The 57671-nt window shown below is 67.6% G+C and carries 53 protein-coding genes and 1 tRNA gene (2 of these 54 running past the window's edge); 28 read left to right on the top strand and 26 right to left on the bottom strand.

Going from position 1 to position 57671, the window contains the following annotated elements; translation table 11 throughout:
• Positions 1-633 carry the 3' portion of a glucose-1-phosphate thymidylyltransferase RfbA gene (rfbA, locus tag ACLJRM_RS11160; RefSeq protein ID WP_101612110.1) on the top strand. The gene continues 249 nt to the left of window position 1, outside the view, so 633 of the gene's 882 nt are visible here — the last part of the coding sequence; its start codon lies off the left edge, out of view; its stop codon occupies positions 631-633.
• Here the strand turns inward: rfbA and ACLJRM_RS11155 are convergent.
• The 3 genes from ACLJRM_RS11155 to htpX form a co-directional block, all read right to left on the bottom strand.
• Positions 623-1939 carry an NtaA/DmoA family FMN-dependent monooxygenase gene (locus tag ACLJRM_RS11155; protein WP_101612109.1) on the bottom strand — a complete coding sequence of 439 codons (1317 nt, stop codon included), beginning with the start codon at positions 1937-1939 and terminating at the stop codon, positions 623-625. The genes rfbA and ACLJRM_RS11155 overlap by 11 nt on opposite strands.
• A 3-nt stretch (positions 1940-1942) precedes the next feature.
• Complete coding sequence (locus ACLJRM_RS11150; protein WP_410662970.1) at positions 1943-3016, bottom strand: LLM class flavin-dependent oxidoreductase; 1074 nt, start codon at positions 3014-3016, stop codon at positions 1943-1945.
• 79 nt (positions 3017-3095) lie between these two features.
• Positions 3096-3962, bottom strand: a complete 867-nt coding sequence (gene htpX, locus ACLJRM_RS11145; protein ID WP_101612107.1) for a zinc metalloprotease HtpX — start codon at positions 3960-3962, stop codon at positions 3096-3098.
• Positions 3963-4107: 145 nt separating this feature from the next.
• On the opposite strand from htpX, the gene ACLJRM_RS11140 reads away from it, so the two are divergent.
• The 16 genes from ACLJRM_RS11140 to ACLJRM_RS11065 all read left to right on the top strand — a co-directional run bounded on the left by ACLJRM_RS11140 (position 4108) and on the right by ACLJRM_RS11065 (position 22627).
• Positions 4108-5076, top strand: a complete 969-nt coding sequence (locus ACLJRM_RS11140; protein ID WP_410662969.1) for a YncE family protein — start codon at positions 4108-4110, stop codon at positions 5074-5076.
• A 95-nt stretch (positions 5077-5171) separates the two neighbouring features.
• Positions 5172-6359, top strand: a complete 1188-nt coding sequence (locus ACLJRM_RS11135; protein WP_410662968.1) for a BtrH N-terminal domain-containing protein — start codon at positions 5172-5174, stop codon at positions 6357-6359.
• Between the two features lie 64 nt (positions 6360-6423).
• Entirely contained in the window at positions 6424-6894 is a 471-nt protein-coding gene (locus tag ACLJRM_RS11130; RefSeq protein WP_233223084.1) for an acyl-CoA thioesterase, read from the top strand.
• Between the two features lie 152 nt (positions 6895-7046).
• Positions 7047-8972, top strand: a complete 1926-nt coding sequence (locus ACLJRM_RS11125; RefSeq protein WP_101612103.1) for a S8 family serine peptidase — start codon at positions 7047-7049, stop codon at positions 8970-8972.
• A gap of 394 nt (positions 8973-9366) precedes the next feature.
• Entirely contained in the window at positions 9367-10602 is a 1236-nt protein-coding gene (locus ACLJRM_RS11120; RefSeq protein ID WP_101612102.1) for a class I SAM-dependent methyltransferase, read from the top strand.
• Positions 10599-11396, top strand: coding sequence for a glucose-1-phosphate cytidylyltransferase (locus tag ACLJRM_RS11115; RefSeq protein ID WP_101612101.1), 798 nt, complete (start codon positions 10599-10601; stop codon positions 11394-11396). Before ACLJRM_RS11120 ends, ACLJRM_RS11115 begins: the two co-directional genes overlap by 4 nt.
• A complete protein-coding gene (locus ACLJRM_RS11110; protein ID WP_101612100.1) occupies positions 11393-12046 on the top strand; it encodes a PIG-L deacetylase family protein in 654 nt (217 codons plus the stop codon). The genes ACLJRM_RS11115 and ACLJRM_RS11110 overlap by 4 nt, the downstream gene beginning before the upstream one ends.
• Positions 12047-12051: 5 nt before the next feature.
• Entirely contained in the window at positions 12052-13074 is a 1023-nt protein-coding gene (locus tag ACLJRM_RS11105) for an NAD-dependent epimerase/dehydratase family protein (RefSeq protein WP_101612099.1), read from the top strand.
• Positions 13074-14348, top strand: a complete 1275-nt coding sequence (locus tag ACLJRM_RS11100; protein WP_101612098.1) for a DUF4910 domain-containing protein — start codon at positions 13074-13076, stop codon at positions 14346-14348. Before ACLJRM_RS11105 ends, ACLJRM_RS11100 begins: the two co-directional genes overlap by 1 nt.
• 6 nt (positions 14349-14354) lie before the next feature.
• A complete protein-coding gene (locus ACLJRM_RS11095) occupies positions 14355-15629 on the top strand; it encodes a hypothetical protein (RefSeq protein ID WP_101612097.1) in 1275 nt (424 codons plus the stop codon).
• A complete protein-coding gene (locus ACLJRM_RS11090; RefSeq protein WP_101612096.1) occupies positions 15626-16576 on the top strand; it encodes a glycosyltransferase family 2 protein in 951 nt (316 codons plus the stop codon). Before ACLJRM_RS11095 ends, ACLJRM_RS11090 begins: the two co-directional genes overlap by 4 nt.
• Positions 16573-17760, top strand: a complete 1188-nt coding sequence (locus ACLJRM_RS11085) for a polysaccharide pyruvyl transferase family protein (RefSeq protein ID WP_101612095.1) — start codon at positions 16573-16575, stop codon at positions 17758-17760. The genes ACLJRM_RS11090 and ACLJRM_RS11085 overlap by 4 nt, the downstream gene beginning before the upstream one ends.
• Positions 17757-18305 (top strand): dTDP-4-dehydrorhamnose 3,5-epimerase, encoded by a 549-nt coding sequence (gene rfbC, locus ACLJRM_RS11080; protein ID WP_410662967.1) that lies wholly within the window; start codon positions 17757-17759, stop codon positions 18303-18305. The genes ACLJRM_RS11085 and rfbC overlap by 4 nt, the downstream gene beginning before the upstream one ends.
• 7 nt (positions 18306-18312) lie before the next feature.
• Positions 18313-19629: a glutamate-1-semialdehyde 2,1-aminomutase gene (locus tag ACLJRM_RS11075; RefSeq protein ID WP_410662966.1), complete on the top strand. Its 1317-nt coding sequence runs from the start codon at positions 18313-18315 to the stop codon at positions 19627-19629.
• Positions 19630-19748: 119 nt separating this feature from the next.
• A complete protein-coding gene (locus ACLJRM_RS11070) occupies positions 19749-21125 on the top strand; it encodes a right-handed parallel beta-helix repeat-containing protein (protein ID WP_101612092.1) in 1377 nt (458 codons plus the stop codon).
• 56 nt (positions 21126-21181) lie between these two features.
• Positions 21182-22627: a right-handed parallel beta-helix repeat-containing protein gene (locus tag ACLJRM_RS11065; RefSeq protein WP_410662965.1), complete on the top strand. Its 1446-nt coding sequence runs from the start codon at positions 21182-21184 to the stop codon at positions 22625-22627.
• Positions 22628-22903: 276 nt separating this feature from the next.
• Here the strand turns inward: ACLJRM_RS11065 and ACLJRM_RS11060 are convergent, their stop codons facing one another.
• A complete protein-coding gene (locus tag ACLJRM_RS11060; RefSeq protein ID WP_255414877.1) occupies positions 22904-23026 on the bottom strand; it encodes a hypothetical protein in 123 nt (40 codons plus the stop codon).
• 207 nt (positions 23027-23233) lie between these two features.
• Between ACLJRM_RS11060 and ACLJRM_RS11055 the strand changes: the two genes are divergently transcribed.
• A complete protein-coding gene (locus ACLJRM_RS11055) occupies positions 23234-23710 on the top strand; it encodes a hypothetical protein (RefSeq protein WP_410662964.1) in 477 nt (158 codons plus the stop codon).
• Here the strand turns inward: ACLJRM_RS11055 and ACLJRM_RS11050 are convergent.
• The 12 genes from ACLJRM_RS11050 to ACLJRM_RS10995 form a co-directional block, all read right to left on the bottom strand.
• A complete protein-coding gene (locus ACLJRM_RS11050; RefSeq protein ID WP_101612089.1) occupies positions 23694-24329 on the bottom strand; it encodes a phosphatase PAP2 family protein in 636 nt (211 codons plus the stop codon). The genes ACLJRM_RS11055 and ACLJRM_RS11050 overlap by 17 nt on opposite strands.
• On the bottom strand, positions 24326-25507 hold the full coding sequence (locus ACLJRM_RS11045; RefSeq protein WP_410662963.1) for a glycosyltransferase family 4 protein: 1182 nt from the start codon (positions 25505-25507) through the stop codon (positions 24326-24328). Before ACLJRM_RS11045 ends, ACLJRM_RS11050 begins: the two co-directional genes overlap by 4 nt.
• The gene (locus ACLJRM_RS11040) at positions 25504-26724 is read right to left on the bottom strand and encodes a hypothetical protein (RefSeq protein ID WP_101612087.1); all 1221 of its coding nucleotides are present in this window, start codon (positions 26722-26724) and stop codon (positions 25504-25506) included. The genes ACLJRM_RS11045 and ACLJRM_RS11040 overlap by 4 nt, the downstream gene beginning before the upstream one ends.
• A gap of 2 nt (positions 26725-26726) precedes the next feature.
• Complete coding sequence (locus ACLJRM_RS11035) at positions 26727-28256, bottom strand: right-handed parallel beta-helix repeat-containing protein (protein ID WP_101612086.1); 1530 nt, start codon at positions 28254-28256, stop codon at positions 26727-26729.
• Positions 28253-30199 carry an alginate lyase family protein gene (locus ACLJRM_RS11030; protein WP_410662962.1) on the bottom strand — a complete coding sequence of 649 codons (1947 nt, stop codon included), beginning with the start codon at positions 30197-30199 and terminating at the stop codon, positions 28253-28255. Before ACLJRM_RS11030 ends, ACLJRM_RS11035 begins: the two co-directional genes overlap by 4 nt.
• Positions 30199-32379 carry a bi-domain-containing oxidoreductase gene (locus ACLJRM_RS11025; protein WP_410662961.1) on the bottom strand — a complete coding sequence of 727 codons (2181 nt, stop codon included), beginning with the start codon at positions 32377-32379 and terminating at the stop codon, positions 30199-30201. The genes ACLJRM_RS11030 and ACLJRM_RS11025 overlap by 1 nt, the downstream gene beginning before the upstream one ends.
• Before the next feature lie 7 nt (positions 32380-32386).
• On the bottom strand, positions 32387-34303 hold the full coding sequence (gene asnB, locus ACLJRM_RS11020) for an asparagine synthase (glutamine-hydrolyzing) (RefSeq protein WP_101612083.1): 1917 nt from the start codon (positions 34301-34303) through the stop codon (positions 32387-32389).
• Between the two features lie 13 nt (positions 34304-34316).
• A complete protein-coding gene (locus ACLJRM_RS11015) occupies positions 34317-36083 on the bottom strand; it encodes a Wzz/FepE/Etk N-terminal domain-containing protein (RefSeq protein ID WP_101612082.1) in 1767 nt (588 codons plus the stop codon).
• Positions 36080-37360, bottom strand: a complete 1281-nt coding sequence (locus ACLJRM_RS11010; RefSeq protein WP_101613692.1) for an exopolysaccharide biosynthesis protein — start codon at positions 37358-37360, stop codon at positions 36080-36082. The genes ACLJRM_RS11015 and ACLJRM_RS11010 overlap by 4 nt, the downstream gene beginning before the upstream one ends.
• 151 nt (positions 37361-37511) lie before the next feature.
• Positions 37512-38699: a glycosyltransferase family 4 protein gene (locus tag ACLJRM_RS11005; RefSeq protein WP_101612081.1), complete on the bottom strand. Its 1188-nt coding sequence runs from the start codon at positions 38697-38699 to the stop codon at positions 37512-37514.
• Entirely contained in the window at positions 38680-39996 is a 1317-nt protein-coding gene (locus ACLJRM_RS11000) for a nucleotide sugar dehydrogenase (protein ID WP_410662960.1), read from the bottom strand. Before ACLJRM_RS11000 ends, ACLJRM_RS11005 begins: the two co-directional genes overlap by 20 nt.
• A gap of 413 nt (positions 39997-40409) precedes the next feature.
• The gene (locus ACLJRM_RS10995) at positions 40410-42113 is read right to left on the bottom strand and encodes a hypothetical protein (RefSeq protein ID WP_410662959.1); all 1704 of its coding nucleotides are present in this window, start codon (positions 42111-42113) and stop codon (positions 40410-40412) included.
• Between the two features lie 140 nt (positions 42114-42253).
• On the opposite strand from ACLJRM_RS10995, the gene ACLJRM_RS10990 reads away from it, so the two are divergent.
• Both ACLJRM_RS10990 and ACLJRM_RS10985 read left to right on the top strand, forming a co-directional pair.
• A tRNA-Thr gene (locus tag ACLJRM_RS10990) sits at positions 42254-42327 on the top strand.
• Between the two features lie 95 nt (positions 42328-42422).
• Positions 42423-44024 (top strand): tyrosine-type recombinase/integrase, encoded by a 1602-nt coding sequence (locus ACLJRM_RS10985; protein WP_410662958.1) that lies wholly within the window; start codon positions 42423-42425, stop codon positions 44022-44024.
• Positions 44025-44334: 310 nt separating this feature from the next.
• On the opposite strand, the gene ACLJRM_RS10980 is transcribed toward ACLJRM_RS10985, so the two are convergent.
• Entirely contained in the window at positions 44335-45033 is a 699-nt protein-coding gene (locus ACLJRM_RS10980; protein ID WP_410662957.1) for an NUDIX hydrolase, read from the bottom strand.
• A gap of 594 nt (positions 45034-45627) precedes the next feature.
• Between ACLJRM_RS10980 and ACLJRM_RS10975 the strand changes: the two genes are divergently transcribed.
• From ACLJRM_RS10975 to ACLJRM_RS10965, 3 genes are all read left to right on the top strand, one after another.
• Complete coding sequence (locus ACLJRM_RS10975; protein WP_410662956.1) at positions 45628-45897, top strand: hypothetical protein; 270 nt, start codon at positions 45628-45630, stop codon at positions 45895-45897.
• Positions 45898-46159: 262 nt separating this feature from the next.
• On the top strand, positions 46160-46822 hold the full coding sequence (locus tag ACLJRM_RS10970) for a transcriptional regulator (protein ID WP_410662955.1): 663 nt from the start codon (positions 46160-46162) through the stop codon (positions 46820-46822).
• Positions 46819-47181, top strand: a complete 363-nt coding sequence (locus ACLJRM_RS10965) for a helix-turn-helix domain-containing protein (protein ID WP_410662954.1) — start codon at positions 46819-46821, stop codon at positions 47179-47181. The genes ACLJRM_RS10970 and ACLJRM_RS10965 overlap by 4 nt, the downstream gene beginning before the upstream one ends.
• A gap of 140 nt (positions 47182-47321) precedes the next feature.
• On the opposite strand, the gene ACLJRM_RS10960 is transcribed toward ACLJRM_RS10965, so the two are convergent.
• From ACLJRM_RS10960 to ACLJRM_RS10935, 6 genes are all read right to left on the bottom strand, one after another.
• Complete coding sequence (locus ACLJRM_RS10960; RefSeq protein WP_410662953.1) at positions 47322-49538, bottom strand: cell division protein FtsK; 2217 nt, start codon at positions 49536-49538, stop codon at positions 47322-47324.
• A complete protein-coding gene (locus ACLJRM_RS10955; protein WP_410662952.1) occupies positions 49535-50380 on the bottom strand; it encodes a hypothetical protein in 846 nt (281 codons plus the stop codon). Before ACLJRM_RS10955 ends, ACLJRM_RS10960 begins: the two co-directional genes overlap by 4 nt.
• A complete protein-coding gene (locus tag ACLJRM_RS10950; RefSeq protein WP_410662951.1) occupies positions 50377-50709 on the bottom strand; it encodes a hypothetical protein in 333 nt (110 codons plus the stop codon). The genes ACLJRM_RS10955 and ACLJRM_RS10950 overlap by 4 nt, the downstream gene beginning before the upstream one ends.
• Positions 50706-51050, bottom strand: coding sequence for a WhiB family transcriptional regulator (locus ACLJRM_RS10945; RefSeq protein WP_410662950.1), 345 nt, complete (start codon positions 51048-51050; stop codon positions 50706-50708). The genes ACLJRM_RS10950 and ACLJRM_RS10945 overlap by 4 nt, the downstream gene beginning before the upstream one ends.
• Positions 51047-51322, bottom strand: a complete 276-nt coding sequence (locus ACLJRM_RS10940) for a helix-turn-helix domain-containing protein (RefSeq protein ID WP_410662949.1) — start codon at positions 51320-51322, stop codon at positions 51047-51049. Before ACLJRM_RS10940 ends, ACLJRM_RS10945 begins: the two co-directional genes overlap by 4 nt.
• A gap of 129 nt (positions 51323-51451) precedes the next feature.
• The gene (locus ACLJRM_RS10935; RefSeq protein ID WP_410662948.1) at positions 51452-51940 is read right to left on the bottom strand and encodes a hypothetical protein; all 489 of its coding nucleotides are present in this window, start codon (positions 51938-51940) and stop codon (positions 51452-51454) included.
• Positions 51941-52041: 101 nt separating this feature from the next.
• Between ACLJRM_RS10935 and ACLJRM_RS10930 the strand changes: the two genes are divergently transcribed.
• The gene (locus ACLJRM_RS10930; protein WP_410662947.1) at positions 52042-52716 is read left to right on the top strand and encodes an NUDIX hydrolase; all 675 of its coding nucleotides are present in this window, start codon (positions 52042-52044) and stop codon (positions 52714-52716) included.
• Positions 52713-53120: an NUDIX hydrolase gene (locus ACLJRM_RS10925; protein ID WP_410662946.1), complete on the top strand. Its 408-nt coding sequence runs from the start codon at positions 52713-52715 to the stop codon at positions 53118-53120. The genes ACLJRM_RS10930 and ACLJRM_RS10925 overlap by 4 nt, the downstream gene beginning before the upstream one ends.
• Before the next feature lie 62 nt (positions 53121-53182).
• Here the strand turns inward: ACLJRM_RS10925 and ACLJRM_RS10920 are convergent, their stop codons facing one another.
• From ACLJRM_RS10920 to ACLJRM_RS10910, 3 genes are all read right to left on the bottom strand, one after another.
• Complete coding sequence (locus ACLJRM_RS10920; protein ID WP_410662945.1) at positions 53183-53503, bottom strand: hypothetical protein; 321 nt, start codon at positions 53501-53503, stop codon at positions 53183-53185.
• A 15-nt stretch (positions 53504-53518) separates the two neighbouring features.
• Entirely contained in the window at positions 53519-54028 is a 510-nt protein-coding gene (locus tag ACLJRM_RS10915; protein WP_410662944.1) for a nucleoside-diphosphate kinase, read from the bottom strand.
• A gap of 504 nt (positions 54029-54532) precedes the next feature.
• On the bottom strand, positions 54533-55171 hold the full coding sequence (locus ACLJRM_RS10910) for a TetR/AcrR family transcriptional regulator (RefSeq protein ID WP_101611094.1): 639 nt from the start codon (positions 55169-55171) through the stop codon (positions 54533-54535).
• A 44-nt stretch (positions 55172-55215) separates the two neighbouring features.
• On the opposite strand from ACLJRM_RS10910, the gene ACLJRM_RS10905 reads away from it, so the two are divergent.
• The 3 genes in view from ACLJRM_RS10905 to ACLJRM_RS10895 are tightly spaced (each overlapping or abutting the next) and all read left to right on the top strand, a layout consistent with a single transcriptional unit that may run on beyond the window.
• Complete coding sequence (locus ACLJRM_RS10905; RefSeq protein ID WP_174720474.1) at positions 55216-56142, top strand: alpha/beta hydrolase; 927 nt, start codon at positions 55216-55218, stop codon at positions 56140-56142.
• Complete coding sequence (locus ACLJRM_RS10900; RefSeq protein ID WP_101611092.1) at positions 56142-56966, top strand: SDR family NAD(P)-dependent oxidoreductase; 825 nt, start codon at positions 56142-56144, stop codon at positions 56964-56966. The genes ACLJRM_RS10905 and ACLJRM_RS10900 overlap by 1 nt, the downstream gene beginning before the upstream one ends.
• Positions 56966-57671, top strand: the 5' portion of a protein-coding gene (locus ACLJRM_RS10895; RefSeq protein ID WP_410662943.1) for a ferritin-like domain-containing protein. 224 nt of this gene lie beyond the right edge of the window; 706 of the gene's 930 nt are visible here — the first part of the coding sequence; the start codon lies at positions 56966-56968; the stop codon falls past the right edge of the window. Before ACLJRM_RS10900 ends, ACLJRM_RS10895 begins: the two co-directional genes overlap by 1 nt.

Raw genomic sequence — 57671 nt, 5'->3', positions numbered from 1 at the left:
AACGGACTGGCCGAGGCGTTCGTCATCGGCGCGGACTTCATCGGCGATGACGACGTCGCGCTCGTGCTCGGCGACAACATCTTCTACGGCCAGGGGTTCTCCAGCCGGTTGCAGGCCGCCGTGACCGCGCTCGACGGCTGCGTGCTGTTCGGCTACCCGGTCAAGGATCCGCAGCGCTACGGCGTCGGCGAGATCGGCGCCGACGGCAAGCTCCTCTCCATCGAGGAGAAGCCCGAGAAGCCGAAGTCGAACAAGGCCATCACCGGCCTGTACTTCTACGACAACCAGGTCGTCGAGATCGCCCGTGACCTCAAGCCCTCGCCCCGTGGCGAGCTCGAGATCACGGACGTCAACCTCGCCTACCTGCGGCAGGACCGCGCGACCCTGGTCGACCTCGGCCGCGGGTTCGCCTGGCTCGACACCGGCACGCACGACTCGCTGCTGGAAGCGGGCCAGTTCGTGCAGGTCCTCGAACACCGGACGGGCGTCCGGATCGCCTGTCTCGAGGAGGTCGCGCTGCGGATGGGCTTCATCGACGCGGACCAGTGCTTCGCGCTCGGCGCGAAGCTGGCGAAGTCCGGCTACGGCGAATACCTGATGAACGTCGCGCGCACGCAGGGCGCTACCGGCTGAACAAGTGCTCCCGCAGGGTGTCGCCGGTGTAGTCCGTCCGGAAGACACCCCGTTCCTGCAGGTGGGGAACGACGTCGTCGACGAACGCGTCCAGCCCGCCCGGGGTCAGATGCGGCACCAGCACGAAGCCGTCGGCGGCGTCGCTCTGGACGTACTCGTTCACCGAGTCCGCGACCTGACGGGCGGTGCCGACGAACTGCTGGCGCGCGGTCACCTCGATGACCAGTTCGCGGATCGAAAGCTTCTTCTCCTCCGCGATGGCCCGCCATTTCGCGGCCACGGCCAGCGGATCCTTCTCGTGCCGGACGCGGCCCCAGGTCAGTGGTTCGGCGTCGGGGTCCGGGTCGACCTCGGGTAGCGGGCCGTCGGCGTCGTAGGCGGAGAGGTCGCGGCTCCAGACCTGTTCGAGGAACTGGATCGCGGTCGCGGGCCGCACCTGCTGATAGCGGATTTCGCGTGCGTACTCGTGCGCGTCCTCCTCGGTGTCGCCGAGGACGAACGTCGCGGCGGGCATGATCAGCAGCTCGCCGGGCTCGCGGCCGTGGGCGGGCAGCCGCCGTTTGACGTCGGCGAAGAACTCCTTGCCGCTTTCCAGCGAACCGTGGCGGCTGAAGATGACGTCCGCGGTCTTGGCCGCGAACTCCCTGCCCTCGTCGGAGTCCCCGGCCTGGATGACGATCGGCTGTCCTTGCGGTGTCCTCGGGACGGTGAACTCGCCGCGGATGTCGAACTGCGGTCCACTGTGGACGAAGCGGTCGATGCCGCGGGCGAAGACGCCGTTCTCCTTGTCCCCCACCAGCGCGTCGGGCGCCCAGCTGTCCCAGAGTTCCCGGACGGTGGCGAGGAATTCTTCGGCACGGCGGTAGCGGTCCTCGCGTTTCAGGAAGCCGCCGCGCCGGAAGTTCTGTCCCGTCCACGCGTCCGGTGAGGTGACGACGTTCCACGCGGCGCGACCGCCGGAGAGATGGTCGATGCTCGCGACCTGCCGCGCGACCTCGTAGGGCTCGTTGAAGGTCGAGGACAGTGTTCCGGCGAGGCCGAGCCGGGTGGTGACCGCGGAGAGCGCGGCCAGGACGGTGGTGGTGTTCGGTCGCCCGACGACGTCGGAGTCGAGGATCTCGCCCGCGTGCTCGCGCAGGCGCAGCCCTTCGGCGAGGAACAGGAAGTCGAACTTGCCCCGCTCGGCGGTGCGCGCGAGATGCTCGAAGGACGAAAAGTCGATTTGGCTACCCGAACGCGGGTCGCTCCACACGGTCGTGTTGTTGACGCCGGGGAAATGGGCGGCGAGTTTGACCTGCTTGGGCATCTGTCACGCCTCCGCGTACTGGTTGGCGGCGACCCCGAGGCCGAGGTGCTCGCGCAGGGTGGTGCCGGTGTAGGCCTGCCGGAACACGCCCGCCGCCTGGAGCGCGGGGACGGTCTCGGCGGTGAAGAGCGCCAGGTCGTCGGGAAGGACGGCGGGCCTGATGTGGAAGCCGTCGAGACCGCTCGCGGCGGCGAGGCGGGGCAGTTCGGCGGCCAGGTCGGCCGGGGTGCCGGTGAAGCTGAGCCCGCCGGCCGGGAAGGGGGCGTAGGCCTCCAGCGCGTGACGGCGCCCGATGGCCGCCTGCTCGGTCTCGGCGAGCACGATCGACAGGCCCGCCAGGAGTTTGGCGTCCGGGAAACGCACGCGGGCGTCCCGGACCTCGTCGATCAGGACGACCTCGGCGCCGTGCGCGTACGGCGAGTCGCCGTACACCGCGACGACGGGGTGGCCCTGCGGCGGGCGCGGCGTGATCGAAGGTCCCTTGACGCTGAAGAAGCGGCCCTCGAAGTCGACGTAGTGCAGCTTCTCGCGATCGATGAAGCGGCCTGTCGGCTCGTCGCGGATGATCGCGCCGTCCTCCCAGCTGTCCCAGAGCCGGGCGATGACGTCGACGACCTCGGCGTTCTCCGCTTCGGCGTCCACCTCGGACGGCAGCGTGCGCCTGCCGAAGTGCGTGACCTCGGCTTCGGTGCGCGAAGGCGTCGCGAGGATGCCGGCGCGGCCACGACTCGCGAAATCGAGCGAAGCGACGGCCGTCGAGAGGTGGAACGGCTCGGTGTGCGTGGTGGTGACCGTCGGGACGAGGCCGATTCCGCTGGTCACGGGGGCTATCGCGGCGAAGGTCAATAGCGCGTCGAGCCTGCCTCGGACGACCTCTTCACCGCCTGGTTGGAGCGCGAGAGTGTCGTCGAGGGTGACGAAGTCGAGCGAAGCCGCTTCGGCGAGCTTCGCGTGGGCTAGGTAGTGGGCGGCGGTGAACAAGGCTGCCGGGCGGACGCCGGAAACCCGCCAGGCGGCCGGATGCTGCCCGGCCCCGTCGAGCGCGACCCCGAGGTGCAACTGCTGTGCGGAACCCATGCCCGGGGAACTCCCGCGCCCACCCCTCGATTCCCCCTCCCACGAGGTGGGACACCTCTCCCCGGCCGGGGGGACGGGGTCAGAAGGGACGGCGGGCCATTTCTTCCAGGCGCCGGATGCGTTCGTCCATGGGCGGGTGGGTCGAGAAGAGCTTCGAGAGGCCCTCGCCCGGCTTGAACGGATTCGCGATCATGAGGTGCGACTGCGAGACCAGCTTCGGCTCCGGCACGAGCGGGGCCGCACGGGTCCCCCGGTCGAGTTTCCGCAGCGCCGACGCCAGACCGAGCGGGTCACCGGTGAGCTCCGCGCCCGACGCGTCGGCCTGGTACTCCCGCGACCGGCTCACCCCGAGTTTCACGATGGCGGCCGCGATCGGCCCGATCAGCACCAGGATCAGCGCGACCAGTGGGCTGTCGCCGTCCTCGCGGTCGTTGCCGCCGAAGATGCTCGCGAACATCGCGATGTTGGCGATCACGCTGATCACGCTCGCCAGCGCGCCCGCGACACACGAAATGAGGATGTCGCGGTTGTAGACATGCGACAGCTCGTGCCCGAGCACGGCCCGCAGTTCGCGCTCGTCGAGCAGGTCGAGGATGCCGGTCGTGCAGCACACCGCCGCGTGCCGGGGGCTGCGGCCGGTGGCGAAGGCGTTCGGCGCCTGCGTGGGGCTGATGTAGAGCCTCGGCATCGGCTGACGTGCCGTGGTCGCCAGTTCCCGCACGATCCGGTACATCGCAGGCTGCTCGGCCTCGGAAACCGCCCGGGCGCGCATCGCCCGCAGCGCCAGCTTGTCGGAGTTGAAGTACGCGTAGGCGTTGACCGCCAGCGCCACCACCAGGCCGATGACCAGCGCGCCCCGGCCGAAGAAACCGCTGATCCCGACGATGAGCGCGGACAGCGCGCCGAGCAGGACGACGGTCTTCAGCCCGTTCTGGTGTTTGTGCACGGCGTCCTGCTCCTTTCTTTCTCCGAGGTTGGGGGCAAAGGGAGGTTACCCACCGGAAACAACGCGATCGGGGGACGCGAAGTTCCTTCGCCCGGACGAACCGCGGGTTATCGTCGAGTTCCGGAACGATCATGGGGAGGCGCCTGTGCGAGGACCCGAACTGAGCCGCCGAGCCCTGCTCACGCTGGCCGCGGCCGGCGCTTCCGCGGTCGCCTTCGCTCCGGCGGCCAGAGCCGAGAAAGTCCTCCTCGTCGAGGTCGGGGGCAATCCGGAAGCGGTCGCGGTGAATTCCGTCACCGGCTTCGCCTACCTCTCGGACCCGTCGACAGGCTCGGTCGTCGTCCTCGACTCGCGGAGCGGCACCGTCGGCGCGGTGATCCCGGTCGGCGGCGAGCCCGCCGGCCTGGCCGTGGACACCGTGACCAACCGGATCTTCGTCACGAACCCGCCCGCCGGGACCGTCCTCGTCGTCGACGGGCTGAGCAACGACGTCGTCAGCGTCATCCCGGCCGGCCCCGGCGCGTCCAGGGTCGACGTCGACGAGCAGGCGAATCGCATCTACGCGGTCAGCGACCTCACCGGGACGCTCGCCGTCCTCGACGGCGTCGGCTGCCGCCTGGTGAAACTGGTCCCCGGGCCCACGCCCGGGCTGTCCTCGATCGCGGTGGACGGCGGCCGCAAACTCGCGTACGCCACCAGCACGCGCACGGACTCCCTCGAAATCTTCGACCTCGGCGCGGAGAAGTTCACCGGCGGGATCCCGGTCGGCAAGTCACCGACCGGGGTCACCGTGCACCGCGGGAGCGGAACGGTGTTCGTCGCGAATTCGGCGATCCATCATCTGTCCGTTGTGGACCCGGGTGCGCGCAAGGAGAAAGCGACCGTGCTCCTGCGCTCGGAATCGTCGGCGGTCGCCATCCACCAGGGCACGAACACCGTGTACGCCAACGGAGGCCCCAACGGCGTCGCCCGGATCGACGGCGTGACGAACCTGCTCACCGGTGATCTGTCACTCGGCGTGAACCCCGGCGCGGTCGCGATCGACCAGCGCTCCAAAACGGTGTACGTGACGGATCCCTTGCGCGGCAGGGTTTCCTTGATCAGGGATTTCTGAGTCGGGCCGGCCGAACTCGGCGTCGACGTCATCCCGGTCGCGGAAAAGCTCTGACGGCACTCGCCCGCCCCGCCATCCACGGGCATGATGGCGGGGTGAGCGAGTACGAATTGCGTGGCGGACTGCAACCGGACGTGTCGGCCGTGGCCGCCGTACTGGCACACCACGGTGTCGAAGGCCCGGACGGGACGGTGCCCAGCGAGGCGCTGGTCTTCGCCGTGTCCGGCGGGATCGGCGCGGGCTACATCCTGTGGGACTTCGCGCACGAGTCGATGTCGACCATCGTGTTCGGTTTCCGTGCGCGCTGGCAGTATCCGCACGACTGGCTCAAGTCCACAATGGACCGGCTCGGGCTCGGCGTCGACATCCACACCACCGGCGGCAAACGCGCCGCCGCGAAACGGCTCACCGCCGACCTCGAGGCGGGGCGGCCGGTGATCGTCCTCCCCGACCGTGAGTCGCTCGGCTACTGGCACCTACCGCCGGAGATGTCCGGCGGTGGCGGGCATTTCGTCGTCGCGTACGGCGAGGAGGACGGCCGGGTGCTCGTCGACGACCGGAACCTCGCCCCGCTGACGGTCGACCGGAAGACGTTCGACGCCGCACGCGCCCGGGTCGGCTCGTACAAGAACCTGCTCGCGACGCCGCAGCCCGGCGAGGTCACCGACTGGCAGGCCGCCGTCCGCGGCGGGCTGACGGACTGCGCGCGGAACCTCTCGGCGCCGTCGAAGTCGTTCTCGCTGCCGGCCTGGGGACGCTGGGCGAAGGCGATGACCGACGACCGCGACCCCAAGGGGTGGCCGCGCGCGTTCGGCGAGCGGCGCGGGCTCGTCGGGGCGCTCCTCAACGTCTGGGAGAGCGTCACCCCGGCCGGGGCGGAGGGCGGGCACCTGCGCGGGCTGTTCGCCGACGCGCTCACCGAGGCCTCCGGCCTGCTCGAACTGCCCGAGCTGGCCGAACAGGCGTCGACCTGGCGAGGGATCGGGGAACGCTGGGCCGAGCTGGCCGAGGCCGCCGTTCCGGCGTCGACAGCGGAGTTCGCCTGGGTGCGGGGCCTGGTCAGCGCGGTGTCCGCGGGCGTCCGTGAGGGCGACACGGGACAGGAGGCGGCCGCGGCGGCGGGCGAGGAGATGTGGAAGCTGCGCGCGCACTACAACGACGAGATGCCGTTCACCGACGGCGAGGTCGGCGACCTCTTCGCCGAGCTGGGCACGCTGATCCGGGACATCCACACCGCCGAGACCGCCGCGATCCGCGAGCTTTCCGAAACCCTGATGGAGTGAACCCGGGCAGGCGTCCGTTGCGCCGCGCGGCCGGATCACCACGCGATCGTTGAAGATCCACTTCGTGCACGCACATCCGCTGGGGACGACGACCGAGCGTCCCGCCCCCGAGATCCACCTGTACCGCCACCGCCTGCGTGTCACCGACCTGGACTACCTCGGCCACGTCGGGAACGTGCGGCTGCTGGACTACTTCCAGGAAGCGCAGGTCGCGATGCTCGACCCGCTGCGCGAACGTGTCTTCCAGACGGAAGGACCGTCCTACCTGATCGCGAAGCACAACGTCAGTTACGTGCGGCGGCTGACGTTCCGCGACCATCCGGTCGAGGTGGAGACCGTGGTCGGCCGGATCGGGACCTGCGACGTCGTGGTGAACAGCAGGCTGCGCGACGAGAGGTCCGTCTACGCGCGCTGCCGCACCATCTGGGTCGCGTGCACCCTGCCCGAAGGCGGCATCCGGCGTCTCGACGACGAGGAACGCACCCGGCTGACGCGGTTCAGCGGGACACTCGACGAGATCCCCTCCGCCCGCTGAGCAAGACTTCCGGCGGAATTCTTTTTAACCGTTAATGCTCCATTTCCCGCAACACCGTAAAACGGCTGGGCCGTTCAGCGGCTGATCATCACGCTTTTCGGCCGGTACCTTCGAAAGACCTCTCTCCCCTGCAGAGTCCCCGGAGGTATTTCATGCCACGGCCGAAGTCTGTCCGCTTCCTCGCGCCCTTGGTCGGCGCGCTCCTCCTGACGAGCGGGGTGGCAGTCGCCGCCCCGTCCGGCGAAGATCCGCAGTTCATCCGTCTGGCCAGCAGGACCTTCGATCCGCTCAGCGAGCGGACGGCCGCGAGCCAGGACTGGAAGGGCGCCTACCTGCTCCAGGTCCGCGGCTCACTGACCGACACCCAGCGCGAGCGTTTGCGCTCGCTCGGCGTGCGAATCGGGACCTACATTCCCGATTTCGCCTACGTGGTGCGACTGAAGCCGGAGAACCGCGAATCGGTGGCGAAATTGAATTTCGTCCGCTGGCTCGGCGAATACCGCCCGGACGACAAGGTGGAAATCTCGCTGGCCGGGACGGGCAGCTATCTGGTGACGCTGGTCGAAACCGACGCGCGGGACCAGCGCGCGGTCGCCGAGCGGATCCTGCGGCTCGGCGGCGGCATCGAGGCGATCTCGCAGAGCGGGCAGCACCTCGTCGCGAAGCTCGGCTCCGGCCAGGCCGCCACCGTGGCGCAGGGTGCCGAGGTGCTCGCGGTCGGCGCGATCACCGCGCCCGGGACCGACATGGCGAACGCGCGGGAAAGCAGCGGCGCGAACTACATCGAGAGTGTCGGCGGGTACCGCGGCCAGGGGGTGCGCGGCGAGGTGATGGACGGCGGGCTGCGCGCCACCCACCAGGAGTTCAAGGCACGGCCGACCGTGCTGCACGGCACGAACTCGACCGACACCAGCCACGGCACTTCGACGTACGGTCAGATCTTCGCCTCCGGCGTGAGCGCGCCGCAGCGTGGCCTGCTGCCCGAGGCCCAGGGCATCTTCGCCACCTACAACAAACCGGACCGCTACGCCCACACCAAGGAACTGGTCGACCCCGCGGGCAAGTACCGCGCGGTGTTCCAGAGCAACAGCTGGGGCGGCGGGCTGACGACGGCGTACAACTCGGTTTCGGCCGAGCTCGACCGCATCGTCTTCGACCACGACCTGCTGATCTGCCAGTCGCAGAGCAACGCGGGGACCCAGCAGTCACGGCCGCAGGCCTGGTCGAAGAACGTGCTCTCGGTCGGCGGGCAGTACCACTACAACACGCTGGGCCGCACCGACGACAAGTGGAACGGCGGCGCGAGCGTCGGCCCGGCCGCCGACGGCCGGATCAAGCCGGAACTGTCGAACTACTACGACCGGATCGACACCACGTCGTCCGGCAGCGACACCTCGTACACGACGTCGTTCGGCGGCACGAGCGGCGCGACCCCGATCACCTGCGGGAACGCCGGCCTGCTGTTCCAGATGTGGGCCGACGGCGTGTTCGACGGCGGCCCCGGCAAGGGCCGCGACGTCTTCACGAGCCGCCCGCACGCCGCGACCGCGAAGGCGCTGCTGATCAACGGGGCCGACCAGTTCGCGTTCACCGGCACCTCGCACGACATGACCAGGACGCACCAGGGCTGGGGCACCGCGAACGTGCGCTACCTGCACGAACAGGCCAAGGCGAACGGCTGGAAGCTGCCGGTGCTGGTCAACGAGACGGATCTGCTGGGCACCGGGCAATCCAAGAAGTACACGGTGGCGGTGAACGGGACCAAGCAGTTCAAGGCGACGCTGGCCTACACCGACCCGGCGGGCTCGCCGAGCGCGTCGGTGACCCGGGTCAACGACCTGACGCTGAAGGTCACCGCTCCGAACGGGACCGTGTACTACGGCAACAACGGGCTGAAGGCGGGCAATTTCTCGACCGCGGGCGGGGCGCCGAACACCATCGACACGGTGGAGAACGTGATCCTCGAGAAGCCCGCCGCGGGTACTTGGACGGTGGAGGTCGTGGCGACGCAGGTGAACGCCGACGGTCACCCGGAGACGTCGGCGACCGACGCGGACTACGCGTTGGTGGTTTCTTGACGGTGTGAGGGCCGCCACTGCGGTGGCGTCCGGCGAATGCGTCGTGAAGGCCCCCTTCCCTACCTTGACAGTAGGGAAGGGGGCCTTCACGTACTCGCGCACCGTGTTTCGAGGTGACGGAGAGCGGTCGGTTCAGGTGGGTCGTGAGTGGCATTTCGGCTTAGAACCCGAAGCGCCACTCACGACCCACCAGGCCCACACGTCACCATGATCACCCTCGGTAGCGCTTCGGCCGCGCATTGCCCGCGCCCGGATGGCGGAGACGTCTGCGCCGATGGCCGAGACGGCAGGTTTCGGTTAAGAGACGGAAATGTGAGAGCCCTGAATGGCCTGTAACGAGGCGACCCGAGGTGCCGACGTCTGGGATACGTGACGCGAGCCTAGGAGCCTTTCGATGACCACCTGCCGACTCTGCGGCTCGGCCCATCTCGCCAGCGTCGTCGACCTCGGAGCGACGCCGCCGTGCGAACGATTCCTGACCGCGGAGCAACTCGCGGAACCGGAACCGACCTACCCCCTGCACCTGCAGGTCTGCACCGAATGCTGGCTCGCCCAGATCCCGCCGCTGATCACCCCGGAAGAGACGTTCACCGAATACGCGTACTTCTCGTCGTATTCCGCCTCCTGGGTCGAACACGCCAAGACGTTCGTCGACGGCGCCGTCGAGCGGCTGGGTCTCGACGAGTCCTCGTTCGTCGTCGAGGTCGCCAGCAATGACGGCTACCTCCTCAAACACGTTGTGGCGCAGCAGATCCGCTGTCTGGGCGTGGAACCTTCGGTGAACGTGGGCCAAGCCGCGCGTGACGCCGGGGTGCCGACGAAGACCGCCTTCCTCAGTCCCGAAAGCGGACGTGACGTCCGTGAGGAACACGGTCCCGCCGACCTCGTCGTGGCGAACAACGTTTACGCACACATTCCGGACATCATCGGCTTCACCCACGGGCTCCGCGCCCTGGTGGCCGACGACGGCTGGGTCAGCATCGAGGTCCAGCACCTGCTGACGCTGATCCAGGAGAACCAGTACGACACGATCTACCACGAGCACTTCCAGTACTACACGGTGGAATCCGCGCGCCGGGCGCTTTCGCGCGGCGGATTGTCCGTTGTGGACGTCGAGCTCCTCCCCACCCACGGCGGTTCCATCCGGCTGTGGGCGCGCCCGGACGCCGTCGCGGGCGAGCCGAGCGAGCGGATGACGCAGATCCTCGACGCCGAGAAGGCGGCCGGACTGCACGAAATGTCCGGCTACACCGAATTCTCCGAGCGGGTCACCAAGGTCCGGCTCGATCTGAACAAGTTCCTCACCGACGCGGCGCTCGAAGGCAAGACCGTCGTCGGTTACGGCGCCCCGGGCAAGGGCAACACGCTGCTGAACCACTGCGGCATCCGCCCGGACGTCCTGCGGTACACCGTCGACCGCAATCCGTACAAGCACGGCCGCTTCACCCCCGGTACCCGGATCCCCATCCTCCCGCCGGAGCGCATCGAAGCGGACAAGCCCGACTACGTGCTCGTCCTTCCGTGGAACCTCCGGACGGAACTGACCGCCCAATTGTCCTTTGTGGACGAATGGGGCGGGAAACTGGTCTTCCCCATCCCGCACCTGGAAATCGTCGAGGTGAAGTCGTGAAGGTAGTCCTCTTCTGCGGCGGCTACGGCATGCGGATGCGCAACGGTGACGCGTCCGACGTGCCCAAGCCGATGGCCATGGTCGGCCCCAGACCCCTGATCTGGCACGTGATGCGGTATTACGCGCATTTCGGGCACACCGAGTTCATTCTCTGCCTCGGTTACGGCGCGCACCACATCAAGGAGTTCTTCCTCAATTACCAGGAAACCGTCTCCAACGATTTCGTCCTGCGGAACGGCAAGGCGGAACTGCTCTCGACCGACATCGCGGACTGGTCGATCTCCTTCGTGCAGACCGGCCTCGAATCGGCCATCGGCGAGCGGCTGCGCCGGGTGCGCCCGCATCTCGACGGCGACGAGATGTTCCTCGCCAACTACGCCGACGTCCTCACCGACGCCCCGCTGCCGGAGATGATCGAGCGGTTCAAGAACACCGACGCCGGCGCGTCGATGATGGTCGTGCCGCCGCAGTCGTCGTTCCACTGCGTCGAGATGGGCGAGGACGGCCTGATCGGCGCGCTGACCCCGGTCAGCGAGATGCCGCTGTGGGAGAACGGCGGGTACTTCGTGCTGCGCCAGGAGGTCTTCGACCACATCCCCGAGGGCGGCGACCTGGTGGCCGACGGCTGCGGCGAGCTCGCCAAGCAGGGCAAGCTCCTGGCGTACCCGTACCGCGGGTTCTGGAAGCCGACCGACACCGTCAAGGAACGCGTCCAGCTGGACGACGCCTACGCGCACGGAGACCGCCCCTGGGCACGCTGGGAACGCGAACCCGCGACGGCGGGCACGGCGTGATCGGACTCGGTACCGGCGGGATCGAGCGGATCGTCGCGCTCGGCGCGCATTGTGACGACATCGCCATCGGGGCGGGCGGCACACTGCTGACGCTCTGCGCGGCCAACCCGGGTGTCCGGGTCGACGCGCTCGTCCTGTCCGGCGGCGGCACCGAACGGGAGGCCGAGGAGCGCGCCGCGCTCACGGCCTTCTGCCGGGGTGCCGACGTCGAGGTCACCGTGCTCAAACTGCCCGACGGCCGGTTCCCCTCGCACTGGGAAGAGGCCAAGAACGGGCTGGAGGAGCTGCGCCGCCGTACCGACCCGGACCTCGTCCTCTCCCCGCGCACGGCCGACGCGCATCAGGACCACCGCGGCCTGGCGACGCTGGTGCCGACGGTGTTCCGCACCCATCTCCAGCTGGAGTACGAGATCGCCAAATGGGACGGCGACCTCGGCAAACCCTCCGCTTACGTCCCGCTCTCCCCGGAGCTCGCCGAGGAGAAGGTCCGTCTGCTGCAGGAGCATTACGCCTCTCAACGGCACCGGCCTTGGTACGACCGGGAAGCCTTCCTCGGCCTCGCCCGCATTCGCGGTATCGAATGCGGGCAGCGCTATGCCGAGGCCTTCGACCTCAAAAAACTGACGCTCGACCTCACTTCGAAAGGCTGAAAGCCATGCGTGTGCTGCTGACCGGGCACAAGGGTTACCTGGGCACGGTGATGGCCCCGGTGCTGGCCGCCGAAGGCCACGAGGTGATCGGCCTCGACTCCGGTCTCTACGACACCTGCGTGCTGGGCCCCCAGCCCGAGGACCCCGAGGGCTTCGAGGTCGACCTTCGTGACGTCACGGCCGAGCACGTGGCCGGGGTGGACGCCGTGATCCACCTCGGCGCGCTGTCCAACGACCCGCTCGGTTCGCTGGCGCCGGAGCTGACCTACGACATCAACCACCACGCTTCGGTCAAACTCGCCAAGCTGGCGAAGGACGCCGGGGTCAAGCGGTACCTCTACGCCTCGACGTGCTCGGTCTACGGCGCCTCCGGCGGCGACGGCCTGGTCGACGAGGACGCGCCGCTGCGCCCGGTGACGCCGTACGCCGAGTCGAAGGTGCGGGTCGAGGACGACGTCCAGGAACTCGCCGACGGCGACTTCAGCCCGGTGTACATGCGCAACGCCACCGCGTTCGGCTTCTCGCCGCGGCTGCGCGGCGACATCGTGCTCAACAACCTGACCGCGCACGCCCACCTGTCCGGCGAGGTGCTGGTGCTCTCCGACGGCACGCCGTGGCGTCCGCTGGTGCACGCCAAGGACATCGCGCGGGCGTTCGCGGCGGCCCTGGTCGCGCCCAAGGAAGCCGTCCACGGCAAGGCGTTCAACATCGGCACCGAACGCAACAACGTGACCGTCGCCGAGATCGCCGAGGAGGTCGTCGAGGCCGTTCCCGGCTCGACGCTGCGGATCACCGGCGAGGCGGGCGCGGACCCGCGCTCGTACCGGGTCGACTTCTCCCGGTTCCGCGCGGCGATCCCCGGCTTCGAGTGCGACTGGTCGGTCAAGGACGGCGCGGTCGAACTGATCCAGGCCTACCGGACCCACGGCCTCACCGAGCACGGCTTCCAGCGCCTGTTCACCCGGCTCGCACGGCTGCAGGACCGCACCGCCGCCGGCGAACTCGACGACACCTTGCGACGTCGCTGATGACACACCGGGACCTGGAGACGGGCGCTGACCTCGAGAAGCTGGTCGAGCGCCTGTATCCGCTGTGCCGCAGCATCACCGGCGACGGCGTCCGCCGCACGCTGGAGATCGTCGGCGAGCACATCCCGCTGGAGATCCACGAGGTCCCCACCGGCACCCAGGTGCTCGACTGGACGGTGCCGCAGGAGTGGAACATCCGCGACGCGTACATCAAGGACGCGTCGGGGCGCCGCGTGGTCGACTTCCAGGAGTCGAACCTGCACGTCGTCGGCTACAGCGTCCCGATCTCGCGGAAGATGCCGCTCAGCGAGCTGCGCGAACACCTGCACACGCTGCCGGACCAGCCGTCCCTGGTGCCGTACCGGACCAGCTACTACTCGCCGACGTGGGGTTTCTGCCTGGCACAGGACACCCTCGACGCGATGCCGGACGGCGAGTACGAGGTGCACATCGACTCCACCCTCGCCGACGGGCACCTCACCTACGCCGAACACGTCGTGCCGGGCGAGGTCACCGACGAGGTGATCATCTCCTGCCACACCTGCCATCCCTCGCTGGCGAACGACAACGTCGCCGGGATCGCGATCGCGGCCGCGTTCGCGCAGACGCTCGAAAAGCCGCACCACACCTATCGTTTCCTGTTCATGCCGGGCACGATCGGCGCCATCACCTGGCTCGCGCGCAACAACGAACGCGTCGGCCGGATCAAGGCGGGGCTCGTCCTCGCGTGCGCCGGTGATCCGGGATCGCTGACGTACAAGCGAAGCCGTCGTGGCGACGCCGTGATCGACCGCGTACTCGCGTACGTCCTCGCCGATCGCACGCACAAGATCCTGGACTTCTCGCCGTACGGATACGACGAGCGCCAGTTCTGCTCCCCCGGCTTCAACCTCGGTGTCGGTTCGCTGACGAGGACGCCGTACGCGGGTTACCCCGAGTACCACACCTCGGCCGACAACCTCGATTTCGTTTCCACGGCGGCGATGGAGGAAACCCTCCGGACCCTGCGGGACGTGCACACCGTTCTCGACCGCGACCGCAGCTACGTCAACCTCAGTCCCTACGGCGAGCCGCAACTCGGCAAGCGCGGGCTGTACGACTCGCTCGGCGGACGAAGCGACGCCAAACAAGCCCAGATGGCCATGCTCTGGGTGCTCAACCTCTCGGACGGCGAGCACAGCCTGCTCGACGTCGCCGAGCGGTCCGGGCTGCCGTTCGATTCCGTCGCCGCCGCCGCTCAGGCGCTGCACGACGCCGGATTGCTCAAGGATTAGAGGCCGATGCGATCACTGCTGCGTTCCCAAGCCGTCCGGGCCATGGCCGGACGGCTCAGCTGGGGCCTGGGCGACCAGGCCGTCTCCAGCATCACCAACTTCGTGGTCGGGCTGTTCGTGGCGCGCTCACTCGGCACGTTCGCCTTCGGCATGTTCAGCCTCGCCTGGGTCAGCTACGGCGTGGTGCTCAACCTGTCGCGCGGGCTGACGACGGATCCGCTGATGGTGCGGTTCTCCGGGGTACCCACCGGGACCTGGCGGACGGCGACCGCCAAGGCGACCGGCACGGCGCTCTCCGCGGGTGTCGTCGCCGGTGCGATCAGTGTGGTCGCCGGTCTCGTGGTGGGCGGCCCCATCGGCGGCGCGTTCGTCGCGCTCGGGATCGTCATCCCCACCCTGCTGCTGCAGGACGCCTGGCGGTTCACCTTCTTCGCCGCCGGGCACGGGAAGAAGGCGTTCGTCAACGACGTCGTCTGGGGTATCGCGCTGATCCCGGCGCTGTTCATCGCGCACCGGTGGTTCGACACGGTCATCGCCTTCATCCTGGCGTGGGGGCTTTCCGGGGCGGTCGCCGCCGGGTACGGCTGTCTGCAGGCGGGCGTCCGGCCGGATCCGCGCGGCACGCTCGAATGGCTCAAACGGCACCGCGACCTCGGCGCCCGGTACGTGATCGAGAACGTCAGCAACGCCGGTTCGACCCAGCTGCGGATGTACGGCCTCGGCGCGATCGCCGGGCTGGCGAGCGTCGGCGCGGTGCGCGGCGCCGAACTGCTGCTCGGACCGTTCTTCGCCCTTTTGATGGGACTTTCCCTGGTCACGGTGGCCGAAAGCGCACGGGTGCTCCAACGGGCCCCGCACCGCCTTCGGAACTTCTGCGCCGTTCTCGGTGCCGGCCAGGCGGCCGCGGCCCTGCTCTGGGGTCTCGCCCTGCTTCTGGTACCCGACGACGCCGGCCGGTTCGTGCTCGGTGACGTCTGGGATCCCGCCTCGCAGTTGATCCTCCCGGTGACCATCGGTATCGCCGCGGCAGGGTTCAACACCGGGGCGGCCGCCGGATTGCGTGCGCTCGGCGCTGCGAAAAGGAGCCTTCGCGCCCAGCTGATCAACTCGGCCGGCTACGTCGGTTTCGGGCTCATTGGCGCCTTCTTGGCCGGGGCGTCCGGATCCGCTTGGGGGGTCGCGTTGGCGATCACCAGCGGATCAGCGGTGTGGTGGCTCCAGCTGCACATCGCCCTCAAAGAACACCTGACTTCGGAGAAGGAAGAAATGAGGACGTCATGAGCACCGCTCCTCGGCTGAGCATCGGGCTCCCGGTCTACAACGGCGAGGACTACCTCGCCGAATCGCTGGACGCACTCCTCGGCCAAAGCTACGAGAACTTCGAACTGATCATCTCGGACAACGCGTCCACGGATCGCACCGAAGAGATCAGCCGTGGGTACGCGAAGCTGGATTCCCGCGTGCGCTACGTGCGGCAGCCGGTGAACATCGGCTGCGCGCCCAACCACAACTACTGCGTCGACATCGCCCGCGGTGAGCTGTTCAAGTGGGCCTCCGACGACGACCTCTACGCGCGCGACCTGCTGGAGCGCTGTGTCGAGGCGCTCGACGAGCACCCCGAGTTCGTCCTGTCGCACTCGTGGACGGCGATGATCGACGAGAAGGGCATCGTCACGCAGGCGCTGGAGTACCCGCTCAACACGGTTTCGCCGCACGCCGCGGAACGCTTCCGCAGCACGCTGTTCGCTCCCGGCGGGGACGACGACGGCGCGGTCATCCGCACCGACGTGCTGCGCCGCGTCGCGCCGCTGGACAGCTACCACCACGCGGACCGCACGATCATCTCGGAACTGGCCCTGCACGGCCCGTTCCACCAGGTGCCCGACTGGCTGTACTTCCGCCGCGACCACCCCGGCCGCTCCGAACACGAGCACCCCACCGTGCGCAGGCGTGCCACCAACCTCGACCCGAAGCGGGCCGACAAACTGCGTCACCCGATGATCCGGCTGCTCGGCGAGTACGTCCTGGGTTACGCCAACGCGATCCGCAACGCGCCGATCTCCGGCGCGGAGAAACGCGAATGCTTCCGGTACCTGCGGCAGTGGATGCTGAACCGGGCCGGGAACCCGGCCATGGGCCGGATGCCGGTGCAGGCCGAGGCCGAAACCGGTCCGCGTGAGGTGTCGGTGGTCTCGGTAGTGGCCGGCCAGGAGGGACGACTCCCTTGACCTCGCCCGCGAGAATCGGGCTGTTCGGACTCCTCGGATCCGGGAACCTCGGCAACGACGGTTCCTTCGAGGCGGTTCTCGGGTACTTGCGCGCGGAACATCCAGACGCCGCGCTCAGCGTGATGTGCGGCGGTCCGGAAATCGTCGCGTCGCGCCACGAACTCGAGACGACCGCGTTGAACTGGTATCAGGGTGAGTACCGGACGGCCTCGGGACCGCTGTCCATCGCCATGAAGGGCTTCGGGAAACTCGTCGACGTCTTCCGCACGGCGGCGTGGGCACGCCGCCAGGACGTGGTGATCGTGCCGGGGATGGGCGTCCTCGAATCCACCCTTCCGTTGCGCCCGTGGGGTTTCCCGTACGCCTTGCTGCTGCTTTCGGCGTCCGGCCGTCTGGTCGGCACCAAGGTGGCCTTGGTGAGCGTCGGCGCCAGCGTGAGCACGCACCGGGCCACCCGGTCGATCATCGGCTGGGCCGCGCGGCTGGCGACGTTCCGGTCGTACCGGGACGAGCCGTCACGGGAAGCGATGCGCACGATGGGGGTGGACGTCACGAACGACCGCGTCTACCCGGATCTCGCCTTCGCCCTCCCGGCACCGTCGGAACCGGTGCAGCCCCGCTCCGTCGGGGTCGGCGTGATGGCCTATCGCGGCGGGAACGACGACAGGGCGCGCGCCGACGAGATCTACGAGTCCTATGTGGACAACATGACCCGGTTCGTCGCCAGGCTGGTCGCCGACGGCCGCCCGGTGCGGTTGTTCATCGGCGACCAAGCCGACCGGCAGGTCGTCGACGAGATCATCCGGGAGCTGGATTCCCCGCTGATCGCCGCCGCCGATACGTCCACTTTGGACGATGTGCTGCGGGCGATGTCGGCGGTCGAGACCGTCGTCGCCACCCGCTACCACAACGTCCTGTGCGCGCTGAAGCTGGCGAAACCGACGCTGTCCGTCGGGTACGCCGGCAAGAACGACGTCCTCATGACCGCACTGGGGCTGGGGGACTTCTGCCAGTCCGCCAAGGAGATCGATTTCGACGCGCTGGTGCGCCAGTTCACCGAACTCGAAACCCGGGCGGGCGAACTGACCGGGATCCTGGCGAAACGCGGCGACGAACAGGTACGACTACTGGACGAGCAGTTCGCCGAACTGTCGGCCGCCTTCCTGCCGATGGGAGTCCGATGAAGGTGATCCCGGTGCCCGCCATCGCGGGCGCGTTCCTGTTCGAGCCGACCCCGCACGCCGACGAGCGAGGCTTCTTCAGCCGCACGTTCGACGCCGACGTCGTCCGGTCGGCCGGGATCGACCCGAACGGGTTCCTCCAGGACAGTGTTTCCCGGTCCCGCAAGGGAGTGCTGCGCGGGATGCACCTCCGCTCCGGCGAGGGCGAGGCGAAACTGGTCCGGTGCTCGTGGGGCGCCGTCTTCGACGTCGTCGTCGACCTGAGGCCGGATTCGCCGACCTATCTCGGCAAGGAGACGTTCGACCTGTCCGGGGAGACCCAGATCTCGCTGTACATCCCGGCCGGGTGCGCGCATGGTTTCCAGGCGCTCACCGAGTACGCCGACGTCTCCTACCGGATCGACCGCGCACACGATCCCGCCGAAGACGTCGCGATCGCCTACGACGACCCCGAACTGGCGATCGACTGGCCGCTTCCGGCGGCCTTCGTCTCGGAGCGGGACCGCCGTGCCCTCCCGCTCTCCGCGGTACTACAGAACACGAGGTGAGATAGACGTGTCCCGTCAGCTTCCCGAGTCCATGCGGGCCAACGAGCGTCTCCACGCGATGATCCCCGGAGGCGCGCACACCTACGCCAAGGGCGACGACCAGTACCCGGAGAACCTGGCACCGGTCATCTCCCACGGGCGCGGCGCACATGTCTGGGACGTCGACGGGAACGAGTACATCGAGTACGGCTCGGGGCTGCGCGCGGTCAGCCTCGGGCACGTGCACCCGCGGGTCAGCGAAGCGGCCCACCGGGAGATCGACCGGGGCGCCAACTTCGCCCGTCCGTCCATTGTGGAGGAACGGGCGGCGGCGAAGTTCCTCGAAACCGTTCCCACCGCGGAAATGGTCAAGTTCGCCAAGAACGGCTCGGACGCCACCACGGCCGCGGTCAAGCTCGCCAGGGCAGCCACCGGCAGGCCGCTGGTGGCGATCTGCCGCGACCACGCCTTCTTCTCCATCGACGACTGGTTCATCGGCACCACGGCGATGTCCACGGGCATCCCCGATGAGATCACCGATCTCACCGTGTCGTTCCCCTACGGCGACCTGCCCGCGACGGAACAGATGCTGCGGGAGCACGAAGGCCGGATCGCCTGCCTGATCCTGGAGGCGTCCACCCAGCTCGAACCGCCCGCCGGATACCTCGCCGGCCTGCGGGACCTCGCCGACCGCTACGGCTGCGTCCTGGTCTTCGACGAGATGATCACCGGATTCCGCTGGTCCGAGGCTGGCGCGCAGGGGCTCTACGGCGTCACGCCGGATCTCTCGACGTTCGGCAAGGCGCTCGGCAACGGATTCGCGGTCTCGGCGCTGGCGGGCAAACGCGAACTGATGGAACTCGGCGGCCTTCGCACCGCCGGGGACCGCGTCTTCCTGCTGTCCACCACGCACGGCGCCGAGACGCATTCACTGGCCGCCGCGATCGCGGTCATGGAGACCTACACCGAAGAAGGCATCGCCGCGCGGCTGCACGCGCTCGGCGACCGGCTCGCCGCCGGGGTCCGCGAAGTCGCGGCCTCGGCCGGAGTCGAGGAACACGTCGTCGTGCGCGGCCGGGCGAGCAATCTCGTCTTCGGCACGCTCGACGCGGAAAAGAAACCGTCGCAGGACTACCGAACGTTGTTCCTGCGGCAACTGGTCACGGGCGGGGTCCTCGGACCGTCGTTCGTGGTCAGCAGCGCGTTGTCCGAAGAAGATATCGACCGAACGGTCGAAGTGGTCTCGCAGGCCTGCCTCGTGTATCGCAAAGCTCTCGACGCGGATGACCCGGCGCCGTGGCTGGGTGGCCGTTCGGTCAAGCCGGTGTTTCGGAGAAGGGTATGAGTTCAGGGATCGCATATCGCTCGGCCGGCTCGCGCACGCTTTGCGTCGCGTTGTCGGTATTACTGCTCCAGGTCGCCGTTGAAACCACAGCGGTGGCGACTCCAGAGCCGACTCGAGGGGTGTGCGGCACGACCGTCGGCGTCCCTTCCGCCCCGGAAGGCGCCCAGGTCATCGAACCGGGCACCGACCTGACCGACAGGACCCGGTTCAGCCCGCCGGGGAGCACGTTCTGGCTGGCACCCGGCGAGCACACGCTGAGTTCCGACCAGTTCGGCCAGGTGATGCCCAAGGACGGCAACGTCTACCTCGGCGCGCCCGGCGCCGTGCTCAACGGTCGCGGGCTCAACCGCGCGGCCTTCACCACGTCGGCCAAGGACGTGGTGATCCGCGGGCTGACCATCCGCGGCTTCGTCGCCGAACGGGATCAGGGCGTTGTCAACCACGACTCCGGCGAACGCTGGACCATCGAAGGCAACGTCATCGAGAACAACGAAGGCGCCGGGATGATGACCGGCACCGGCCAGCGGGTGATCGGGAACTGCCTGCGGAACAACGGTCAGTACGGCATCAACGCCTACCGGTTCGGTGGCGGGCTGGCCGATCTGGTGATCGAAGGCAACGAGATCTCCGGGAACAACACCGGCGACTGGGAAACGAAGGTCCCTGGCTGCGGTTGCAGCGGCGGTGCGAAGTTCTGGGCCGTGAACGGCGCCGACATCGTCGGCAACTGGGTCCACGGCAACCACGGTGTCGGGCTCTGGGCCGACACGAACAACAACGATTTCCTCATCGAGGACAATCTGATCGAGGACAACGCGTCCGAAGGACTGTTCTACGAGATCTCCTACAACCTGGAGCTGATCGGGAACACTTTCCGGCGCAACGCGCTGGTACAGGGCCGCACCCGGGCCGCCAAGGGCGACAACTTCCCGGTCGCCGCGGTGTACCTGAGCGAGTCCGGTGGTGAGCCGAGGCTGCCCGCCCGGACCAGCCGGATCGACATCCGGGGCAACATGTTCTCCGACAACTGGTCGGGGATCACGCTGTGGGAGAACGCGGACCGGTTCTGCAACAGTCCGGCCAACACCTCCACGCTCTCCTGTACGGCGCTGGTCTCACCGACGCCCACCTGCTCGGATCCGGGCATCGCGACCGAGCCGCTGTACGGCGACTGCCGGTGGAAGACCCAGCGCGTTTCGGTGCACGAGAACACGTTCGAGTTCGATTCGACGATGGAGGGCTGTCTCGGCCTCTGCGGGCGGATGGCGGTGCTCTCGAACTACGGGACCTTCCCGGCCTGGTCGCCGTACCGGGGTGCCGTGGTCTCGGAGGCGATCACCTTCCGGCAGGACAACCGGTGGTACGACAACCAGTACTACGGGCCTTGGACGTTCGTCGCCCACGACACGTCGCGGCGGCTGACCGCGGAACAATGGAAGGCGGCGCCCTATCTGCAGGACACCTGCAGCGGGTTCGGAGAGTCGATGACCTGCTGAAGGTTCACCTGTAAGTGTCCATCTGAGACGGTCCGAAGTGGCCTACCGTTTCGGGTATGCCCGCGTTCCTGGTCATCTTGATGCTGCTCGCGACAGGGGTCGTCACGGCCTTACCGGCCGAGGCTTCCCCTGTCGCGGTCTGCGACGCGGGACCGGTGAGCCCGTCGAAACCCGACGGCGCCGTGGTCGTCGAACCCGGGACCGACCTTTCCGTGAAGACGCGCGAACTCCCGGCCGGCACGACGTTCTGGCTGGCCGGGGGCAAGCACACGCTCGGCGCGGACGAGTTCGGGCAGATCATCCCGAAGGACGGCAACGCCTATCTCGGCGCGCCCGGCGCGGTCTTGGACGGTGGCGGCGTCAACCGCTACGCGTTCACCCAGCAGGCGCGCGACGTCGTCATCCGCGGCCTCACGATCCGCGGTTTCGCGGCACCGCGGGATCAGGGTGTGGTCAACCACGACTCCGGCGAACACTGGACCATCGAGGGCAACACCATCGAAGCCAACCGCGGCGCCGCGATGATGGCGGGACCGCGTCAGCAGATCCGGCGGAACTGCCTGCGGAACAACGGGCAGTACGGCATCAACGCCTACCGGGCGGGCGACGGGATCACCGGGCTGCTCGTCGAGGGCAACGAGATCACCGGGAACAACACCGACGACTGGGAGAAGCAGGTTCCCGGTTGCGGTTGCAGCGGTGGCGCCAAGTTCTGGGCCGTCGACGGCGCCGACGTCCGCGGCAACTGGGTCCACCACAACCACGGCGCCGGCCTGTGGGCGGACACGAACAACAACGACTTCCTCATCGAGGACAACCTGATCGAGGCCAACGAGGCGGAGGCGTTGTTCTACGAGATCTCCTACAACCTCGTGGTCCGCGGGAACACCTTTCGCCGGAACACCCTCGTCCAGGGCCGCGCGTTCGCCGCGCGGGGCGACGACTTCCCGGTCGGGACGATTTATCTTTCCGAGGCCGGCGGGGAACCCCGTATTCGTGCGCGAACTTCCTCGGTGGAGATCGTCGACAACGTCTTCGAGGACAACTGGGCCGGAATCACCCTGTGGGAGAACGCGGACCGCTTCTGCAACAGCCCGGCGAACACCTCGTCCGGCTCCTGCACCCGGCTGGTCCCCTCGGTTTCGACCTGTTCGGCGCCCGGAATCGCGTCACGGCCGCTGTACGACGACTGCCGCTGGAAGACCCAGCGGGTTTCCATTCACGGCAACAAGTTCTCTCACGGTCCTGATTGCTCAGGTCTGTGCGGGCGGATGGCGATGCTCGCGAATTTCGGGACCTTTCCGGAGTGGTCGCCTTATCGGGGCGATGTCGTTTCGGACGCGATGACCTTCCGGCAGGAGAACCGGTGGTACGACAACGCTTATACGGGGGCTTGGCGGTTTGTCGTTCATGACACTTCGCGGACGGTGGGGGCTTCGGCTTGGCAGGGGGCTCCTTACTCGCAGGACGCCTGTAGTTCTTTTGGGGATGGTGGCTGCTGAGCGGCTCGGCTTCGAGTGGGGAAGATTTGAGACGTTGAACGTCTCAAATCTTCCCCACTCGCCCGAATTTTGGCGCGACAGGTCCGTTCATGCTCCTCGCAGCCCATTCTTGTCGGTGGTGGGGCGCATGGTGATCCGGTGCTACGAGGAACCTGGACGAGCAGTCCACTTCTGACCGACGGTCCGCTGGTCGTTCGAGCGGCCGAGCTCGAGGCCGCCGGTGTACCGAACCGGACCGTTACGCGCCGGTGCGCTCCGGGCGGTCCCTGGCAGCGGCTACTGCCCGGAATCGTGCTGCTCCACAGCGGAGAACCCACCGACGAACAACGACTCCAGGCCGCGCTGCTCCACGGACGCGGTGACGCGAGCCTGACCGGCCTCTGGGCGCTCCGCCACCATGGTTTGGAGCGATTACCACCACCAGAAGACGTGCACATCCTGGTCCCTCACGATCGCCGGGTCGCAGCGACGGGCTTCGTGTACGTCGAACGAACTCGAAATCCGCCCCGCCCTCACCTCCGAGGTGGTCTCCCGGTCGCCCCGGTCCCCCGAGCCGTCATCGACGCCGCCCGACGCCTCACCGACGAGGACGAGATCCAAGCCCTCATGGCCGAGTCGGTCCAGCGCCGGTTCTGCACCCCCGAAATGCTCACCCACGAACTAGACCAAGCCGGCCGCACCGGAACAGCGCTGCCTAGGAAGGCCCTGATCCCACTCCTCGCCGGAGCGAGATCCGTCGCCGAGGCCGACGCCTGGCGTCTCTGGCGAAGATCCGGTCTCCCACCAGGCCACTGGAACGTCCCGATCTTCGACGCGAACGGCAACTACATCGCCACCCCGGACTTCTGGTGCGACGAGATCGCCTTCGCCTGGGAGATCGATTCCTACCGCCACCACGCGAACCTCGAAGACCATCGCGCCACCGTCGCCCGCAACGCGAGATACGTCGCCGCCGGGATCGTCGTGCTGCAGACACTTCCGTCCCGGCTGCGCACCGAGCCGGACGAGGTCGAGCGCGAGCTTCAAGCCGCGTTCCGGACCGCGCAGGCTCGCCCTCGCCCGGCCGTCAGGCGGGCCGCGTGAGCCGGTCCACCGCCCACGCCACCACCGGCACCACCGTGACGGCCACCCCGAAACCCCCGAAGGTGTCCGTCGGATAGTGCGCCCCGAGCGCCACCTCGGCCCACCCCATCGCGAGGCCCGCGAAAGCGACCAGGCCCACCAGCACCCCGGCCCCGCCAAGAGGCCCGAGACCGCGCACGTCGATCACCAGCAGAGCGACCACGGTCGCCACCGTCACCGCGAAGGCCGTGTGCCCACTGGGGTACGAGAGGAATTCGCCGTGGATCAGCCTGCCGGTCAGGGGTTTCAGGCCGGTGGTCAGCGCCACGGTCACCCCGGAGGCGGCCACGAGCAGGATCGCCGTCCGTGGCCGTCGGTGCCGCAGGCACAGCCAGCCGAACAGCGCGATGACGATGATCGCGCCCACCGGTTCGCCCGCGAAGTCGATCGCGGTCGCCAGGTACCAGAGCGGCCCTTCGACCCGGTCGACGACGGGGAGGACGAGGGCGTCCAGCCCGGCGGTGTGGGAGGTCCCGGCGTAGCGCAGGGCGAGTACGAGGGCGACGACGAAGCCGAAGGCGCCCAAGGTCCAGAGCGGGACCCGCGCCCGCGGTGGGAGTGCGGGCGGACCAGTGATCACGCGTCGATCGCGGCCTGGTAGCCGCCGACAAGTCTTTCCAGACCGACCTTCGGCGTGAACTCCTGTTCGTACACCAGCCTGGCCGCCCAGCCCATCTCCTGGTTCCGTTCGGCGTCGCCGACGATCTCGCGCAGCCGCGCCGCGAGCGATTCCGGGTTGCCCGGTTCGTGCAGCAGGCCGGTGACACCGTCTTCGACGAGTTCGCGGAAGGCGCCGTGGGCCGCGGCGACCGTCGGGACACCGGCGGCCATCGCCTCGACCACGACCAGCCCGAACGCTTCCAGCCATTCCGAGGGGGCGACGACGGCGTTCGAGCGGGCGATCAGGTCCCGGCATTCCTCTTTGGACTGAAGTCCGACGTAGCGGACGTCGTCGCGGCCGTGTGCCCAGCGGGCGACTTCGTCCTGCATCGGGCCGGTGCCGGCGATCACCAGCGGCGGCAGGGGCCCGCCCACGGCGGCGAGCTGGTCCCAGGCCGTCATCAGCAGGCCGATGCCCTTTTCGGCGGTGATCCGGCCGAGGAACAGCACGTGCTCTCCCGCGCCCTTGCGCGTCTTGCCCGGATCGGCGACGTAGTTGTACTTCACCGCGAGCCGTTCGGCGGGCATCCCGGCGGCGATCAGCACCTCACGCTGGGCTTTCGAGATGCAGAAGAACTGTGAAACCCCGGTCCACCAGCGATTGCGGTTCAGCACCAGGCTCGCCGCCATCGGCACGGTGGCGAGCCCCGACCCGCGGTAGCACCCGTGCCGCACCGCCGGGATCGGCTTGCGGCCCACGCAGTCGGTGCAGATGTAGCCCTCGCGGTACAGCGTGCCGGGCGGGCAGATCAGGCTGTAGTTGTGCACGGTCGCGACCGTCGGGACCCCGGCGTCGGCGCAGGCGGCCAGCACCGAAGGCGACAGCAGCGGGAACGTGTTGTGGATGTGGACGATGTCCGGCCGGTCGCCGGCCAGCCGTCTGGCCAGCTCCGCGCGCACGGCCCGGTTCCACGGCACCTGGAGCGGGACGATGGCCTTGCGCGGCAAGGACATCTCCGCGATGTCGTCGCTGCGCTTTTCGAACAGGCTGACGTCGTGCCCGGCCTCACCCAGCAGCGCGACCTCCTGGTCGACGACGTTGTTCTCGCCGCTCGGCTGCTCGGATCTGTACCGGTTGTGGATCACGAGGACCTTCACGCGGGCTCCTTGAGAAACTCGGGGTCCTCGGCGGGCGCACGCACCAGCAGCGACGCGGCCAAGGCCAGGTGCAGCAGGTACGGCGACGCGTCGCCGAGGCCCGCCTCGGTGTAGGAGGCGGAAAGACAGTAGGTGATCAGGAAGATCGCGCACGCCCTCGCCGGTGACGGCGGCCGCAGCACCGCGACCACCACCAGCACGAGCAGGAACGCCGCCACGATCGCGATCCCGACGAAGCCCTGCTCGTGATAGACCGCGAGCCAGCTGCTGTCGATCGGCAGACCGTCGTAGGACTTGTCGGTCAGGCCGACGCCGAACAAGTACTCCAGCGTCGTCCGCGGCGCGCCGAGCAGCGAGTCCCACACCTTCGCCCGGCCCGTGAGGCTGGAGAAGTTCTCCTCGGACTGCCCTCGCAGGAACCACGTCTGCAGCAGCCCGCCCAGCACCACCACGGCGAACACCCCGCCGAAGACCAGCCCGGTGAACACCTTGCGGGCGCGGGCGCTGGACATCCACTGCGACATCAGCGCCACGATGGTCCCGGCCACCAGGCCGAGCATCGCGGTGCGGGTGTGCGTCAGCAGCAGGATCCCGAACGACGGGACGATGACGATCAGCGCGTTCCGCCGGTCCAGCTTCCCGCTGAGCCACAACAAGGTCGTGAGACCGATGACGATGGCCGCGTACTGGCCGACCTGCGGCGGGGTCAGCGGCCACAGCGTCCCGGTGAGCCGTCCGCCGTATTCGAACGGCATCGCGTTGCCCGGGCTCAGCGCGAAGCCGATCACCACCGTCACCAGCACCACGCCATAGGCGCGGATATGTGCGCGGACGAGGTCGAGGCCGCCGTTCCACCAGCGGGTCAGCAACCACAGGGTGCTAAGGAAGAGGGTGAACCGGAAGCAGCGGAACAGCGCGCCGAACCCGCCTTCCAGGTTCAGGCTCGCGACCACGCTCAGCACCAGCAGCAACGTGAGCAGGGAGAGATACGCGCTGGGCCTGATGCGCAGCTTGCTGTTCAAGGCGAGCGCGATGACGAACGCGGCGCCCAGCGAGCCCATGGTGATCAGCTGGCTGACCGACCTCGGCAGCGGGATGACCGTCTTCGCGCCCGTCGAGCCCAGGGTGTTGATGATCAGCAACGTCCAGGCGATGACGGCGCCCTTGGGTATGCCCGTGCGGATCGCCGCCGCGGGACGCACCGCGGGATCGAGCATGATCAGCCACCTCCCGCGCGGGTGAATTTGCTGCCCTGGTCCTGACGGTACGGCGAACCCTGCCATTCACCGAAGCCCAGCACCCGGCTCGGCTCGAAGGCCACGAAGTTCCACGGCCCGGAGTAGGTGTTGTCGTAGAGCCGGTTGCCCTGGTCGAAGGTGATCGCCCGCTGGACGACCTCGCCCTTGTACGGCGACCACTCCGGGAACGTGCCGAAGTTCGCGAGCATCGCCATCCGCGCGCAGCTCTCTTCGCAGTTGGCGACGGCCGGATCGAGCGCGAACCGGTTGTGGTGGATCTCGACGCGCTGGGTCTTCCACCGGCAGTCGGCGTTCAGCGCGCCGGCCGCGATCGCGGGCTGCGCGCATTTGCCCTGCTCCGGCACCAGTCGCGTGCAGGAGCCGGACGAGGTGTTGGCCGGGCTGTTGCAGAACCGGTCGGAGTTCTCCCACAGGGTGACGCCGTTCCAGTTGTTCTCGAACGAGTTGCCGGAGATCTCCAGCTTGTCCGTACGCGCCTTCACCCTCGGCTCGCCGCCGGACTCGGAAATGTAGATCGACGCCACCGGGAAGCTGTCGCCGCGGTCGATGTAGCCCTTGCCGTCCACCCAGTTGTTCCGGCGGATGGTGTTGCCGGTGATGACGGCGTTGTAGCTGGTCTCGTACATCAGCGCGGAACCGTCGTTGTTCTCGATGACGTTGCCCGCGATGCGGAAGTCGTTGTTGTTCGTGTCGGCCCACAGCCCGACGCCGCGGTTGTCGTGCACCCAGTTGCCGGTGATGTCCGCGCCGTTGACCGACCAGAACTTGATCCCGCCGGTGCAGCCGCAGCCGTCGATCTTGGCTTCCCAGTCGCCGGTGTTGTTCCCGGTGATCTCGTTGCCCTCGACGACGAGACCGGTGATCCCGTTGCTCTGCGCGTACGCGTTCATCCCGTACTGCCCGTTGCGCCGCAGGCAGTTCCCCCGGACCTGCTGCCGCGCGCCCGCCATCAGCGCCGCGCCGTCGTTGTCCTGGACGGCGCTGTGCTCGATGATCCAGCCGTCGGCCGAATCGTGGTTGACCACGCCCTCGTCGTGCGGCGCGGCGAAGCCCTGCACGGTCAGGTACTGGATCTTGACGTCGGTGGCGTTGCCGGAGAAGGCGTACTGGTTGATCTTCCGGCCGTCGAGGACCGCTTTCGGCCCGCCGAGGTAGACGTTCCCCTGCTTCGGGTTGACCTGGTCGTAGCGGTCGTCGCCGAGTTTGTGCGTTCCCGATGCCAGCCAGAACGTCGTCCCGGCCGGATTCGACCGGGTCTTCGCGGCGAGGTCGCCCGGCACCGCGGGGTCGATCTTCACCGCCCCCGCCGGCGCTTCCGCCGGTCCCGCCGGGAGCTTGTCGCACACCTGCGCGACCGAACCGGACGGCGCCTCGGCCGGATCCGGTCCCGGTCCGGCCTGGTCGGCCGGGGTGGTGCAGGCGGTGAGCGCCAGCGGGCCGAGCAGCACCAGGAGTGCCGCCCGGCGGAGGCGGTGCGGTCGTGCGATCACAATGGGGGATCCTCGTTACCTGAATCGAAGGTGAGCGCCGTGGTGAACGCGGCGCCGTCGGCGGCGAGCCCGCTGCCGAGCAAGGTCCACGAGGGTTCGCGACGGCCGAACCCCGCCGAGTACCAGCCCATCGGCGGAGTGGTTTCGCCGCGGTGCGCCGACCACTGCAGTTCCGGCGGCAGCGCGAGCGACGCCTTCCGGCTTCGGCCGTCGACCGTCCACGACAGCGCCGCCGTCTCGCCGGAAAGCGTGACCTCGACGGCCGGGCCGAAGTGGAACGCGAGACGGCAGTGCTGTGCCTCGCCACCGCGGACCTCGTCGAGAACGCGCAGCACCGAGTCTTCCAGTTCCACCGACCGGCGGTGGACCGCCGGGGCGTAGCCGTCGTGTTCGGCGCTCCAGCGCGACGGGGTCCCGGCCGCGATCACGGTGGTGACCGCGTGTTTCGTCCACAGGAAAGGACCGCCGGAGACGGACTGGTCGGCGCGGGAGAGTTCGAGCGTGTTGTGCCCGGCCGTGGACCGGAAGTACGACCGCCACTTCGGTTCGCCGTGGTAGCAGTAGGTCCCCGGGTCGGCGAGGATGTCGACGCCGTCGTGCCGGACCTCCACCGAGAGCGCGTCCGCGTGCGCGTGGGCGGCGATGGACAGGAAGCCGTGCGGGCCCCCGTCGCACCGGGCCCAGATCTCGCCGTCGCGCAGGATGGTCATCCCGGCGTCGGTGAAGTCGTCCCGTCGCCGGGCCGGACGCGGGGCGGCGACCTGGATGTCCTTGGCCAGTGCGGCGAAGAGTGGCGTGCGGACATCTCCGCCGCGCACTTCCGGCCACCAGTCCGACCGTCCGAAAAGGACGGCGCCGGTGTTGAGCAGCGAAGCCCAGCGGCTCGTCTCGTCGCCATCGACGATGAGGCCGAAGCCGTCGTCGGCGTCTCCCTGCCGGGGCGGACGCAACCGATTGTCCACAATGGACGCAAGCGCGTCGGTCATCCGGAGCAGCACGAGCCAGGTCGACTCGGGCACCACGACACCGGCAGCCTTCGCCTCCAGCGCCCCGGCGAGCCCCAGTTCCAGCACGAGTCCGTGGTACTCGGTGGCGAGTTCGCGGTTGAGTCCGGAGTCGAAGGTGTTGTGCCGCAGCATCTTGTCCAACGACGCCAGCGCGGAGTCCCGCCACTGGCCGGACTCGGGGAACCAGTCGAACGCGCAGGCGGCGGCGAGCTGCCCGGCGTCCTCGGCGATCACGTGGTTGTTTGCCGAGGAACCCCGGCTCGGGAACGCGGCCAGCCAGCGCTGGTGGTGCCAGATCTGGTCGAGCGCCACCGGGTTGTCCTCGAACAGCGCCGGGGCGGGCGCCCAGCCGTCGAGCAGCCGCCGGACCCACACCCACGACAGCAGCCGGATGCCGAGCTCGATCCCGCTGAGCCAGTGCACCCCGCGCATCGGCGGGTTGGCCGCCCACCACGACTTCAGGTGCGCGGCCACCCGCTCGGCGTACCGGTCTTCGCCGGTCAGCGCGTACGCGGCGGCCAGCACGGTGAGGTGCTGGTGCCGCGACGGCTCCCAGATCTGCTTGATGTCGCCGACGGCGTCCTCGCTCCGATAAGGGATGTCGAAGGAGTACACATCGGACGGCGCGCGTCGGCCGGTCTTCGGGTCGAACGACCAATCCGGGTCGACCAGGTCATCCCGCTCGACGCCGAAGTACTCGGCGTGGCCGTCCATCAGACGGTCGGCGGTGACGAGCAGATCCTTCACCGCTTCACCGGAGACGGCGGCGAGGACCTCGTCACCGGGCACCGGCGCGAACCGGCGGTCCGGCAGCCAGGCCGCCTTGTCCCCGGCGACCCCGCGCCACTGGCGTTTGCGCACGACGTCGGTGACCCGGCCCGCGATCTCGGCAGGCCCCATCCGCGACAGTCTTCGCAGGTACCAGGACGGATCCATCAGCCCAGCCCCTCCTTGGCGTTGATCCGCACCGGCGCACCGGTTTCCAGGCTGCGGTTGACCGCGAGCGTGGCAAGGGTCGTCGAGACGAGCGAGTCGACGGAAACCGGCATCGCGACCCCGGTCTTGAGCGCGTTGACGAACGCTTCGAGCTCGGCGGCCTGGCCCTTGTCACGTCCCTTGGGAATGCGGGAGCTGGCCCACTTCTTGCGACCGAACACCGACGCGCGCGCGAAGTCGTCGAACTTCAGCACCTTGCCGTCGGCGGTGACGTCGATCGTCTCCTTGGGGAACGCCGACGAACCGCTGGTGGTGTACGCGATCGACGCGGTCGAGCCGTCCGGGTAGCGCAGCAGGATCTGCAGGTCCTGGTGGCCGGGCGTCGCGGTGGCGTACACCGAGACCGGGTCGGACCCGAGCAGCCAGCTGACCGTGTCGATGAAGTGACCGCCCTCGCCCGCGAACCGCGAGCCCTCGCTGTCGGCCTGGTTGTACCAGCTGCCGGCGTCGAGCTGACCGGCGTTGACCAGGTACCGCACGGAGGCCGGGCCGATCCGCGGGCCGAAGTGGAGCACCGACTCGTTCAGCAGCGGGGCGAACCGGCGGTTGAAGCCGACCTGCAGCCGGTCGTTGCCGGACTCCTCGATCGCGCCGAGCACGACCTCGAGTTCCTTCTCCGAGAGCGCGAGCGGCTTCTCGACGAAGACGGCCTTGCCCGCGAGCAGCGCCCGCCTGGTCAGCTCGGCGTGCGAGCTGTGCCGGGTCACGATGAACACCGCGTCGATCGCGGAGTCGTCGAGCATCGTGTCGAGATCGGTGGTGGCGCGGCCGAACCCGAACTTGCGCTTGGCGTTCGCGCCCGAGAGCGCGGAGGTGGTGACGACCTCGGTGAGGTGGACGTGCTCCATCTCCGCCAGATGCGGCAGGAGCATCGAGGACGCGTAGTTGCCCGCGCCGATGAACCCGATCCGCACTCCACCGGCCTTCGGCGCCGCGCGCACCGTCGACGGCTTGGGCACGGAAACCGAGGTGACGTGCTCGGTGGTGGTGGCGGCCCGCTTCTCGTACTCGAACAGCACCGCGACGGCCTTGAGCTCGCCCTCGTTCAGCTTCCGGTACGTCTCGACGGCGTCGGCGAAGTCCGACATGTGCGAGATCAGCGGCTCGACGTCGAGACGGCCGCTGCCCATCAGGTCGACGACGCATTCGAGGTTGCGGCGCTCGGTCCAGCGGACCTGGCCGATCGGGTAGTCGCGGCCTTCCAGTTCGTACTCCGGGTCGTAGCGGCCGGGGCCGTACGAACGGGAGAACCGGACGTCGAGTTCCTTTTCGTAGTAGGCGTTCCACGGCAGGTTCAGCGAGCACTTGCCGATGTCGATCACCCGGCCGCGGTCGCGGGCCAGCTTCGCGGCCAGCTCCACCGGCTCGTTCGTGCTGCCGCCCGCGGCGAGGTACACCTGATCGACGCCGTGCCCGGAGCTGATCTCCGCGACCGCCGTGTCGATGACGCCGGAGCCCGGGTCACCGCATTTGAGCGCGCCGAGCTGTTCGGCGAGCGCGCAGCGCGACGGGTCCGGGTCGACACCGACGACGCGGACCCCGGAGGCGACCAGCAACTGCACGACCAGCTGGCCGATCAGGCCGAGCCCGATGACCAGCGCGATGTCGCCGATCTGCGGCTCGCCCTGGCGGACACCCTGCATCGCGATCGAACCGACGGTACCGAAGGCGGCGTGCCGAGGGTCGACGCCGTCGGGCACCTTGGAGTACAGGTTCTTGGGTACCCAGTTCAGTTCCGCGTGCAGCGCGTGCTCGTTCCCGGCGCACGCCACGTAGTCCCCGACGGCGACGTCGTGGATGCCCGCGCCGACCTCCTCGACCACCCCGCACAGCGAGTAGCCCAGTGGCGTGTACGAGTCGAGTTTGTTCATCGCCTTGCGGTAGGTGGCGCCGAGCCCGTTGGTCGCGACGCTCTGCATCACCTTCGCGACCTGGTCCGGCCGCGCCTTCGCCTTGCCAACCAGGGAAAGGCTCGCCTCGGACACCTTCATCATCTCGGTGCCGGTGGAGATCAGCGAATAGGCGGTGCGGACCAGCACACCCCCCGGTTTGCACGCGGGGACTTCGACGTCGAGGAGCGCCAGCTCCCCGCTCTTGTAGTTCTGCACTACCTGCTTCACGTCGCTCCTAGGAGGCGGAGTTCGCGCGGGCCTCGACGGCGCCGCGATACCAGTACTCAAGGGTCAAGATGTGCCAGAGATGCTTGGACCGGTCCTGCTGCCCGGACGCGTCTTCGTCGACGAGCCGTTGCAGGGCCTCACGACGGAGGAACCCGGCCTTCACCAATTCACCTTCGTTCGTCACCTCGCGCACCAACGGCGCGAGGTCGCGGCTCATCCAAGCCCGCAGCGGTGCGCTGAACAGGCCCTTCGGCCGGTGCACGATCTCGGCGGGGAGGATCGACAGCGCCGCTTCCTTGAGCGCCATCTTCCCTTGGCGCTTCACGATCTTCTTGTCGCCGGGGATCCGGAACGCGGCCTTCACGACCTCGATGTCGACGAACGGCGTCCGCACCTCGGTGGAGGCCGCCATGCTGGACCGGTCGGTGTAGGCGAGGTTCAGCCCCGGCAGGAAGAGCCGGGAATCGGCGAGGCACATGCGGTTCACGAAGTCGGTCAACGTGTTGTCGTGATAGGTGTCCGCGTGCTCGGTGATCACGTCGTCGACGGCGCCGGCGAGATCCGGGTTCAGCAGCCCGGCGAGCTCGGCCTGGTCGTACATCGTGTAGCTGCGCCGGAACGCGGTCTCCTCCGGCAGTTCCGCGAACGAGAGGAACCGCTTGGCGAACCGGACCGAACGGAACCCGCGCTTCGACGTCGCCACCGGCAGTCTGTCCACAAGGGACTCGACCGGGCGGCGGACGAGTCCGGGGACCCGCTGATACTGCACGGCGATCTTGTTCGCGAGATGCTTGCGGTACCCGGCGAACAGCTCGTCGGCGCCCATCCCCGAAAGCATCACCTTGACGCCCGCCTCGCGGGCGGCGGTGCAGATCAGGTAGCTGTTGATCGCCGCCGGATCGCCGATCGGCTCGTCGAGGTGGTAGGTCATCCGCGGCAGCAGGTCGAGGACCTGCGGCGCGATCTCGATCTCGTGCAGGTCGACGCCGAACTTCGCGGCGACCTTCTTCGCGTACATGAGGTCGTCCGGCATCGCCTCGAACTTCGCGTCCTCGGCCCGGAAACCGATGGTGTACGCGGAGATCCCCGGCTGTTCGCGCGCGGCGATCGCGGTCAGGTAGCTGGAGTCGAGGCCACCGGAGAGGAACGTCGCCACCGGCACGTCGGCCATCAGGTGCTTGCGCGTGGAGTCCTCGATGACGGCGTTGAGGTCGAATTCGCCCTCGAAGGCGGCGCCTTCCTCGGCGACCTGGCGCAGCGACCAGAAGGTGCCGCGTTCGACGTCACCGTTCGGCCGGAACCGCGCCCAGCTGCCCGGCGGCAGCTTCTCGGCCTCGCTGAACGCGCACCGGCCGTCCGGAACCCAGTAATAGAGCAGGGACGCGACGAGCGCGGTGTCGTCGACGGTCAGCGAGCCGCCGAGTTCGGAGGCCAGGGCCTTCAGCTCGGAGGCGAACGCGACGCCCTTGCCGCGGCGGACCAGGAACAGCGGTTTGATGCCGAGCTGGTCTCGCACCAGGGTCAAGGCGCCGGTGCGCTCGTCGAAGACACCGAACGCGAACATGCCGCGCAGCCGGTGCAGGCCGTCGGTGCCCCACGCGCGCCAGGCTTCCAGCAGGACCTCGGTGTCGGACGTCCCCCGGAACCGCACGCCGGTGGCTTCGAGCTCCTTGCGCAACTCCGGCGAGTTGTACAGCTCGCCGTTGTAGGTCAGCGCGAGACCGTCCTTGACCATCGGCTGCGCGCCGGTGTCGGTCAGGTCGACGATCGACAGCCGCCGGTGTCCTAAGTGGACATCCCCCTCACCGGCGCGGTGGTCGTATCGCCCCGAACCGTCCGGTCCGCGATGGGCGATGATCTTGGTGAGCCGATCGGTGAGCGGTCCCCCGTCCGGCCAGAAATAGGCCCCTGCGATGCCGCACATCTGCTTTCGCTCCCTATAGCGCTTCGGCGTTATCCGGTGAAACGGGCGAGAATCGTTTGGTCGGCTGATCCGCGTTGTCGTGGTCCTCGGGCCGCTTGTACGGCGTCGGAGGCCTTCGTCGCGCGCTCTTCTTCTCCCGTGGCGGCTCCAGGACCCGCTCGACGGTGCGTTCGGCGTCCGTCTCGACCGGCGCGACCCTCGAGAGCCGCCGCACGGGGGCGTCCTCGTCGGGGAACATCTCGACCGGTTTCGGCGCGGGCCTGGCGACCCGCTCGGGCACGACCTTGCGCTCGGGCATCGGCATGCGTTCCGGTACGACCGGGCGGGCGCGCGCCACCGGCCGCGCGGGCACGGGCAGCGGCTCCGGCAGCGCACTGCCGCGTCCGCGCAACGCGGTGTGCAGGCCGTCCCACAACGTTCCGTCGGTGTGGTCGCGCGGATCGGGATCCACCACCACGACACCGAGGATCGGGATGCGCCGGTCGGCCAGCTGGCGCGCGACGGTGTGCAGCCATTCGGTGTTCGCGTGCCCGGTGCGGACGACGAGGATCGCCTCCTCGCCGAGGAATTCCAGGTCCGTCCACGCCGTGCCGGGCTCGATCGAGCCGACGCCGATCCGGCGTTCCTTACCGGCCGACGGCGCGTCGCCGCGGTCGAGCACCTGGATCGGGCCGTCACCCGCCAGCTCGCGGAGGTTCGCCTTCGGCAGGTCGTCGACGAGCGAGACCGGCCCCTTCTCCGCCAGCTCGCGTGCCATGTCGACGGCGAGCGCGGCGGTGACCGTGCGGGCGCCGAGATCGAGCACCGACACCGAACCGCCCTCCTTGCGGACGGCCCGGACCAGCGTCGCCGCGACCCGCTTGCGCCGGGCGGCCGCGCGCGAGGCCCGCAGGAACCGCGGCGGTTTCGGCAGCTGCGCGATGACCGAGGCGCCGAGGTGCCGCGAGATCTCGCGGCGCAGCACCGGCCGGTCCTTCACCACGCTCGTGACGGCCGCGAGCGCCAGCCCGGCCAGCAATCCCAGCGCTAGGCCGATCCCGGCGTCGGTGGCGAGGGTCTTGAGCAGCGAACGCGGCAGGATCCGCGGCGCGTCCACGATCTGCGTCCCGGCGGCGACCTTCGGCGTGCCGATGCCCGCCTCCTGCGCGCGGCCGTCGTAGTCGGAGATCTTCGAGTTCAGCTCGGCCCGGCGCGAGTAGAACCGCTCCAGCTGGGCCGGGTTGGCGTTGCGGCCCTTGGCCTCTTCGGTGACGATCCCGCTTTCGATCGTCGTGAGCTCGTTCTGGGCCTGGTTACGCTGATCCAGCAAGGCTTTCTGAGTCGCCGCCGCGGCCGCTTGGTTGCGGGCGATGTACTCGGTGATGAAGGCGTCGGAGATCGCCTGGGCCCTGGCGAGGGCCTCGTCCTTGCTCTTCCCCTTGACCGTCAGCTGGAGGACGTTGTTCGTCAGCCCCAGCCCTTCGTAGTCCTTGAGGAACTCCTCCGGCGCCTGAGTGCTGTTCAGCTTCTTGAGTGCCTCGTTGGCGATCTTCGTCGTCTGGAGCACGGCGACGTCGGTCCGCATCAGCGTTCCGCTGTCGGTCGGCGAGTCGTCGGGGTGGATCACCAGGATCTGCGCCACCGCGGTGGGCGGCGACGGCAGGAACATCGCGACCAGCCCGCCGGCGATCAGCCCCAGCAGGGCGGTGGCCAGCCACAGGCGGCGGCGTCTGCGGACCGAGACGACCAGCCGCTGCAGGTCGATGAGCGGCTCGGACTTCGCTTTTTCGGCGCTGGTCACGCTGTACCTGCCAGTGCTTCGTGGTCGGTGGGGGTGGGTGCGCCGGAGCGGGTGCGGGTCGGCCGGACCGGGCGGGTCAGCACGGCACCGACGACGGCCAGACCGGCGTCGGCGACGGCTTCGGCGATCCCGATCAGCTCCCAGTCGGACCGGGAGCCGAGGCTCGACACGACGAGGACCCCTTCGGCGTCGGTGTCTTCGATGACGGGCCGGTTCGGGGACACCGTCACCACGGTGAACCAGCGGTCGGCGAGACCGGCGATCCGCTCGGCGGCCGCCTGCCCGGCGTGGTCACCGTCGGCGGTCAGCACGAGCAGCCGCCGGTGCGGGAGCCGCGAGACCAAGCGGCGGTAGTGGACGTCGTTGTCGACCTCGTCGGCGAAGACGTCGACCCGCGGGGTGTTCCATGGCCTGTCGTCGCCGAGGAGCTTGGCCCGCAGGGTGGTCGCGGCGGGCCGCTCGTCCACGACGTCGAAGGTGGCCAGCACCGGGCCGCCGAGCGCCGCGGCGATCTCCTCCTCGTCCCGCAGCCGCCGGTCGGTGCGGGCGGTGAAGAGGTGCCCGAACAGGCCGATCAGGAAGAACAGCGCCGCGCCGCCGAGGGCGAGCTGCGGCAAGGTCGGCGCCGCGGCAGCGGACGGCAACTCGGCCGAACCCAGGACGACCATGTTGCCGAGGCCGCTCGCGGTGTCGGCCGCGTTCAGGCTGGACATCGCCGACTCGATCGACGAGCGCAGGCCTTGCAGTTCGGTGCGGAGCTGGACGCTCTCCACCGTCGTCTTGCCTTCGTTGACCTTCGCGGAGAGCTCGCTGATCCGCTGGTTCGTCTGCGCGACCTGCTGCCGCAGCGTCTCGCGGCGTTCCTGCGCCAGCTGGACCGCGGCGTCGCCGGAACCGGCGATGATCTGGGTGGAGTACTTCACGAACTCACTCGCGAGCTGATCGGCCATCCGCTGCGTCTGTTCGGCGGTGTCACCGGTGGCCTCGATGGTGATGACATTGCCCTGTGCGACCGAAGTGGCCACCTTGTCCCGCAGATCGGCGCCGGTCTCGCCGTCACCGAGGACGGCGGCGGCCCGGTCGAGCACGACCGAACTGGTCGCCACCTCGGCCTGGGTGAGCAGTTCGTCCGCCTCGCGCGGGCCCTGGAGCAGCACGCTGGACGTGGTGCGGTAGCCGGGGGAAAGGATCACCGACGATCCCGCCCCGACCAGGGCACCGAGGACGGCGAGGACCACCAGGGTCCGCCACCGCCCTCGCAGAACCTGTCCGATCATGGACAGGCGCACCGTGTCGTCAGTCAAAGCCGGGATCTCCCATCGGTGCCTGGCACCGCCGCAGATGGCGTATCACCAACCCCGTCGGACCGACCACGGCGTTGGTTACAGGATTGCCCGAGTCTTGTTCAAAACGCGACCGGGAAGTCGATCAACGGATCGCGGCCGCGTAGGCCGCGAGCAGGGCTTTCTGGGAGTTCTCCCAAGAGAGCGGACCGGCGACGCGCGCCCGCCCCAGCTCACCCATCTCGGCCCGCTGTTCCGGCGAGTCGAGCAGATGCGCGATCAACTTCGCGAACTCCGGCTCGTCGTTCGCCGGTGCGTACAGCGCGGCCTCTCCGGCCGAGACCCGGGCCTCCCGCAGTTCGAAGGAGACGATCGGGCGGCTCATCGCCATGTACTCCATGATCTTGTTCATGGTCGACACGTCGTTGAGCGGGTTCAGGGGGTCCGGCGACAGGCACACGTCGGCCGAGGACAGGTAGCGCAGCAGGTCCTCGTCGGAGATCCGGCCGGTGAACTCGACCTGGTCGTCGAGCTTCAGTTCCTTGGACAGCGCGATCATGGCGTCGAAGGCGTCGCCGGAACCGATGAACACGGCGTGCCAGTCGGTGCGTCCGACCTCGTCACGCAGGGACGCGAGCGCGCGCAGTGCGTAGTCGACGCCGTCCTGCGGGCCCATCACGCCGAGGTACGCCAGCAGGTGCGGCTTGCCCTTCTTCAGCTCGGGCTCGGCCGGGACCATGTGGAACCGCTCGACCACGGGCGCGCTGCGCACGACGAAGACGTCGTCCGGCGACTTGCCGCCGCGCTTCACCGCGACGTCCTTGTAGCTCTCGTTGGTCGCGATGACGACGTTCGCCGTCTTGTAGGTGCGGCGCTCCAGCGCGCAGACCGCGCGGTAGAGGAAGTCCTCGCCGCGGTTGAACCGCGAGAGGTACAGCTCGGGGCAGAGGTCGTGCTGGTCGAAGATGAACTTCGCGCCCTGGCGCTTGAGGTAGAGCGCGACCAGGAACAGCATGTCCGGCGGGTTGCACGCGTGCACGACGTCCACCCGGCCGACCTTGCGGGCGAGGCGGAGCGTGTGCCACAGCGCGGAGCCGTACTCCTGGACATACCCGGCCGGACCGCCGGTGGCGGCCTTCAGCGGGTACCGCAGGATGTGGACGCCGTCGATGGTGACTTCGGCCTCGGTGTCCCGCTTCGTCCCTTGTGGACAGATGACGTGGACTTCCCAGCCGGCGTCACGGAGCGTTTGGCACTCCTGCCAGACACGGCGATCGAAGGGGACGGAAAGGTTCTCGACGAGGATGAGAGCTTTACCAGGCAAGACCGACATATCCCTCTTCAGCCCGGCGCTTGTCAGCATCGGGTACGCGGACGAGATCGATGATGGTGTGGCCGCCGCCGACCGGATGCGCCGCGAGGACGTCCGGGTCGTTGCAGCCGATGAGGGAGACCTCGGCGTGGTCGAGGACCTCGTCGATGGAGCCGGCCAGCAGCTGACCGAGATGCGGCAGCCTGCCCTCGATGTACTCGCGGTTCGCGCCCATCAGCCGCGAAAGGCTGACGTTGGCGTCGTAGATGCGGAGGTCGTACCCCTTGCCGAGCAGGCGCTCCGCGAGCTCGACGAGCGGGCTCTCGCGAAGGTCGTCGGTGCCGGGTTTGAAGGACAGGCCGAACAGCCCGACCTTGCGTTTCCCGGTGCGCGCGACCAGGTCGAAGGCGCGCTGAAGGTGTTCGTCGTTGGAGGGCAGCACGTGCGACAGGATCGGGACCGCGACGTCCGCGCGGTGCGCGGCGTAGACCAGGCCGCGCAGATCCTTGGGGAGGCACGAGCCGCCGAAGGCGAACCCGGGGCGGAGGTAGGCGGGGCTGATGTTGAGCTTGCGATCGGCGAGGAAGACGTCGATCACCTGGTGCGAGTCGAGCCCCAAGGCGCGGCAGATGGCGCCGAGCTCGTTCGCGAAACCGATCTTGAGCCCGTGGAAGGAGTTGTCGGCGTACTTCGTCATCTCGGCGACCGGGATCGCGACGCGGAAGACCTCGCCGGGAAGCCCCTCGTAGAGCGCCGCGACGACGTCGCCGCTGGCCGCGTCGAGCTGGCCAATGACGGTCTTGGGCGGGTCGTAGAAGTCCTTGACGCTGCTGCCCTCGCGCAGGAACTCGGGGTTCACCGCGACCCCGAAGTCGACGCCGGCGGTGAGGCCGGACGACTTCTCGAGGATGGGGACCAGCAGGTCGAGGCAGGTGCCCGGCAGCATGGTGCTGCGGAAGACGACGGTGTGGCGCTCGGTCTTGGCCTTGAGCGCCTCACCGATCTCCTCGGCCACGCGCTCCAGGAACGCCGTCGACAGGCTGCCGTTCGGCGCCGACGGGGTACCGACGCAGATCAGGGAGACTTCGCTGTCCGCGATCGCCTGTCTGACGTCGGTGGTCGCTCTCAGCGCGCCGCTGGCGACGACCTCCGCGGTCAGCTCGCCGATGCGCTCCTCGACCACCGGCGCCTTGCCGCCGGAAATGAGGTCGATCTTCACCGGGTTCACGTCGACCCCGACGACCTCGTGCCCACGCCCCGCCAGGCACGCCGCCGACACACAACCGACGTAACCGAGCCCGAAGACACTGATCTTCATGACGAATTCCTCCAGCCGCATTCCGCTGCCCGTTGGTCGGCTGGAGGACCGGGTTCGTTACCGCCGTCCGCAAGTCGCCTGCTTTTGGCGGAATGCCTGTGCGGCAAGGGAATTACTCATCGTTCGAAGACCCGGAAACGCTACAGGACGGGCGTAAGGGTTTCGTACCGATTGAGGCGGGACGGCGGTGGGGCGCGGAGGGACCGGGGAGAGGGCCGGAGGGGCCGGGGAGTGACAGGGGTGGCGGTGGGGCGTGGGTCGGGGTGGTCGTGAGTGGCGATTCGGGTTCTAACCCGAATCGCCACTCACGACCACGGTGACAACTACCTCCAGGCGACCGAGGGCGGTACGAACGGGCCTCTCACGCGGGGGCAAGGCGTGAAAGGACCGTTCATCACCCTCCTCGCCCCGTCTCAGTCCCGAGAGTCCTGCGAGTCCTCAGAGCGCGGACGCGGCGAGGGCTTGAAGCCCGGCACGTCCTTGCGGGAGACCGGAACCACCGCGAGCCGGCGCCGTCCCGGCATGGCGGCCACGAGGACCACGCCGATCAGCAGCATCGTGGTACCCATCCAGAACATCGGCACCGTGTCGTAGGCGGCGTTGGTGTAAGCCAGGTTCTTGACCGGGCCCTTCGGCGCAGCGCCACCGTTGTTGCCCGCGGGCGGCGGAGTCGTCGTGCCGCACTCGACACCGCCGGTCGGCGCGTACGCCCGGGCGATCTGCTCGCCGAGCGACACCTGGGCCAGCGACGAAGGCAGCTTCTTCGCGGCTTCCGGCGGCAGCGCCTTCTGCAGCGCCGTCGTCGGCAGGATCTGCAGGTCCAGCAGTCGCGCCGAGGCACCCATCTGGAAGCCCTTGAACGGCGACGTCATGTCGCTCGACTTCTGGTTCAGCCCGGCGATCGACAGCTTCAGCACCCCGAGGTCGAGGGTGAGCCCGTTCCCGGCCTCGCCGCCCGGAAGCTGTTTGGTGGCACCGTCGAGCATCTCGGCGAGCCCGCCGATGACCGGCACGTTCTTCAGCTGCTCGAAGCCGGGGAGCTGCTTGAGCGACGGCAGCGGGATGCCGATCGGGATGTCCTTGGCCGGGTTGTTCGCGTCGAGGGTGAACAGCACCTTGTCGCCGCGGACGACCTGCAGCACCGGCGCGGTGTACTCGACCTTCGACGTCTTCTTGTCGCCGGTCGAGGTGACCCGCAGCGTCGGCTGGCTGGCGACCTTGATCGTCAGGCCGAGCGGCGTGCCCTTCAGCAGTTCGATGCTGGCCGCCTGCAGGGTCGACGTCGATTCGACGGCCTTGTTCTTCGTGCCGGGGATGTCGACCAGCCGCACGGTCGAGCGCGACGACAGCGTGTTCGGCAGGCTCAGCACCGCGCCCTTGCCGTCACTGTTGGCGCTGGTGCCCGAAAGCAGCCCGCCCAGGCTCGCCAGCGGACCCGGAAGCGCCTTAAGCCCGGCTGTGAGTTGCGCTGAAGCCTCGGTCAGCTGGTCGGCGCCCGGGATGTTCGGGATCGACGGCAGCAGCGCGAGGTTCGCGATCGACGTGCTCGAGTCGGCGATCGTGCCGACGCACGGCCCGAGCGTCGGGCTCCAGCGCGCGTGCGCCTCGCCGTTCAGCAGACCGAGGTTGAACAGCGGGTTCTTCGGCGCGTTGAGGCCGCCGCTGATCGGCTTCGGGTTGTCCGGCAGTGCGGTCTGCACGAGGCTGCCCGGCGTCTGCGGCGCGTTGCCCGCGGCGGACAGGCCGAACGGCGACGACTGCGCGATCGACCGCTCGTAGCTCAGGTAGGCCTCGGAGTTGGCCTGCGCGCTGGAAAGTCCCATCCCGGCTTCGAGCGCGGACTGCTTCGGAAGCTGGTCACTGACGCCGGGCAGGATCGCGCTCGTCGGCACGGCGTTGGGCAGCAGCCGCAGCACGCCGAGCGCCGCACCCGCGTCGCCGACGGCCTTGCCCAGCGGCTGCGGGCCGATCGGTGACGACATCGGCGGCTGTCCCGGGTTGGCCGGTTCGGGGATCGGCGTGGTCGGGATCGTCTGGGCGGTCGCCGGGGCCGCGGTCAGCAAGAGCAGAGCCGCGGCGGCCGGAAGCGCCAGCACACGGGGCAGTCGTCGCCGCATGAACAGGTCCTCCAGTGGGGATGGGCCGGTCTTGGGGGACTGAGACCGGCGTCATAGGACCCTAACGACGGTGGCCCCGGAAGGTGACGTTCGAGCCTCCGCTACACTTGTCCCCGTCATCGGGTGCAAGCCCGATGTACGCCGCCTTAGCTCAGTCGGCCAGAGCGATTCACTCGTAATGAATAGGTCAGGGGTTCGATTCCCCTAGGCGGCTCCCAGGTCAGCGGGGGTTTCGGGTAGTCCCGGAGCCTCCGCATGGCCCGTTTCGTGGCCCGTTTCGTGGCCCGAACGGGCGTAGAATCTCGGTCCATGGCCACCTCAAGCAAGCCCAAGCAGGGCAAACGCCGTGTTCGCGGCAAGGTCGAAACGCTGCCCAGCGGGTCACTTAGGGTGAAAATCTACGCCGGTATCGATCCGGTAACTAAGAAGGAATTTCACCTGACCGAGGTGGTTCCGGCGCTCCCTGACGGGCGTTCAGACTGGGACACGGCCGAGAAGATCCGGACGAAGCTTCTGAACCAGCTAGACGAGCAGCGTGCGCCGAAGACCCGCGCGACGGTCAACCAGCTTCTAGACAGGTACTTCGCGCACCTGAAAGAGAAGAAGCGCGCCACGAAGACTCTGACTAGCTACAACTCGCTCGCGACCAACCACATCCGGCCGTTGCTCGGTGAGACCCAGCTCACGCGGATCTACGGTGAAGGGCTCGACTCGTTCTACGGGCAGCTTCGCACCTGTAGCGCTCATTGCGGAGGTCGCGAGTACATCGAGCACCGCAAGAGCGGCGAACACGAGTGCACAGCCAAGTGTCGGCCGCACAAGTGCAAGGGCCTTGGCGATGCCTCCCTTGGCAAGATCCGGGCCATCCTTTCCGGCGCCGGTAAATGCGCCGTTCGCTGGGAATGGCTCGGCGTGAACCGCTTCACCCTTGCGGACCCGATTCCGGCAGTGCCGTCGAACCCGAAGCCTCCGACGGCGGAACAAGCCGCGTCCATCGCGACGGAGGCATGGCGGGATGCAGATTGGGGGCTGCTCGTTTGGCTCGCGTTCATCACAGGTGCTCGGCGGGGCGAGCTTTGTGCACTCGCGTGGGACCGACTCGATTTCGGTACCGGAGTCCTCACCCTTCGATCCAGCATCGCCCAAGAGGGCAAGACGACGTGGGAGAAGGACACCAAGACGCACCAACAGCGACGGATCGCGCTGGATGAGCAGACCTTGTCACTCTTGCGCTGGTACTTCGCGTTCTGTGCCGACAGGGCCGGACTCAAGGAGATGCCCGCCGAGGCTCGCATCTTCTCGCTTTTGCCAGATGGCAGTACGTGGCTCAAGCCGGACTCTGTGAGTCAGCGCTATGACCGGATGTGCAGTCGTATCGGCTTGAAGACGACCATTCACAAGATCCGTCACTACTCGGCGACCGAGTTGATCACGGCAGGGGTCGACGTGCGAACTGTGGCCGGGCGCCTTGGCCACGGAGGCGGGGGAACCACCACACTCCGCGTGTACAGCGCTTGGGTTGCCGAAGCAGATCAGCGAGCGGCGGGAACGCTCTCCGCGCGACTGCCAGACCTGCCCGTGGCTATCAGCGAAGCGGGAAAGCTTGCTCCTGTGGTCCCCGCCAGTGTGGCGCCCGAGGACGAGAGCCCGTACAAGCGGATCGCTCAGGACCTTCGTGGCGCCATCGTGTCCGGTGTGCTCCCGCCTGGTCACTTGCTTCCTGCCGTAGCCGACCTGGCGTCGAGGTATTCGGTGTCATTCGGGACGGCTCAGCGCGCCATAGCCCAACTGAGGGCCGCCGGACTGGTGAACGTCAGCCGAGGCAAGCGGGCCGTCGTCGTCGATCCGTCGGCGGCTGATGCGAGCGAGCCCGCGAAGGTCGTCGGGCTGCACACTGCTCGCCGGAAGTAGTGCCTACTGGTTTTCGGGGTTCCGGTGGACTCGGTCAGCCTGCCCAAGGATCGCCCGACTGCCACGGCGACGGACTTGGGCCCGCTTCGGACCGTCGCTCACGAGGGAGCGAAGCTGTCCGTCTAGCCAGTCGCGTGCGACGTTGTCCCAGTATGCGCGAGCCCTGCCGGGTTCCGGCGGCTCGGCCACCTCAAGATCTTTGCTGTAGAGGTGAATCGGCCACCTCTGATGTTCGTTCGGCATACACCAGAACTCACAGGTGATCGTGGTCTTCACGGTGTCAACGTAACTGAATACGCCCAGGTCGGCGCTAGGTTGCTGTGCCGACTGGGGCAAGCGCCCGAAGTACTGGCCCGTAGACCTGTACAGCCGGAACGAAGCGGGTCAGGTTGGCGCTGCTCACCCAAATCGCCGCTACGTTTTCCACGACGTCGGCATTGTGTGCCTCACCGGCCACGTAGTCGCACAGGACGTACTCACAAAGCACGCCTGTAGTCGGGTGTAAGCGGGTGCCTAGCTTGCGTGTAACAACGCAATGGACGCCTGTTTCCGCGAGGGTTTCGCGTACTGCGACGACCGCCGGACGACTTCCGGGCTTGATCACTCCGGCCGGAAATTGCCACGAGATGCCGCTTGCGTCGTCTCCCCGACGGCAGACGATGAGCACGTCAGTGCCACGTACCACTACGGCGATTGCGACCCGCAACGGCTGAAACGTTGTTCCGGCGGGCCTGTCGAGGGGCGCTAGCAGTTCGTCGATGCTTATGCCGAAGATGCGCTCAAGAAGGCGAGCAGTCGCCGGACGGACCGCGCCGAGTGGCCTGCCGTCAGGGTGGGCACCGGCTACGAGTCGCCCGAGGTGCCGGACGCTGAGCGTGCCGGGCTCGTCGTGCTCCCTTGCGAACTCCTCGGCGAACTCGGCGAACTCCTCGAACGTCTGCCGTCGCTCCCAGATCAGTTGTTCGAGCAAGGTCCGCGGTGCCGAGTCGTCACCGTCCGCGTCTCGCATGTCTCTGCTCCTACTGCGCTCCGAGTCGTGCTTATGGCGCCCACAAGTCGTGTGCGTGTCCTGGTAGCCGACCCGCGCCAACCAGAGACTTATTTCATTCTGTCATGGAGGTCAATTTAGACCTTTGGGGAAAGGCGTGCGGGTGAGCTACGAACGGCCGGGTAGAGGGGCCAGGTTCTACGTGTGTTGGCACCGAAGCGAACTCGGCGGCCTAGATCACGCGGTTACGGATGAAGCCTTCTACAAGGGCAAACAGGCGCTATCGAAAGGTCGGTACGAAGCGCTGTGCGGCCATGTGGTGGTGGTCACGTCCATGTTGGTGCCACCCGGGACACCTTGCCCGCGCTGCTCCGCGTACTTACGCGCGCGGTTGACACTGCCGACCGTTGAGCAACGTATGCGGCCGCCTCGGCATCGCAAGCCCGCACTATGGCGCCGTCTGTTCAGGCGCTTGCAACCTCCGTCAGTCCCTCCGGTGGTTCCTCGTCAGCGGCAAGCCTCGGAGTGGGACCGGCGGACCCAAGCCCCGGCGGGGGCGGGAGGCGTCCCGATCGCGCCCGTTCCCGCCGGACGCCACGCCTTGCGGGGTGAGCGATGACGGTTCGCCTGTTCTTCGGTCGACAGTTGCCGGGCACGGTCGGTGAATCGCGTCGGGTGGTGCACGTGCTCAAGGCGCCACCCGGCGATGAGATCCCGAAGCAACTGGCCGCGTTCTGCGGAGCGGTGTTCGGCCGTGACGAACTCGAACTACTCGGTGAGATTCGCGGGATGCCATGCGAACAGTGCCTACGCGAAACACCCACACCCACCCCGGAACTCTCCGAGGGCGGATCACCTGAACTTGAGGAGGGCACAAGCCCGTGACGATTGACTTCCTTGCCCTGTGGCTTTGGGCTCTGGCCGGGCAGCACTTCGGCCGCGAGACCTACACGCATGTGGCTGACAACCTTCCGTGGCCGTGGTTCCAGGGCCACACGCGAGCACGGGCCATCGTCTTGTCGGTCACGGTCGGTCTGATGTGGCCCGGGGTACTCGTGCTCAACGAACTCTGTCGCATCCCAGCCGTAGACCGATGGGTGACGGCCTTCGTGACCCCGCCACGACACCAGGAGACACCCCCCGAGGCATGAGCGAATCAGTACACCCCGAACCGCGTTTCTTGAAGGTTCCTGACCACGCCACGGGGCTAGATCCGGTGTTCATGCAGCCCGTCCGGCTGCTCATCGCGACGATGCTCGCGGACAAGCGATGGCACAACTACGCCACCATCTGCGAGACCATGCGGATGACACCGGCGGGTCTGTCATCTCAGCTCAAGCTTCTTAGCAGTCACGGCTACGTCGAGGCCAAGCGCGAGGGGCCGCGTTCTCTGTGGCGGCTCACCGACCGTGGTCAAGAATGTCTGGCCGATCATCTCGACGCGTTGCGCGACGTGATCACACGAGCCGGAGAACTCCTCACGACAAGCGAACCAGTACTTGCGAGGGCCTATCGCGCGGGCGTGACGATTGCGAGCCTTGCAGAGCGCCACGGCCTGACGTACTACGCCACACGGGAACGACTGCTTGCCGAAGGTGTCGAGCTACGCCCGGTAGGGCCGACGCCGCTACCGACGCCGTTGGGTATGGCCGAGGCTTACCGAGGCGGCGCCAGCGTCGCGGAGGTTTCCATACGGTTCGGCATCTCGATCGGCCGCACCCGTCGGATGCTGCTCGCGGCAGGTGTCACGATGCGACCGAAAGGTACTCGGAGTCGGGCAAGACAGTCGGGAAACGGCCCTTCGACATGAGCGGGCCACGCCAGAAGGTCGAGCCCGAGACGGTTGCCGAACTCGTTCGCTTGTACAACGACGGTCAGACCATTGAGCGTCTAGCCCGGCGGTATGCCCTCACCTACCAACGTGCCCGCGCCCTGCTCTTGGGCGCGGGTGTGGCTTTGCGCCCTCCGAAGATCCAGCTACCACCGACACCGCCAGGCATGGTCAAGGATTACCTGGGCGGCTGGTCAATTCGGCAACTGGCCGCCAAACACGGCAGGTCCTACAACCAAACCCGCCGGATGCTGCTCGCCGAGGGCGTGCAACTTCGCCAACGCGGAGCCCAGCCCTACGAGATAGCGACTAGCGCGCATCTCGGATCTGGTCGCTGAGAACCGCTTTGTGACGGGTGAGACGGGTTCAACGGAACCCGTCTCACCCGTCACAATCACGTATTCCCTGCTCGGCGGGGGTTTGCACCCGTCACACCGGTTGTGCGGTGTGACGGGTGCGTGAGACGGGTTGTGACGGGTTACGGGTCGTCTCCGTCGAGCCCGTTGGGGTCGAGCACACCGCTACCGATGGCTTCGACGGCGGCCCGAATGTCGGCTGTGAAGTAGCCGCGTACCTGGCGTGTCCGTCCATCCTTGCCCGCCACGCGGTCACGCTCTGAACGGCACCCGAAGTCGCCCATCCGCCGCCCGAACGCGGTCGGTTCGACTTCGAGCGCGCTCACCAATTCGGACGTTGGCACGAAGTCGCGGCCGTCCTCGTCGAGGTCGTCGCCGAGGTATGCGACGACCGACGCGAGCGGTTCGGGCAGTTCGATCGGCTCGGCTGCTTCCGCCGCCGTCCTGTCGTTGCCCGTGCCGATTGCGCGTGCGACCGCCGTGTGGTCAAGCGTCGGCATCGTGTCATGCCCGGCGGCGTGTCCGCTGAGCGTTCCCTCTGCTTCCCGTACTGCTCGGCCCTGCTGACAGACGGCATGCCAATCCTCGTTCGGCATGTAGTACGTCCGAACCATCATCGCGAGCACATCCGCACCGGCCGCTGTGTCCCCGTCCGGGCGCAAGATGCCCACACCCTTGTGAGATGGCAAGAGACGGCTTGAGTCGAACCCTCGGGTGTTCATCTGCTCGCCTAGCACGATGTTCGAGTCACGCCAGTCCATCACCCGAAGTGCGAACCGCGAGCCGAGCACCGCCCGTAGCCCGGAGGGGATCGTCTTCGAGTCTGGTCGTTGCGTCGCCAGTACCAACACGATCCCTGCCGCTGGTCCCTTCTTCGCGAGCCACGTCAACAGCTCGCCGACGTACTCGCCCGCGGTGACCTTCTTTCCCTGCACAACAACAGGGGTTCTGTCCTCCAAGGGCACTTGAACCTCATCGACGAAGACACCCGTGATCGGCATATCCAGCTCTGCGTTGCGGGACATGTTCGGCGTGACCTTCGACTCCGGACAAGTGAGGTCGTCAAGGTCTCGCATCCGCCGAAACCGGCCTTGTACCTCGGCGACCAGTTCTACTAACCAATCGATCAGGGCCAAGACATGCTCGGTCTCGTCGCCGGCCATGAACCGGTGGGCCACCTGGCCGGCGGCGTCCCAGTCCTTCCCGGCTTTGAAGTCCGCCACGTAGAGCCGTACCCATGGGTCCAAGATGAGCCCCGAGGCCGCGAGCCGTGCGGCGAACGTCTTCCCCTGCCGAGGAATCGCACCGACCAGAAGCGACGTCCACACCAACGGCAGATCTATCCGCCGGTCTCGCGCATCACGGCCGAACGGAACCGGCCGCCAAGCGTCCCACCTCGTCACTCCGAGCAGCGGAGTGCGCAGCGGCGGCGAGCTGTACGGGTCTTCGTCGGAAACCCACATCGAAACCCGTCCAGCGTGCCCACCGTTGCCGCGCACCCGTTCCACGATGAGTTGCACCTCATCTACTGCCAGGGCCGACGCGAGAGCGTCCCGGTTCTTCACGACGTCGGACGCCTTCCGGGTGGCCGGAAGGTCGACGACGACCGCCCATCCGTCGCCGATGCGGTGTGCCCGCTCGACCAGCCGCAAAGACTCGTCCTTTCCGATCAGCTTTGCGTCTCGGTACGCGTCCACGAGTACTTGCGGGTCCATGGTCCACGTGAGTGTGCGCGGACCCGCAAGCGCCGGTTTCCGGCCGGGGCTTCCGTCCTTGCGGCGGCCAAGGATTGCCAAGGCGACTGATGCGATGGCCCCGGCGATCCACAAGGGATCGGCGCCGTACACGAGATCGGTCACGGCGACTGCCAGAGCCACGACGGTGGCCACGGCTCCTGTGACCTTCCAGCGGAACAGAGTGAGTTCACGAATCTCCGTGAACTTGTCGGCAAGCTTCTCCGTTTCCTCGGCCGCCGTGCGGTAGTCCCGCACAGTTACCCACTTCCGCCACCAGCGCGTGCCAACGACCAGACCCCGTACGACCGCGCCGACGTACCGCCATGGTGACTTGAGCACGGTCGCAACAGCGTCCTTGGCCGCCTGCACCGCCAGAGCCTTGCTCTTGAACGCACGCGGCACGCGCGGCGAGTGCTGCCACCACCGAACGAACCGGCGCCGGACGGTCCGGCGGCGTGGTTGCGGCAACGTGTCGTCGATCAGCTCGGCTTCGAGCACGGGCCCGACATGCTCGACGTCTCGTGAACCCTCGCGGGCGGTGAGGGTGGCAGCGTTCACGGCCTCGGCCGTTGCGTTCACGGGGGTGTGGTCTTCCGCGTTCATGACTGTGTCTCCTCTCCGTCCGAAGTGCTCTTGAGTTCGTTCGCTAGCGCGATGGCCAGCCGGGGCGACAGTCCGCGAGAGCACCCCGTGACCTCACGTACCCACGCGGGTGTGACGACCACGTGGGGCGTCCACGCTTGCCGCGCCTCCCCGAGGTAGTCAGCGAACAGCTTTCGTCGCGACGAAGCTGCAGGCTGCTCTCTTGCCGGTCTCGGCTTGCGAACCTCGGTCGGTGTGTCTGGCAGCGCACGCGGCTCGGCAGGTTCGGCGGTTTCCATGACCGCCGCATTCACTGCCTCGGTGAGCTTGTCCCGCAAGTCCGTGATCGCCTCGGCGGCCGCGAACACGATCAGCGGCGGAACGGAGTGCAGCACGACCCCCGCTAGCGATCCGGCCGCGAACGACGCCCAGGTGTTCATGACGTACGTGGCGCCCAGTGCTAGCCACTTGGCTACACGGACCCATCGGCCTGTGTGGACTTGGTACCGCGCGGTCACCTGCTCGGCTCGCAGGATCGCGAGGAGAACCAGCGATACCGTGGGGTCCAGTAGCCACGCTGTGAGCCATGGCAGTGACCACGGAACCGCGCCCGAAGCGGCGAACCACTGCACGTTGGCCATCGTGAACGCCAGTCCGAGCACGATGCCTGCCCAGCACAACCGATCGACCTGTGTCCGGACGCGTTCGACCCGTAGCGCGATCACATCCGGGTGGTCCTGCCAGCGTCGAACCTCGGCCGCGTCAGCCGCGTCCTGGGCGAGCCGTTGCGCCCGAGTCGGGGCGGGGGGCCGCCCGGAGGCAGCCACCCCTTCCGACCCGATTTCCTGTGCCTGTCCGGTCATCGCCGACCACCGCCACGATGGTTGGTCGTGTCAAGCGACGTGACGGTCAACGCGCGGGTAAGCACGTGGGCCGCGACCAAGTTCGGTACGCCCAGCACCACGATCAGCAACGTGGGGTTGCCGGGATGCGTGATGACCAGCCATTGAACGCCTGTGAAGGCGGCGCCCGTGAACAAGACGCGTCCGGCAAGTGAAACCACCCGGGCGGATGCACGGGCCGCGTCAGCGGCACGCCGCGCCTTCCGTGCGCCGAACCGCCAGACAACGAACAGGGCGAGCAGGATACCGATTCCGGCGAGGATCTGAGTTGGCGTCAGGTTGACCGTCATCGCTGCTCACCTCCTGCCTGGCGCGCTCGGCGAATCCGCCAGATCCGGTGTACTGCTCGGCGATCCGAGTCAGAGAGGGCGCCCCACACTCCGACCGTGTCGGCACCGGCCGACCGAAGTTCGAGTTCTAGGCACTCGTCGATGACCGGGCACCCGGCGCACATCCGGGCTGCGAGCTCCCTGTCTGGCGTGTCCTCCCCGGACAGTTCGGGAACCTCCGTGCGGTCGTATGCCCAGAAGCACAGACCATCCCTCGTGACAATCTCGGTCAGTACGTCGCTCGGAACGGTGGCGTAGCGATCCAGCTTGTCGGCAATTTCCTCGTACTCGTCTCGATTCACTGCGACGCACCTCCCACCACTCGACCGGCCTCGCGCTCTGTCCGGCGCTTGGTGATCAGTTCGGCGATATCGATGCAGCCTCCCGACGAAGTGACCTCGGCGATCAGTTCGTTAAGGGCGGCGGCAGGAACGACGTAGCGAGAGCGGATGCGGACGGCAGGGAAAGCGTCATCCCGGATGGCGCGATACAGCGTCACCGGATTGAGGCGCAGCATGTGCGCCACTTCCCCGACTGTGTAGAACGTCGGTGCGACGTTCTGGTTGGTATCCATGGGGTATCCCTTGACTAGAAAGTCTTATTTAAATCTCTGGAGCGGGATGATTTCATCCCGACTTGACGCAAATGGGTCCAAATGTGTCCGCGTGGGCGCGGAGTGTGGACGGTTGAATGACGAGTCGCGCTAGTCTCGGCGTCGAGGCGGAGCGCGGAGGAATACGTGTCGGAAGACTGGGCGGCAGTCGCAGGAGTGATCAATCAGCGCATGGCTGAACTCGGTATCAGTCAGCGCGAACTCATTGCGCGTTCGCAGGTTTCCAAGGCCACGGTTCGCGAAATCCAGCACAACACGGCGCAGCGTCGCCGGAGTGATCGCACGCTTGAGGCGTTGTCCCTTGCGCTTGACCTGCACGCGGCCCACCTTGTGGCTGTGCTTGCGGGTCGACGTCCCCCGGAGGTAGGGGAACCAACGGCGCGGGGGGACGACGATATTCCGGGCCGACTTGCGATCATTGAGCACCAGTTGCGGGAAATTACCGCCCGGCTTCGCGAAATGGATGGGCTTGGCGATCGGCTCGACGAGGTCAATGCCAACGTCGCTTCGGTCCTTAATCGCTTGCCCGCGGAACGTAATCCACGTCGTCGGTGAGGGGTTCAGATGGCTTTCTTTCATGCCTCTAAGTCAACGCTGAACCGCTGTCTCAAACGATGCATCACCAGTGCACCGGCAGTGCACAACCAGTGCATCGACGGTGCACTTTCTTATGTCGGGGGGTGTTCGTCCTGGAGTTCGTAAACGAATGGACCGGGCGGACGGCGTGCGCGCTGCAGGCTGCTCTACGCATGAGCAACGAGGGGTTTGCGCAGCATCTAGGCGTCGCCAAGAGGACGGTTGCGGCCTGGCACTCCAAGCCGGACGTCACTCCACGGTCTGAGATGCAGGACGCGCTAGATACCGCGTTTGATCGTGCGTCGGACTCGGCAAAGGCGCGGTTCCGGCGATTCGCTGAGCCGACAGGCGCTCCCGACTCACCTGACGTGGTGGGTGATCAGGTGCAGGCTCTTACTGTTGCGATTGCCGTCGTCGTCGACGGATCTAGGGTGCTCATCGTCTGTCGTCGTGGCGAGGACGGCGGCGGCATTTCATGGCAGTTTCCGGCGGGGATGGTCAAGCCTGGTGTGGCACCGGAGACGGTCGCAATCAGGGAGACGCTTGCCGAAACCGGTGTTCATTGCGCGATCGTCCGCAAGCTTGGCGGCCGCCTGCACCCGATTACGCACGTCCGGGCGGAGTACATGTTGTGCGAGTACCTGACGGGGGAGGCGCAGAACATGGACGTCCTTGAGAATGTTAATGTTGCTTGGGTGGAGAAGGAAGAATTGGCGAGATTCATCCCTCTGGATCACATCTTTCCACCCATATTAGAAGCTTTGGAGGACTCCAAGTGACAGAAAATCTTGAGAAGAAGGCTATTGCTGCGGCAGTCATCGTGAACGATGGCCGGGTTCTTCTCGTTCGACGCAAGGTCAAGGAAGGTAGCCTCTCTTGGCAGTTTCCCGCCGGAGAGATTGAAGACGGAGAGTCGCCGAGCGCGGCCGCAGTGCGTGAGACTCGTGAAGAAACTGGACTCGGAGTTAAGGACATTTCGGTTCTAGGTGATCGGGTCCACCCGAATACTGGTCGAACGATGTTTTATGTTGCGTGTCAGGTGGTAGACGGTGTGGCCACCATTGTTGATGACGACGAACTTGCGGAATTCGCATGGTCTGGCGGGGCGCAATTGACCGAGTATGTCCCTTATCCGTTCTTTGAGCCGGTTCAGGAATACTTGGATATTCACCTGTCTAAATGAGACGATAAGCGGCCCGCAACGCCACTGCTTTTTGGGTTGCGGGCCGCTTCGTGCGAATAGCGCTAGTACAACACGTCTCCGAGACGTTCGCGTACAACGCCGGAGTGCAGCAGCCCGGGTATGGGCACGCCCCCTATTGAGGCTCTGGTGCTTGCAACTTCCGTGAGTGAGTCGGTGGGAAGGTTGTCGAGGATTTCAATTGCCCGGCGCGCCCAATCGCCAGCCGTGTCGAACTGGCGTCCGCCGTCTACATCCTCGTTGCGGTATCGAAAAGCGATGGCATACGCTGTTTCGGCGGCTGCTCTCTTATTAGTGGCGAACTCGGCCTGAAATGCGGCACGAAGTTCGGCTAGTGAGGTGCCGCTTTCCGTTTCGTCGGCCATGCTGGTCCCTGCTTGTCAGTAGGCGAGTTTTTCGGCAAGGGTTTCGTAGTCGAACTGCTCAGCCGCGTCGAACCAAAGTTCAACCTCATACTTCGCTTCCTCGGAGTTGCCCGACGCGTGCACGAGGTTCATCACGGCCTTGCCGCTCACCTCGGACGATGCTTTGGTCTGGTGGGCGTAGTCCCCTCGAACGGTGCCGGGCGCGGCATCACTCGGGAACGTGCCGCCAATGATCTTCCGAACCTTGGCTACGGCGTCGACACCTTCGAGAGCCAATGCGATGACAGGGCCGGACTGCATGAATGTGGCTGTGCAGTTGTAGATTTCTGCCCCAGCGCGTTCTTCCAGGTCAAAGTAGTGCTTGCGCGTGAACTCAGCGTCCATGTGCTTCATCTTGACGCCTACGACCTTGAGGGCGGCTTCTTCAAAGCGAGTCAGGATGCGGCCCGCCAGTCCGCGAACAAGGGTGTCCGGCTTGAGAAGGACTAGCGTCCGCTCGACGCCGAGGTCTGACGAGTCAGTCATGGGGTTCCTTCCGTCTGTGATGGCAGGCGGATCGTACCGACCAAGTGACGTAGCTCATTCAACCGGCGGATAGCGAGGCGGGTGCGGGTCCCCGAGGGGGAGGGGGAGACCCGCACCCGCTATCGACAATACGCCGGACGTGAGGCGTGAAGCGTCCACTATGGACACGGGATGCCCGAGGCTTGGGGCGCCGGAATCCGGCTACCTTCCGTAGTCGCACGACACGCCCGACATGCGCGACACGCAGACAAGTTGGAAGAAATTTCCATGGCCCGAGTCGTGGCCCGAACTGGGGTGCAATGGAGTGATCAGAGACTCTTCGGTCCACGCAGAACACAATGAAGACGCAGGTAGAAGGCTATTTTCATGATGAAGGGCGCACTCGTAATGAATAGGTCAGGGGTTCGATTCCCCTAGGCGGCTCCGCAGGTCAGGGCCCCATTCGGACACTCCGGATGGGGCCCTGGCGCATTTCCGGCCCGGCGATGAACCCGGGACGAAAATTCACCCGTTGGTGGAAGCCTTGAGGAACGTCCGCGACAGCGAAGTCCCCACTCCCGTGAGGTGATCGACGAGGGTGGCCGCGTCCGCGTCGAGCAGTCCGGAGCGCCACGCGAGCATGATCTCCACGAAGCCGCCGATCCCCAGCAGGACGTTGACCCGGAACTCCAGACCGTCCACATCGGGCTTCAGATGCGGCCGGGCCAGTTCGATCAGCAGGCCGGTGGTCTCCTGCACGGTCTGCCGCCGCAGCTGTTCCAGCACGGCGCTGCCCGAGTGGTCGCCGAACAGGATCTGCGCCCGCGCAGGCTCCTCCTGCACGTGGTGCACGACGACGTCGACCGCGGCCCGGAGCTGGTCCAGCGCGGGTTGCTCGATCCGGGAGGCGACGGCGTCCAGGACCATGCGAAGGGTTTCGTCGCGGACCTGTTCCCAGGCGGTGGCGAGCAACGCGTCGCGGTTGGCGAAGTTCTCGTAGAAGTACCGGTCGGTCAGATTCGCCCGCGCGCAGACGCCCCGCATCGTGACCGCTGCCCAGCCCTGTTCCTGCCAGATGTCCAAGGCGGCGCCGAGCAGGGCGAGCCGTCGTTCGGCTCGGCGCTCGTCGGCGGTTTTGCCGCTGTAGCGGCGGGACGCGGTCACCTCTCCATCTTGACAGCAGATGCCCTCGGATTCATTCTGAGGGCATGCGACCGCAGAATGGCCTGCGACCCGGTTTGGCCGCCGCGCTGACGTCCGCTTTCGTGCGGCCGATCGCCAACGCGATCCCCGCCACCCCGGCCGGGATCAGGTTCTCCCGCGCCTTCATCGCGAGCAGTCTGTGGCTGGCTTCCCCGCCGTTGAAGGGAAGTCGCGTCGAGCCCGGCATCCGTGGCGAGTGGGTCCGCGGTCCCGGCGTGACCGACGGCGACGGCGTCGTCCTCTATGTCCACGGCAGCGGGTACGCGCTTTGTTCGGCGCGGACGCATCGCGGGCTGACCACGCGGGTCTCCGACGGCACCGGCCTGCCGGTCTTCGCCTGCGAGTACCGGCTCGCGCCCCGGCATCGCTTCCCGAACGCCGCCGACGACGTCCGCGCGGCGTACGACCGGCTCGTCGGGCAGGGGTACCGGCGGATCCTCGTCGCGGGTGACTCCGCGGGCGGGCATCTCGCGGTCGACCTCGCCGCGCAGCTGATCCGGGAGAACCGCGAACCGCCCGCGGCGCTGGCGCTCTTCTCGCCGCTGTTCGACGTGACCTTTTCCTTGGCCGCCGAGCGGGAACGCATGCGGCGCGACCCGATGATCTCCGCCGCGGCGGCCGCGCGGCTGGTCGGTCTGTACACGGTGGACGCCGACCTCGCGTCCGCGCGGCTGCGGTTCGCCTTCGACGACATCAAGGGGTTCCCGCCGACGATCATCCAGGCCGGTGGCCTCGAAATGCTCGCCGCGGACGCCATCGAGCTGGCCAGGGCGCTGCGCCGCACCGGGGCGGACTGCGAACTGGACGTCGTCCCCGGTCAGATGCACGTCTTCCAGGCCTTGACCCGGTTCATCCCGGAGGCGCGGCCCGCGATGGAGCGGGCTTGCCGGTTCCTCACCGAGAATCTCCCGGCGATCGAGAAGGCGGCGTGATGACGAAGCGGACCCAAGGAGCGCACGCCGTCGTCACCGGGGCGGGCAGCGGCATCGGGAGGGCGATCGCCACCGAACTCGTCCGGCGCGGGAGCCGGGTCGTGTGTGCCGACATCGACCTCGAATCGGCCGAAGAAACCGCGGCGATGCTCAAGAGCAAGGGTGAAGCGGTCGCCATCGCCTGTGACGTGTCCACTGTGGACGAAGTCGCCGAGCTCGCGAACCAGGCCCGTTCCTGGCTCGGCCGCGAGCCGGACCTCGTCGTCAACAACGCCGGGATCGGCGCCGGCGGCAAGGTCGTCGGGGAGAGCCCGCTGTCCGATTGGCAGCGGACCCTCGGTGTGAACCTCTGGGGCGTGATCCACGGCTGCCACACCTTCGTGCCCGCGATGCGGGAGGCGAGAGCGGGCGGCGTCATCAACGTCGCTTCGGCCGCCGGCTTCACCGCCGCGCCGAGGATGGCCGCCTACAACGTCAGCAAGGCCGGGGTCGTCAGCCTTTCCGAAACCCTCTCGGCCGAGCTGTCCGGCACCGGTGTCGCGGTCACCGTGCTGTGCCCGACCTTCGTCCGCACCAACATCTTCGACGGCGAACTCATCGACGCCGAGGCGCGCGGCCTCGCCCGGCGGGTCTCCGACGTGGTCGGGTTCTCCGCCGAAAAGGTCGCGAGGATGACGCTCGACGCCCACGATCGCGGCCGCCTTTACGTGGTGCCGCAGCCCGACGCCCAGCTTCTTTGGCACGCCAAGCGTTTCGTGCCCGTCCCGTACACGCGGATCGCCGGTCTCCTCGGCCGGTTCCTGCCCGCCGAAAAGGAGAAGTGATGGCCTACGACTTCGCCGCGATGCTCCAGACCATCAAGGACAAGCAGTGGTCGCTGGCCGACATCGACTGGGACGCGCCCGGCGCGGACACGATGACCGACGAACTCCGCGCCAAGATGCGGCCGTTCATGGCCGACCTGGTGTGGATCGAGCACGTCGGCGCGCGCGGGTTCGCGTCGCTGGCGAAGAAGGCGCCGACACCGGTGATCCAGGAGATCTACCGCTACTTCCATGCCGAGGAACAGAAACACGCGAACGCCGAACTGGCGTTGATGAAGCGCTGGGGCATGCTCGACGAGCACGGTTCGATGCCCGAACCGAACATCAACGTCAAGCTGGCCATCAAGGTCCTCGACGACTACGGCGACTCGCTGCCGCTGACAGCGCTCGCCACGCTCATCCCGCTGCTGGAATGCGCGCTGGACGGCGCCCTGGTGAAGTTCCTGCTGGACGAGGTCTCGGATCCGGTGTGCCACCAGGTGTTCCGGCATATCAACTCCGACGAGTCCCGGCACATCGCGGCCGACTTCGAAGTCCTCGAGCTGATCGGCGCCGGATCGGCGACCAAGATCATCACGGAGTCCGTCGGCTCGCTCAAACCGCAGATCGTCCTCGGCCTGATCGTGGTGTTCGTCCCGCTGATCAACAAGATGCGCGACAACATCGTCGCGATGGGCCTGCCGGAGAAGAAGCTGTACAACGCGG

The sequence above is a fragment of the Amycolatopsis sp. lyj-84 genome (assembly GCF_046549075.1).
Taxonomy (GTDB): Bacteria; Actinomycetota; Actinomycetes; order Mycobacteriales; family Pseudonocardiaceae; genus Amycolatopsis.
Note: the sequence above shows the minus strand (reverse complement) of the source record. Positions and strands in the feature narration are given on the sequence as shown.

Bases quoted from the DNA above. Each gene is read 5' to 3' on its own strand.
- ACLJRM_RS11155 (WP_101612109.1), bottom strand. From the start codon at position 1,939: ATGCCCAAGCAGGTCAAACTCGCCGCCCATTTCCCCGGCGTCAACAAC.
- ACLJRM_RS11150 (WP_410662970.1), bottom strand. From the start codon at position 3,016: ATGGGTTCCGCACAGCAGTTGCACCTCGGGGTCGCGCTCGACGGGGCC.
- ACLJRM_RS11125 (WP_101612103.1), top strand. From the start codon at position 7,047: ATGCCACGGCCGAAGTCTGTCCGCTTCCTCGCGCCCTTGGTCGGCGCG.
- ACLJRM_RS11120 (WP_101612102.1), top strand. From the start codon at position 9,367: ATGACCACCTGCCGACTCTGCGGCTCGGCCCATCTCGCCAGCGTCGTC.
- ACLJRM_RS11105 (WP_101612099.1), top strand. From the start codon at position 12,052: ATGCGTGTGCTGCTGACCGGGCACAAGGGTTACCTGGGCACGGTGATG.
- ACLJRM_RS11100 (WP_101612098.1), top strand. From the start codon at position 13,074: ATGACACACCGGGACCTGGAGACGGGCGCTGACCTCGAGAAGCTGGTC.
- ACLJRM_RS11095 (WP_101612097.1), top strand. From the start codon at position 14,355: ATGCGATCACTGCTGCGTTCCCAAGCCGTCCGGGCCATGGCCGGACGG.
- ACLJRM_RS11090 (WP_101612096.1), top strand. From the start codon at position 15,626: ATGAGCACCGCTCCTCGGCTGAGCATCGGGCTCCCGGTCTACAACGGC.
- rfbC (WP_410662967.1), top strand. From the start codon at position 17,757: ATGAAGGTGATCCCGGTGCCCGCCATCGCGGGCGCGTTCCTGTTCGAG.
- ACLJRM_RS11065 (WP_410662965.1), top strand. From the start codon at position 21,182: ATGCCCGCGTTCCTGGTCATCTTGATGCTGCTCGCGACAGGGGTCGTC.
- ACLJRM_RS11060 (WP_255414877.1), bottom strand. From the start codon at position 23,026: ATGGTGGCGGAGCGCCCAGAGGCCGGTCAGGCTCGCGTCACCGCGTCC.
- ACLJRM_RS11055 (WP_410662964.1), top strand. From the start codon at position 23,234: ATGGCCGAGTCGGTCCAGCGCCGGTTCTGCACCCCCGAAATGCTCACC.
- ACLJRM_RS11040 (WP_101612087.1), bottom strand. From the start codon at position 26,724: ATGCTCGATCCCGCGGTGCGTCCCGCGGCGGCGATCCGCACGGGCATA.
- ACLJRM_RS11030 (WP_410662962.1), bottom strand. From the start codon at position 30,199: ATGGATCCGTCCTGGTACCTGCGAAGACTGTCGCGGATGGGGCCTGCC.
- asnB (WP_101612083.1), bottom strand. From the start codon at position 34,303: ATGTGCGGCATCGCAGGGGCCTATTTCTGGCCGGACGGGGGACCGCTC.
- ACLJRM_RS11010 (WP_101613692.1), bottom strand. From the start codon at position 37,360: ATGATCGGACAGGTTCTGCGAGGGCGGTGGCGGACCCTGGTGGTCCTC.
- ACLJRM_RS11005 (WP_101612081.1), bottom strand. From the start codon at position 38,699: ATGTCGGTCTTGCCTGGTAAAGCTCTCATCCTCGTCGAGAACCTTTCC.
- ACLJRM_RS11000 (WP_410662960.1), bottom strand. From the start codon at position 39,996: ATGAAGATCAGTGTCTTCGGGCTCGGTTACGTCGGTTGTGTGTCGGCG.
- ACLJRM_RS10995 (WP_410662959.1), bottom strand. From the start codon at position 42,113: ATGCGGCGACGACTGCCCCGTGTGCTGGCGCTTCCGGCCGCCGCGGCT.
- ACLJRM_RS10985 (WP_410662958.1), top strand. From the start codon at position 42,423: ATGGCCACCTCAAGCAAGCCCAAGCAGGGCAAACGCCGTGTTCGCGGC.
- ACLJRM_RS10980 (WP_410662957.1), bottom strand. From the start codon at position 45,033: ATGCGAGACGCGGACGGTGACGACTCGGCACCGCGGACCTTGCTCGAA.
- ACLJRM_RS10975 (WP_410662956.1), top strand. From the start codon at position 45,628: ATGACGGTTCGCCTGTTCTTCGGTCGACAGTTGCCGGGCACGGTCGGT.
- ACLJRM_RS10970 (WP_410662955.1), top strand. From the start codon at position 46,160: ATGAGCGAATCAGTACACCCCGAACCGCGTTTCTTGAAGGTTCCTGAC.
- ACLJRM_RS10965 (WP_410662954.1), top strand. From the start codon at position 46,819: ATGAGCGGGCCACGCCAGAAGGTCGAGCCCGAGACGGTTGCCGAACTC.
- ACLJRM_RS10960 (WP_410662953.1), bottom strand. From the start codon at position 49,538: ATGAACGCGGAAGACCACACCCCCGTGAACGCAACGGCCGAGGCCGTG.
- ACLJRM_RS10955 (WP_410662952.1), bottom strand. From the start codon at position 50,380: ATGACCGGACAGGCACAGGAAATCGGGTCGGAAGGGGTGGCTGCCTCC.
- ACLJRM_RS10950 (WP_410662951.1), bottom strand. From the start codon at position 50,709: ATGACGGTCAACCTGACGCCAACTCAGATCCTCGCCGGAATCGGTATC.
- ACLJRM_RS10940 (WP_410662949.1), bottom strand. From the start codon at position 51,322: ATGGATACCAACCAGAACGTCGCACCGACGTTCTACACAGTCGGGGAA.
- ACLJRM_RS10935 (WP_410662948.1), bottom strand. From the start codon at position 51,940: ATGAAAGAAAGCCATCTGAACCCCTCACCGACGACGTGGATTACGTTC.
- ACLJRM_RS10920 (WP_410662945.1), bottom strand. From the start codon at position 53,503: ATGGCCGACGAAACGGAAAGCGGCACCTCACTAGCCGAACTTCGTGCC.
- ACLJRM_RS10915 (WP_410662944.1), bottom strand. From the start codon at position 54,028: ATGACTGACTCGTCAGACCTCGGCGTCGAGCGGACGCTAGTCCTTCTC.
- ACLJRM_RS10905 (WP_174720474.1), top strand. From the start codon at position 55,216: ATGCGACCGCAGAATGGCCTGCGACCCGGTTTGGCCGCCGCGCTGACG.
- ACLJRM_RS10900 (WP_101611092.1), top strand. From the start codon at position 56,142: ATGACGAAGCGGACCCAAGGAGCGCACGCCGTCGTCACCGGGGCGGGC.